This is a genomic window from Streptomyces sp. NPDC086989, assembly GCF_044745505.1.
GTDB lineage: Bacteria > Actinomycetota > Actinomycetes > Streptomycetales > Streptomycetaceae > Streptomyces.
In genome coordinates this window covers 1-50,302 of the sequence record NZ_JBIVAL010000028.1, presented here as the reverse complement: position 1 = coordinate 50,302, position 50,302 = coordinate 1, and the positions used below count along the sequence as shown (strand labels likewise).

Sequence of the window (50,302 nt, the reverse complement as noted above, 5' to 3'; positions counted from 1 at the left end):
CGACAACAACGGCAACCTCGCAAACGACTGGGTCAGCAACGGCGCCTGGCAGGGCCCCGCCGGCCTCGGTGGCACCAGCCGCTAACCACCACCCCGCCCACCTCACACCAACGGAGCGCCGGGCGGTCTGCCACCGCGTCCGTACGCGTGAGGACCAGTGACGGTGAGGGCCTTGTTCCACATTGGTGGGGCAAGGCCCTTTTCCGTTCTGCGGGGCCCGGAGCGCATGGGCTTCTGGTGGTAGTCCCGCGCGTACGCCGACGGGCGTCGCTCCACGATGGGGCTGCGCCCCACCCTGGACCGACCGCCCTGCCCCGAGTCCGGCTGGCTATCGGCCGGCCTCGGCCATGTTGCGGCCAGGCGGCCGAGGACGACCGCGTACCCGGCCCTGGAGCCGGACATGAAGGCGGCGGGGGCGGCCTTCGGGGACTACGAGGCCGTAGTCGACAGCACCCTCGTCTCGGCCCGGGGCCGGCCCGACCACCCGGCATGGACGCGGGAGTTCCTCAAGGTGCTGGCCGACAAGGCGTCGGCGGCCTGACCCGGCCGCGGCAAGGGGCATGTTGCCCTCCTGCCGCGCCCGGGGTCTGGCGTCGTCAGCTGCTCGCGGAGGTGACCTGCGGGGCGGGCTCGTGCTTGAAGTTGGCCTGACCGAAGTTCTTCTTCACGGCCGCGTCCCAGGAGCCGTCCTGGACCATCTTCTTCAGGGCGGCATTGATCTTGGCGTGCAGATCCTGGTTGCCCTTCTTGATGCCGATGCCGTAGCTCTCGCTGCTCAGGCTCAGCCCGACGAGGCGGAACTTGCCCGTGTTGCCCTTCTGGGCGGCGTAACCGGCCAGGATCGCGTTGTCCGTGGTCATGGCGTCGACCAGGCCGTCCTGGAGGGCGATCACGCACTCCGAGTAGCCGTCGAGCTCGAGCAGGCTGGCCTTCGGCGCCAGGTTCTGCTTGATGTTCTGCGCCGAGGTGGAGCCGGCGGTGGAGCAGAGCTTCTTGTTGTTGAGGTCCTCGGCCTTGGTGATCGTGGCGTCGCCGGCGCGGACGAGCAGGTCCTGGTGGGCCGTGAAGTACGGACCCGCGAAGTCGACCTTCTCCCGGCGCTTGTCGTTGATCGAGTAGGTCGCGGCGACGAACTTGACCTCGTTGTACTGGAGCAGCAGCTCGCGTTCGGCGCTGTCGACCCGCTTGAACTCGATCTGCTCCGGCTTGTAGCCGAGCTCCTTGGCGATGTACCTGGAGACGTCCACGTCGAAGCCGGAGAAGGTGCCCCCCGCCTCGCGCAGGCCGACGCCGGGCTGGTCGAAGGAGATGCCGATGGAGAGGGTTCCCTTGGGTCCTTCGTCGCCGCCGCAGCCGGTGGCGGTCAGGGCGAGGCCGATCACAGCGGCCATCGCACCAGCCTTGGGGACCTTCATGTTGCAACTCTTTCCTCGGGGGCGCGGGACGCGGAGCGGGATCGCCGGTGCGCGTGGAACCGCGGGGGTACGTAGAAGCGTCAAGACGCGTGTATGAGGAAGCTAAGAAGGCTGCCGCCGCGGTGTCACTTGATCTGGGCAAAACTTGAGGTAACGATCCGGCTCGACCGGCGTTTCCCCGCGGCAAGCGCGTACCGACGACTCCGCGCCCACAGCCGGCGCCCGTCGGGCACGTCGAGCACACACCGCACGAGGGGCGCCTCGACCCCGCGTAGCGCGCACCGGACCAGCACCTCGTGCGCCCCTCCCCGCCGAACCCACCCTTCGGGGCACCCCCGCTCGGCGTGTACGTACACCAATCCCCGTTTCACAGGGTGGTCGCATGTGAACAATGGGACCCCATAAGTGTCTGGACTCGGTCCGTGCCTGTCAGGGGGCGCGGACGACCGCTCCTGAGACGAACCACTGCACGAGGGCCACAGCCAGATGTACGCCGGCCCGGGCCGTTTCCAGGGTTTCGGGCACGGTGGCGCTCTGGGCACCGTGCCGCTAGTGCTGTGACCGCGAGGAGCTGTCCGGGGACCAGTCCGGGTCGGAGTTGAAGTATCCGTCGTCGGTGATCCGGGTGGGGGCCTGACCGATCTGCATCACCCACAGGGCGTTGAGGGCGCGGAACGCGACCTGCCGGCGGGCGGGTGGCCCGTCGTCGGCCGGGCGCTCACCGCCGTCTTGCTGTCTTCCATGGTCAGCGGGTCTCGTCGGACGCGGCGACGGCCTCGCCGTCGGAGAGCAGTCGGCCGACCCAGGTGAAGAACGCGTCGGCGAGCTGCTACCGGGCGGGCTCGGGCAAGCTGGAGAACTCGGCCATGGCCGTCCCCATTCCCCGAGGACCGGGCCGTCATAGGTGAGCAGCCAGTCCACGCAGAGGTAGTCGGCCTGAAGGCTCGCGACGATCCGCTCGACGTCGTGCATGACCGCCGCCACGTCCGGGTTGGCGCTGGCGCTGCCGCCCTGGGAGATGTTGGAGAGGTACGAACCCTCGGCCGGGCTGCGCAGCATGCTCGCGACGACCTTGCCCTCCACCATCGCGACGCGCAGGTCGCCGCGGTTGGGCAGGTACTCCTGCACGATGTAGTTCTGGCCGGTCTGCGACACGAAGCGGAAGGAGAAGCCGTGCTTCGCGCACGGCTTCGCCCAGCGCTCCTCCATCTGCGCAGAGATCTTGTCCACGTACTCCGGGAGGAAGTCGTCCGGATGGCAGATCCAGGTCACCACGTGTTCAGTCGCCGCGATCCCCTTGCCCTACGAAAAACCTTTGGTCAGCCCGGTCATCGACATGGCGCCCGGTACGGGCGCGGCCTGGAACACCGCAACTCTTGAAGGGGACCGACCGGTTCCGCTCGCTCCGGCAGGCTCGGGTTCCTGCCTGGCGCCGATACGACAGGGGTCCCTCGGGCGGCCGAACGCCCGCGGCCCCGGATCGGGGGCCGATTCGGGGCCGCGGGGATGACTCGGCGGGAGGCGGAGGGGGCGGGGGCCGACGGGTGAGGCTCTAGGGTCTGTTCAACAGGGTTTCGGGCTTGCGCTTTCCGTTACGGCAACTTCTACGGTCGTGTGTGTGGCCGGAGAGACCGGCCCGGCGAGGGAGGCACCGGCATGGCCTGGTCGATCGCGGAGGTGGCGCGGATGTCCAAGGTGACATCGCGGACGCTGCGGCACTACGACGAGATCGGCCTGCTGCCGCCCGCATGGATCGGAAGCAACGGGCACCGCTACTACGAAGAGGCCGATCTGCTGCGGTTGCAGCAGATCCTGCTGATGCGGGAGCTGGACCTGGGGCTGCGCGAGATCCAGGCGGTCCTGGACAGCCAGCTCGACCAGGTGGCCGTGCTCCGTGAGCACCACCAACGGCTGCTCGCGGAACGGGACCGGCTGGAGACGTTGGCCCGTACGGTCGGGCGCACCATCGCCGAACTGGAGGAAGGTAGGGACAACGGGAAGATGACCAAGATCAACAAGCCGGAGAACCTGTTCGAGGGGTTCCAGGCCCCCTCAGAGGCCGAGGCCGAGGTACGGGAGCGATGGCCGCAGGCATGGGAGCAGTCCCGGCAGGCAGTCGAGGCGATGACCCCCGAGGACACGGAGCGCTGGCAGCGTGAGGTGACGGCGCAAATGATCCGTATGGCGGAGTTCATGGTGGCCGGCACGCCGGTCTCCGATCCCGTGGTACAGGCCGAAGTAGACGCCAACTACCAGCAAATCTGCCGGTTCTGGACCCCCAACGCGGCCGCGTACAAGGGAGTGGGCCAGACCTACGTCGACGACCCGCAGATGCGGGCGAACTTCGACAAGATCGCCGAAGGTCTCGCCGACTACCAGCGCGATGCGATGACCGTGTACGCCGATGCCCGGCTGAGCTGACCGCACGCGCCTAAGGCCGCGCGGCGGGTCATGAGCGCAGCCGGGGGCGAACGGCTGCGACGGTCACGGTGCCGTGGAAGACGTGTGCCCTCTTAGCCGGACTCCGCCACGGCGAGCGGGGGTCCGCGAACTCGGGCAGTGCTCATATGGGTTCCCCCTGGTCGGTCTGCCCGACACCGCAGGTCAGCCGGGTGGGGCTGCGGCCGGTCCGTGCGAGGCGCTCGCCCGGGGAGCGACGTCCGCGGCTTCCCGGACGGCCTGCGATGGGACGAGTTCCGCGGTCTCGGCGTCGACCATGGGGCGGGGCGCCGTCCCGGCGGGCCGGCTCGGGTCGGCCGATGCGTCGTGGTGTGCGGGGTCCGGGGAGGGGGTCGTCGGGAAGAGCCAGACGGGGCGCCACCGGTCCGCGATGTCCACGGCGAGCAGGACGGGTGTACCGAGGCTCCGTCCGGGGTCGGCTTCCGCGGCGACGGCCCGGGCCCGTTCGGCGTCCACCCGTACCGGCGGCAGCGCGGGATCCGGCTCGTCGAGTGCGACGAACGAGGCGACGGCTCCGCTGCCGTCGACGACGACGTCGAGCCGCATCGGCATGAGCACGCCCCGGTCCGTGCGCCTCCAGGAGACGAGGCGGCGGCCGGTGTCCCCGAGCGGGGACGAGGTCACGGTGGCGCCGTCCGCCCATGCGAAGTGCGCCTTGGCGTACGTCTGTGCGCTGTGGACCTGGGCGTCGGCGGGCAGTTCGGCGGCGCCGGCGGTGCGGTGCGTCTCCAGGCTCCGGCTGCCGCGTACCGGTTCGAGTGACGGCCAGGCCACCTCGGTGAATCCTTCGTCCGATGTCACCACCAGGATGCGTTCCGCTTTCGGGTCCGGGTCGGTGGCCGCCTGTACGCCTGCGATGTGGACGTCCGGCCCCCACAGCGCGCGTGCGACGCGCACGGCTCCGGCCCGCTGTTCCTCGGGGACTTCGGGTACCGGGGGCGTGGTCGTGGTGGTGTGGACCGTCGTGGTGAACACCAGGAGGACCGCACCGGTCAGCGCCGCCATGGTCAGCGCGGTGATCCGGGCTCTCTCCGGGGTGCGGGGGTCCGGGCTTGCGGTGCGGCGGCGCCCCCGGCCCCCATGGCCGCCGTGGCCGCCGTGGCCGCCACGGCGCAGCCAAAGCGTGCCGAGGAGGACGCCGGCGAGCGAGCCGGCCGCGTTGGCCGCGAAGTCGGCGGAGTCGCAGCTCCTCCCGATCCCCCCGGCCAGTGCCTGCACCAGCTCGATGGTGAGGCCGAGCAGGAGAACGCCCGCCAGCACCAGCCTCTTCGACCGGAAGAGGATGACGGCGAGGAACGACACCGGGGCCGTCATACAGGCGTTCAGGACCCATTGGGGTTCGAATGCCCGGGCGAACACGTCGGGGTCGACGGCGCAGCCGGCGGCGCCGCTCGCCCGGCCGACGGGTGCGAGCGTCGCTGCGAGTTGCAGCGAGAGGGCGCAGCCGAGCAGTGCCGACGTGGGTTTCGGCGTCCCCGTACGGTGTGCCGCCAGCAGTGCGGCCGTGACGAGGACGGCGCACGTGGCTCCGAAGGTCCACCAGACGGCGGGGGCGCCGATGACGAAGAGTTGGTCCATGCCAGTCCTTTTGCCGGCTCTTTCGGGCGGGGTGTGCGGACGGCGCGGGGCGGACCGGCGGAACTGCCCGGTCCGCCCCGCCCCGCGCCGGGTCAGCAGACCGTGACCGGGGGCACTTCGTAGTGCTTGCCGCCGGAGTCCATGAAGCCGACCACCGACGAGCAGTCCCCGTAGTCGGATCCGGGCCAGGTGAAGTAGCGCGTGGTGCCGGCGGACTGGGTGAAGGTCCCCTGGTCCCACCATGTGCCGCCCCGGTTGTAGTGGCCGAAGCGGGCGGTGATGGTGCTGCCGCCGGTCTTCTCGTACGAGTTCTGGACCTGGGCCCAGTCGTAGTTGCGGTTGGCCAGAACGGTGCACAGGATCCCGTTGGACAGGTAGGTGCACGCCGCGGTGCGGGCCTGAGCGGGCGCGGTGAGCGCCAGCGAGATTCCTGTCAGGGCCATGACAATACCGGCGCGGACGACTCGGGCGCTGCGCGCGGTTCGATTGCCTCGGGTGCCTCGGGTTCCTGCGGTGCTTCGGGTGCTTCGGGTGCTTCGGAACACGGTTCTCCTTCCAGCGGGAACGGAACGAACGGGTGACGGGCGCCGGGGCGCGCCGACCGAGCGACGGTCAGCCGTGCCACTTGGTGAGCCCGGAGTCGCCCCAGTCCTCCCAGGGGCGTTTGAAACCGGCCCTGACCTTGGCGTTGTCCGGCCAATAGACCATGTCCCCGTAGTTGGAGCCGTCGGTCTCGAAGAAGCCCCACAGCTGCCAGTTCTTGCCGTCGTCGAACGAGCGGTCTATCCAGCCCTGGTAGTAGCCGCAGCCGGCGGCGACCGACAGACGGGGCCACGCGTACCAGGCGCCGTCCTTCCGGCCGGAGCGGATCTCCAGGGTCGCGCAGCCCGGGTCGCTCACCCGGTCGTCCGTGTCCTTGACGTCCCAGGAGTAGTTCCCCGGATCGGTGTTGTTGCACGAGTCGCCCCGGCCGCAGGGCAGGCCGGCCACCAGGGTGGGGCCGACGGCCCCGTCCGGGCGTGGCGTGGCGAAGGCCGGGCCTTCCGGCCGCGCGGGGCTGGCCGTCGCGGTTCCGGCCAACGACACCAGGAGCATCCCCAGGGAAATCCCGGCCAATGCCGACTTCCTGATCATCCGTCCGTCCCTTCGGTTCGGGTGCCGGTCCCGCCCGCCCCCGTGACGGGCGGAAACCGTTGCCCCGACAGTGCCAGGCCGCGCCATGGATCCGCCCCGGATCCGCAATGGCCTGAACATGCCTGCACCACCTGCTGTGCGACGCGGCCTCTGGCACCGTGTGGCGGTGGAGTTAAAGGTGCTCGGGCCGATCGAGGCAACGGAGCGGGGCGAGACGGTGCCCCTGCCCGGCGGCAGGGCACGTACCGTGCTCGCCACCCTCGCCCTGCACCACGGGAACGCCGTGTCCGTGGAGCGGCTGGTGGCCGCGGCCTGGGGGGACGATGCACCGGCGACGGCCCGGGCCCAGATCCAGGCCATGGTCTCGGCGCTGCGCCGGGCCCTCGACGACACGCTGCGGCCGCAGGCGATACGGACCCGGCAGCCCGGCTACGTACTGTCCGCCGACGCCGTGCACACCGATCTGGACACCTTCGTACGGTGCGTCGCCGAGGGTCGCCGCGAGGCCGCCGAAGGAGACCCGGCCGAAGCGGCGCGCCTGCTGCGGACCGCGCTGGGCCAGTGGCGGGGACCCGCGTTCGAGGGAATGCCGTCCGAGTACCTGGAGGCCGAGGCCGCACGCCTGGAGGAGACCAGGCTGGGGGTGGTCGAGGAGTGCCTGGGCCTCGAACTGTCCTTGGAGGCGCGCCCGGACCTCGTCGCGGAGATCCGGGCCCTCGCCGCCTCCCATCCCCTGCGGGAGACCGTGCACCGGCTGCACATGACCGCGTTGCGCCGTGCGGGCCGTCACGCCGAGGCACTGACCGCGTACCAGGACGCCCGCCGCGCCCTGGCGGACGAGCTCGGGGTGGAACCGGGCCCCGCCCTGCGGGCGCTGTACCAGGAGATCCTCGCCGACGGGTCCACCGCTCCCCTGCCGGAGCCGTCCGCGCCCCGGCCCGGACCGTCCGCACCCGGTGTACGACCGGGCCCGTCCGGCCGGGACCAGGCGGCGCGGGCACCGCTGTTCGGCCGGGACCGGGACGTGGAGGAGCTCGCGGCCCTCGTCACCGCCCGGCGGCTGGTGACACTGGTCGGTCCGCCCGGCATCGGCAAGACGAGCCTCTCGCTGGTGGTCGCGCAGCGTGCGGGTGCCGACATGCCGGACGGCATGTGGGTCGTCGAACTGGACGGTGTGAGCAGGCCCGATCTCGTCCCGGCGGCGGTGGCGGCCGCGCTCGGCGTGCCCGCAGGGCCGGGAAAGGCCCTCACCGAGGCGCTGACCGCCGGCCTGGGCCAGCGGACCGCCCTGCTCGTCCTGGACAACTGCGAGCACGTCCTCGACGCGTGCGCCGACCTGGCCGACACCCTGCTGGCCCGGTGCGGCGGCCTGCATCTGCTGGCCACCAGCCGGGAGCCGCTGGCCGTGACCGGGGAGACCGTCCGCACCGTGGGGCCGCTGGACGTGCCGTCGGGGGACTCCGCGGAGGCGTTGCTCGGGTCGGCGGCGGGCCGCATGCTGATGGACCGGGCCGCGGCCCGGCTGCCCGCCTTCACCGTGACCGACGAGACGGCGCCGCCGGCGGCCTCGGTGTGCCGGGCCACCGAGGGGGTGCCGCTCGCCCTGGAACTGGTTGCCGCGCAACTGCGCGCGCTGCCGCTCGCCGAGGTCGCGAACCGGATCGACCGGCAGCTGGAGGTACTGGCGCGCCGACGCGCCCGGCCCGCGCGCCACAGCTCGCTGAGAGCGGCGATCGGCTGGAGCCACCAGCTGCTGACCGGCCGCGAACAACGGGTCCTCGCCGAGCTGTCCGTGTTCGCCGGGGGATTCACCCTGCATGCGGCGGAGGCGGTCGTGGGCGGTGGGGGTGGGCCCGCAGGCCGCGGCCCGGGCGGGTCGGCCGGCGGGGTGCGGGAGACCGTACGCGACCTCGTCGACCGCTCCCTGATCGTGGCCGACCCCGACGCCCGGCCCGCCCGGTACCGGCTCCTGGGCGCGGTACGGGAGTTCGCTGCAGAGCAGATGGCGCTCACGGGCGGCGCCGAAGCCGCACGGCATCGGCACGCCGCGTACTACCGGTCGCTCACCGGGCGAACGGGGACGGGCACTCCCCCGGGCGACACCGTCTCCATGAGGCGGGAGGTGCGCCAGGAGATGGCCAACATCCGGGCCGCCCTCGACTGGTCGCTCGGTTCCGGCGACCCCGGCCCGGGAGTCGACCTGGTCGGCACCCTGTCGTGGCTCTGGGCCGGCCTGCCCCGCGAGGGACTCGACTGGGCGCGCCGGGCCCTCGCCCGGCTGGAGCCGGAGGAGCCTGCCGCGCGCCGCCGTGTGCTGTACGCCATGGGGCTGATCTCCTTCAGCCTCGATCTCGGCGACGCGGCCGGCAACTTCCAGGAGGCCGCCCGTCTCGCAGGGCTGTGCGGAGACGTCGTACTGCAGCTGGAGGCGCTCGCCCAGCTGTCGGTCGTCCGGTGCCTCCAGGGCCGCGCGGCCGAGGCCGCGGGGATCGCCGAAGCCGTACTGGTCCCCGTACTCGCCCACGGAAGCGACGTGGCCGTGGGCCAGGCCCGGGTGGCCCTGGCTATCGCCCGGTGCGGGCTCGGCGAGCTGGACGAGGCGGCGGAGCAACTGGCACGGGCCGAGGAGGTCTTCGTACGCAGCGGCCTGCGCGAGGAACTGGCCACCACGCGCTGGGCGCAGGCCGAGGTCGCGTACTACGCGGGGGACCCGGGACGCGCCGCCGCACTGTCGACCGCCGCGCTCGGCGACACGGCCCTCGGCGACGACCTGTTCGCAACGGTCTGCCGACGGGCGCAGCACGCCCGCAACCTGCACGCGGCCGGCGAGCGGCGGTCCACCGCCGAGGGGCTGGCCGCCGTTCTGCGCGACTGCGCCGACGAGGGCCTCTGGATGCCGGCCGTGGACGCCCTCGCGACCGCCGCGCGCCGGGAGGCCGATGCAGGGCGCCCGCAGCGGGCGGCGACCCTGCTGGCCGCCGTGGAACCCCTGCGGGCCTCGACGGGCCGCAGACCCGCCGCGGTGGAACAGCCGCTGCTGGACGCCTTCGAACGGCGCGTCCATGCCGAACTGGACGAGGCCGTTCTCGCCGAGGCGCAGAAGCGGGGTGCTGCCATGACCACGGAACAGGCCCTCCGCTACGCGATCGGGGCCGGGGTCGATCCGGATACGGCCGCCTGATCCGCGGCCCCGCCGACCGGGCTGTCCGGGGGGCGGGCCGGGCCGTGGAGTTCCGGACGGGCGGGGCCGTAGCGCAGAGGTCGACGCGCGCGGTCTCCGAAATCGCGAGGACGCCGGTTCAACGCATCGACGCGGGCAAGAAGATCGCAGGACGCAAGCGCCACATCGGCGTCGACACCCTCGGACTCCTCCTCGCCGTCTGGGTCACCGCGGCTAGCGTCTCCGACAACGCCGGCGGCATCCACGTGCTCTCGCACATTGCCAAAGCCCACCCCCGAATCATCAAGGCCTGGGCCGACACCGGCTACCGGACCAAGGCTATCGACCATGGCGCCACCCTCGGTATCGACGTCGAGGTCACCCGCCGCGACCCGGGCCAGAAGGGCTTCAAGGTCATCCCGCGGCGCTGGGTCGTCGAGCGGACGTTCGGCTGGTTGATGAACCACCGCCGCCTCGCCCGCGACTACGCAACCCACCCGCACCGCTCCGAAGCGATGATCCGCCTCGCGATGATCGACCTGATGAGCCGCAGGCTCACCCGAGAGTCGACTCCGAACTGGAAGGACTCATAGCCGCCGGGCCACACTGACCCGCGCGTCCTCGCCCTTCATAGCCTGCGGCCAGCGGTCATCAATGACACCCGCCGCCTCCCGGCAAGCACCACAGGCATTCCCTCGCTGCGGCAGCCACCCGTACTCGGATGGCGACATGCCGACTTGCTGGATTCCGCACAGCGTCCTGTCAAAAATTCCGAAGGCGTGGGAGACGTCGAGGGGAAGGCCGTCCGCGACGGCCGTCTCCCAGCGCATCTCCACGGGCAAGTACGGCGGCCGCGCGACCTCGAACCAATCGCCACCCACATGGGTGGAGGCGTGGCACCAGGAACAGGACCAGATCTCCTCGTCCCGCTCAGTCGGCAGCGTCGGCCACCGCCACATCGCCCGTCCGCACACATCACACTCCACACGCGGATCCTCACACGCCTCCGGGCACGACCCCAATCCGCCGACATTGGGCGACTTACCAAACACCCCGGACGGGATAGAACGCTCTTTCAGGCCGTTTCGTACTCGCCCTGGAGCCGCATGTGCGCGCCGGCCGCCCGGGGGTAGGGGATCCGGCCCGGCGGCACCCAGCCACCGTCCCTCGGGCAGCATGCGAAGACCGTGCGACACTGCCGCCGTGTGCGATGACGGGGTGAGGCCCTTCCACGTGCCGCGGGTGCCGTCGCGGTAGCGACCGGTGCCCTGCCAGCCCCACTCGGTGCTGCCCACTCCCGCGGCCGCGAGGGGCAAGGATGCCTTGACCTCACCGGAACCGAGCTTGCTCCCGAGGTGCCCGGGAGAACGGGTGCTCCGCAAGCCGGTTTACGAACAGCGAGGCGCACAGTTCGACGACTCCGTCGTAGGCCGCTCTGGTCTCGTTCTGTTGATCCACCGCTGGTCTGATAGTCCGTCCCCCACGGTCAGAGGTGCGTTCCTGTGCATCGCGCAGCGGAACCAGGCGCCGAGGCGCGTCGTGCCCGTCCCGTCTGACGATGGCCTCCGCGACCTCTTGGATGGCGCCGCGGAGGAGGTGTCCCCGTAGGGATTTGATGGAAGGCAGGGAGCGTGCGATTCGGCCGCGTGGATGTGCTCGGTGGCAGCCCCCTCCCTGTACCTCAACCTTGCCGACGACTACCGGCGGTCAACGACCACGCCCGCATTCTGGGCGACGAGCATCCGCATACGCTGGCCAGCCGGGACAGCCTCGGTCTCGCCCTGGACGGGATGGGCGAGCACGCACAAGCAGTGCGCCTGCACCGGCAGACCCTGGAGGACCGCACCCGCATCCTGGGCCCCGAGCACCCGGACACCCTTGCCAGTCGCCACAACCTCGCTCTCGCTTTGACCAGCGCAGGTGAGCAGGCCGAGGCGATACAGCTGCTGCGCCGAACCCTCGATGACCGCGTCCGCATCCTGGGCGACGAGCACACGCATACCTTGAGCACCCGCAACGCGCTGGAGACAGCGTTAGCCATGTCCACCCCAAGGCCACAGAACCGGTGGTGGCACTGGCTGCGACGCAGGAACGCCGCAGCCAGCGGCGGTTGAGGAGGCCCTGTATCCCCAAGCCGCCGCCAAGCGCCAAGTAGCACTCTGTAATTACTGTTCTTCCATCATGTGAGCGTAGCGGTGGTTGGGTCGCCGGCCGCGAGTTTCGGCAAACGACCATCTCTCTCCCCCGACACTCGCACCGTTGGTCACGGACGCCCTGCTGCGGGCCGGCGTCGACCGCGGACCACATCCACGTCGACACCGCGAGCGGCGCGAAGGCGTCCCACCCAAGACCCGACATCGTCATGCAGCTGCTGCGTTGGGGGCGACAGGCGGAAGGTGACCCGGCTCGACCGGCTCTCCCGCTCCGTGCTGCGTCTGGTGACCCTCGGCGCGGACCTGCGCGAGCGTGGGATCGGACTGCACGTCACCGAACAGGGGATCGACACGTCCACGGTGGAGGGCCGCGCGATGTTCGGGATGCCGCTGTGCTCGCCGAGCTCCAGCGCGAACTGCTCGTGGCGACGCACCCGGGGCGGCGGGCGCCGGCCCAGGCTGCCCGAGGACCTGGCCGCGCGCCCAACGGCTCTAACAAGACCAAGACGGTCCCCCGCCAGCCGAAGAGGACCGCCGCGGCACAGTCGTGAAAGCTACCGGTGGGATGCCGAAGGCGACAGAACGGCCGAAAAAGCAGCCACCCTGTGCGAGGAGTTCGGCGGCCCGGGGAGGGGGCTCTACCGCGCGCGTCAGGGGCCTGGGCCTGCACGGCGGCGGCTCAGGCCCCTGACATGGAGGCGGGCTGGGCGGCGGTCAGCCGGCTTCGAGGGTGGGGGTGGTGGTCTGGGTGTACGGCGCGGTGGCCAGGCAGCCCTTCGCCGTGAGCACAGGCCCAGCTTGGCGGCGGCCCGGCGGATGCGCTGCCCGTCCGCGAGCCGCGCGATCTTGCCGAAGCCGATGTTCTCGGCGGCCGGCATCTCGTACTGCATGAGGTCCTGCCCAAGGACTGGACTCAAGATGAGCCCTCTGGGTCTCAAACGTGACGGCATGCGTGTGTCATTTCATGTTGGCGGGGCCCCGGGCCTTTGGAAGCTGGACTCCGGACCAGGCATCGACTTCGCACTGTCCATCGGCATTGTTCCCTGCGCTCACGACTGTGCCGTCGCCGCGCAGACCGAGGGTGTGCGTGGAACCGGCCGCCACGGCGACGATGTCGCGCCAACCGCCGACTTCGCACTGTCCGTAGCTGTTGTCTCCCACCGCGAGGACCCGGCCGGACGCAGTGACCCCGACGGTGTGGCAGCTGCCCGCGCCGAGCGCCACCACGTCTTCCCACCCATCGACCTCGCACGCCCCGGTTGCCCGGTCTCCGGTCGCTACGACCCGCCCGTCGGCTCTGAGGCCGACGGTATGGAGATACCCGGCCGAAACGGCGGCCAGGCCACGCCACCCTTCCACGGCACACTGCCCTCGTCGGCTGTTCCCCGTGGCCAGTGCGCAACCGTCCGACCGGACGCCGACCGAGTGCCAGTCACCACACGCGAGGACGACCATCTCGCGCCAGGACTGCACGTCGCACTGTCCTTCTGAACTCCGGCCGACTGCCAGCACACGGCCGTTCGCGAGGAGCCCGAGCGTGCGGCGCCAGCCTGCGGCCACCGACGTGACGCCTCGCCACCCGGCGACATCACATTGCCCATCGCCGTTCCACCCCGTTGCCAGCACCGTGCCGTCCGACCGGAGGCCCACCGTATGGGACCTGCCCGTGTTCGTCGCGGTATGGACATTGCCGGCTGCCACCGCGACGACCTCCTCCCATCGCTCGACACGACATTCACCGGCTGCGGTATCGCCAACGGCGAGAACGGTTCCATCCCAGCGCCGTCCGACCGAATGGCGCCTGCCGGCCGCCAATGTCGACGAGTTGGCGAGCATTCCGCCTCCTTGTGCTCGGCCGCGAGTGCGCGACATGCAATTCCACCCTACGTCGGCCCGGAATCGAGCGGGGTTCTCAGTCGTCGCCGGCAGATGCGGCACAATCACCGGGGCGCAGCGCAGGCGGCTCACCGACCTCGGGGTGAGTACGCCCGGATCGGCCGCGCCGGCTGACGGAGGCCGGGCCGCGGTGTGGGAGCCCGGCATCATGGCGGTCCGCGGGTGCCGCGCCCGGGAGGCGTTGACCGCGGTCCCCCGGGGCCACGTCGAAACCATCGAGCACGACGGCCAAGAGCACGCCGTCAAACTCGGTGTCTGGCCACCCATCGCTGTCCCGCCGCGCGAAACTCCGCGGCGCGGCGAGCGCCTGGGTCGTGTCCTTCACTGGAGGCCTTCTACACCGGCCCGGTCTGGCGGGAGCACCGCGAGGCGGCCAACGCCACCATGACCGACAGCGACGACGTCCTGCTGCTGCGCGGACCCGGCTTCGCGCCCGCGCCCGGCGCCCGCGAGGTGCTCGCGACCATCTGTCATCCGGCCGCCGCGACCGCCTTCGACGGATACGCCGCCCGGCACCTGAACCCGGGCCACGCACTGCACCACACCGAGCACGCCGAGAGTGACTACCCGCGCCTGCCGGTCCGCACCGGGGAGGGCGTCAGGGTCTGGTTCGGCCCGGCGCAACCACCGCCCTGGCCGAGCCGCAGGCTTCGGCTCGAACCGGTGACGACCTGAGTCCTGTCCGGCGGATCCGGTCTGGCCCCTACCGCGCCCCGGCGCAGCCGTCACACCCCGAAGTGGAAGCATCCAGATCGCGCAGCGGGACCAGTCCAGCTCTCCGCGGGCGCCGAGTTCGTCGAGGACCAGGCGGTGGAGCGTGGCTCACGCCCTGGCCCTCGACCACTCGGAGAACCGCCGGTGGGCGGTCGCGCCGGAGGGTCCGAACGCGCCGCCGGCAGCTGCTGCTGCCAGGTTTTCTACTTTCGCGATCGTGTGCCCAAATTTCTCGCCCCGATGATGTGGCTGGAGACGCGGGTCAGCCTTGGCTCTTGATCTCGCCCAGCGTCTGTTCGACCGGACCCGCCAAAATGTCGAACAGGCCGTAGCGGTTCCGCATTTCACGGATCGCGGGTTCGGAGAATGCGCGACCCTCCTCACCCACCGGCGCGATGACCATCACCACGTCTGCACCGTGTGGACCAAAGCGCCAATAGGTGGTGACGCGGCGCCGTGCTCTCGTATAATGATCGATCGCATTATTTTCTTGCATCGGAGCCGTTTGGACGATGACGTCATTCTTTTCACGTCCCGCCTTCACCCAACGGGGCAGGTCAACGCCCTTCCACGAGTAGCCGGGCTTTCCGAAACTTCCCATAACGAGCTTGTCTTTACGCGCCAGACTCACGGTTGCATAGAAGGTCAGCTTTTCGAAATTCGTGTCGATGGGAAGTTGAACAATGGTTCGCGTGAGCGACTCGCCTTTCGCCTCGACCCAGTTTCCGGCGGGAATCCATGGCTGGGCCGCTACCAGCTGGCCGGGCTGGTAGACCTCTCTGCGGGTGAGCGGGTGCTTCTCCCGGTACATGGCCCATTGCTCGGCCCCCTGGCGCCATTTCGAGGCGGTCACGTCCGTCCGAGTCACCGTCACGTCCTCTCCCATGGCATGGAACTCGGTACCCAGCACATAGAAACTCACATCGCTGTGGTTCACGAGCTTGATGTCGACCGGCACGGAGAACGCCTTGCGGTCCACGCTGAGAACCGCCTTGCCCACGTCCAGCTGCACAAGAGGGGCGACATCTCGCCGGTTCGGCTGAAAGAGGTACTGATAGCTGAAATTGGCGACCGCCACAATCGTGGAGACGATGAGTGCCGCAGCCACCCGCTTCGGAGTGGGGATCTCACCCAGTCTCCGCCACACCAGGATGACAGCCAATAGGGAACCCACGCTGAGCGCAATGGACAGGGCCATGTAGCTGACCTTCTCGCCGTCGTTCCATGTCCGAAACGCGAGCAAGACGTTCGTCAACAACGCCACGCCGGTACTTCCCAGCGCGACCACTCCGAAGTTGGATACCGGTCCTCGGACCCAACAGTCCACGACCGCAGCAACACCCACGACCATGATGAGGGCCGCCAGCATGAGGGCCACTCCGGTGACGTAACCCGGGAAAGTCAGACTGTCCCTGAAGTCCTTGAAGCCGCACCAACCCACCGGTAGCGCCGTCAGGAGCAGGACCAGTACAACCCAGGCCATTTCCGCCCGTGAGTATGTGGATTTCGTAAGGCCACGTCGTACCATCACGTGCGCGCCGGAGTGGGACCCCGAGTCGGGCTCTAATGAATTCGTCACATTATCACCTCCTGGCGATGCGCCGGAATTCGATCATTATGCCCTCGGCTGATCCACCTGGCCACTATCCGCATTCCGCATGTCGGCCTAGAAATATTGAATCTTGGAGAGCAGCCGGAGTACGCCGGAATCAGGCAGTAGCGCTCGGCGAGCGCGATCTGACGGTTGGAGGCTCGTCGACTGATCACCCGGTCGGATGGTTGTTTTATTTGGTGAGGCGGCGGCAGATGAGGCAGATGAGGCAGATGAGGACGGCGGCTACGCCGACGAAGGCGAGGAAGTGTTCAGCCTTGCGTTCGTAGCGGTGGTGGAGCCGACGGCAGCCGGCGAGCCAGGACCCGGTCCTTTCGACGGCCCATCGCTCCAGCCCTGCCTGGGCTGCCGGTCGACGCTGGGCGCCGAGGAGGTGGGCCATGTGCGGGGGGTCATAGCCGGCGTCGAAGACGATCAGGATGTCCGACGTCGTGTTCGGCGTTTCCTCCTCCTGATCGCGTCCTGATCGCGCAGGAGGGGCGGCTGGCCCTTCTCCGGTGGGGGGGACGACCAGGCCGGTGCCCAGGTAGGCGCCGTCCGCGATCACCGTCGTTCCGGCCCCCTTGGCGGGCAGGTCCGACTGCCGATCCCGTCGAGGAGGCAGGCCAGGCCGAACTCGAAGGAATAGTCGAAGCCGTGGTCCTCGGCCTCGACGACCCGGCGGGCGAACTGCGGGTAGGCGCCGCTCTCGACGATCCGGTGGATGTACGGGCTGACGCTGTCGCGCCACTGCTCCTCGGTCATGCCGGTGCGGCGCTGTGCCTCCTGCTCGGCGAGTTCGCGGGAGACGACGCCGATGACGTAGTCGAAGACCAGCGAGACGACGTCGGAGGCCAGGGTGATGTCCTCGGTCACCGCGCCGGCCGCGGCGAGCGCGTGGTCCATCTGCCGCAGCGAGTTGGGCCCGAGGGCGGGGCGGGTTGCCAGCACGCCGCCCAGCCACGGGTGGCGCAGCAGTGCGGCTCGCTGCCCACGCGCGACGTCGGCCAGGTCGGTGCGCCAGTTCCCGGTGAGCGGTTTCGGTGCCGCCACTGCCCGCGCGGTGTCGATCATGAGCTCCAGGAGCTCGTCGCGACCGGCCACGTACCGGTAGAGCGAGGTGGTGCCCGACCGGAGGTCGCCGGCGACGCGGCGCATGGAGAGCGCGTCCAGTCCTTCGGCGTCGGCGATGCCGATCGACACCTCCACGATTCGCTCGATGCTCAGCACCTGCCGCTTGGGGGCGTGCCGTTCCTTGCTCCAGACCAGCGCGGGAGCTGACTTCTCTTCGGCCATGGCGCTCATCATACTCATTGTGGGTACAGTGTTCCCACATAAGGGAACAGCGTTCCCGTCAAGAGGGGGGAAGTCATGTCAGAGACCGAGGTTTTGATCGTCGGCGGCGGTACCGTCGGCCTGAGCGCGGCGGTGTTCCTGGCCCACCACGGGGTCCGGGTGCACCTGGTGGAGCGGGGAGCCGGTCCTCAGATCCACCCCCGGGCCACCGGCGTGGGCATGCGGACGGTGGAGCTGCTGCGTGAGGTCGGCCTGGACCGCGCGGTGAACGAGGCCGCCGTCGACATGGCCGCGAGCAGTCTGGGCAAGATCAGCGCAGAAACGCTGGCGGCCGCCGCGCTGCCCGCTCGTCCCGTCCAGCCCGCCGGCGTCGGCCCGGCCGAGCAGCCGCTCTACACGCCCGCCGCGCTGCGTGGCACGTGCCCGCAGAACCGCCTGGACGCGGTCCTGCTGCCGGCGGCCCGCCAACGCGGCGCGCGGGTGGAGTACGGGGTCGAACTGCGCTCCTTCGACCAGGACGCCCAGGGGCTCACCGCCCACCTGGGCGACGGCCGGACGATCCGCGCCCGCTACCTCGTGGCCGCCGACGGCGTCCACAGCCAGGTGCGCTCGGCGCTCGGCATCGCCACCTCGGGCCCGGGCAACCTGGGCGAGGTGATGACGAACACGCTGTTCCGCGCAGACCTGCGGGCACTGACCGGCCCGCACAGCTTCGTCGCCTGCCAGATCACCCACCCCCAGGCCCCCGGCATGCTCGTGACCATCGACGGCGCCAAGGAGTGGGTGCTGCACACCGGCCCGCACCACCGGCCGACCCCCGACTTCATCCGAACCGCCCTGGGCGCCCCGGACCTGGACGTCGAGGTCCTGAGCTCACTGCCCTGGCGGGTGCGGGCCCAGGTCGCCGACAGGTTCGCAGACGGACGGGTCTTCCTGGTCGGCGACGCCGCCCACGCCATCCCGCCGCTGGGCGCCTTCGGTATGAACACCGGCATCGCCGACGCCCACAACCTGGCCTGGAAGCTGGCCTTGGTCCTGCGCGGCGTGGCCGGCCCCGCGCTGCTCGACAGCTACGATGCCGAACGCCGCCCGGTCGCCCAACTCGCCATGGAACAGTCGGTGTTGCGGCTGGCCGATCCTCGCCTGCACTGGGACCGGGGTCCGCAAGGAGCCGAGGCCCGTGCGAAGGCGGGCGCGGTCAATGCCCCCGTCGTTCACCTCGGCTACCGCTACAACTCGGCCGCGGTCATCGAGGCGCGCCCCGAACTGCCGTCCACCGAGGACGTCGCACTCTCCCTGGACGGATCCGCCGGCTCCCGCATGCCGCACGCGTGGGTCGCCGACGGCGTCTCGACGCTCGACCTGGTCGCCTCCCGGTTCACCCTCTTCACGGCTGAGGGCAGGGCAGGCGCCGACTGGATCGCCGCCGCCGCGCCCCTGGGCCTGGCCGCCCATAGGGTTGACCTGCCGCAACTCCCGCCAGGCGGAGCGCTACTAGTCCGCCCGGACGGCTTCGTCGCCTGGCGCGCGGCGAGCGGCCAGGCACAGCAGCTCCCCGCCACGCTCGCCGCCCTCCTGAAGGTCTCCACGCCCAGCTGACCGGAATCAGGAGTTGCCGCCCGTCAGCGCGAAGGCGAGCGGGCGGCCAGCCCCGTCGCGAGCCAGGTGGATCTTGCGGTCAGCCCGTCGCGGGACCGTCCGAATGCCGAGGTTCGGAGCCCCCTTCGGGCCCCGGCCGCGTGCTGATGAGCTCGGACGAGGGTCGAGTCGACCGACACCAGCCACTCGATATCGCCTGCGGCGTGGGCTTGCGCCTACGCTGCCCGCAGCTCCGGTCGAGTGTGCCGTCAGTAACCCACCTGCGGAAACGGGCATGCAGCGTGGTCCACGACCCGTATCGGTCGGGCACGTCCCGCCAGGCGACGCCACCGGTGCGGAACTTCCGCACATCCCGACCGCCGCGGGGCCGCGCGACTCGACCTCAATGCCCTCGCTGCCCTCGCCCTCGCTGCCCGTCCCGCCGTCACCGTCGCCGTGCACGTGCGGTGCCCTTCTCGCTGGCCCCGGGGGTCACCGTAGGGCCGTGGACGCGGGGGCAGCTGGTGCGACACGGGCCGGTGATGGCCGAGAGCCGACCGGCCGGGTGAGACCCCCAAGCCCTGCGGGCGTGTACCAGCCGTCGACCACCGCTCCGGCAGGAAGATCCGGGCGATCTACCGCCCCTTCTCCCCGGCTGGAGCCCCCCTTGCTCGAACGCAAGCGGCTAAAAGCCGCTCACTGATCACGTTCATCCTGCCCGAGGCCACCCCGCCCGGAATCGTGAGCGTCGTCGGAGACTTCAATCACGGCGACGGAATACGCACCGTCAGCATCTCCCTCCCCACCAACCAGACCCACGCCTTCCGCTACCTCCCCGCCGACGACTACCGGTTCGACGACACCGACGCCGGCCACCACGACGGCACCGACAACCACCTCCACACCTGACCATCTCGACCCGGGCAGCAACAGCGGTCGGCACTGCCGTACAAACGGCGGCCAGACGACACGGCCCGCCAGACCGTGCCATGGGGCAGCCCTTGCCGTGCCCTCCGGGCCCCCAGGCATGATCGCCATGTGGAGGCGGATCGCTGATTCGCGCAGTGGCCTCCCAACGCGCTACCACCCCGGAGAGGCAATGACCGGTGAGCCGGTCAGACCTGGCCGCCCCATTGAACGGTGGCAGTACCGCGGCCGCATGCGACACGGCGCGCGACAGCCCACTCCCGACGGCCGGACGGGCAAGCGGGTGAGCGGGTGAGCGGGTGAGCGGATTCAAGAACCTCCCCCGTTTACCGGCGGGCTATGTGAGCAGGAGAGCGGTCACGACCGATCCGGTACTACACGAGGAGGTCCCCATGTCGGGCACCGAGAAGACCAAGGCCGCAACCGAGCAGGCCAAGGGCAAGACGAAGGAAGCCCTCGGGCGCATGACCGGCAACGACCGGATGACCGCCGAAGGCCACGCGGACCAGGCCAAGGGCGATGCACGCCAGGCCAAGGAGAAGACCAAGGACGCCTTCCGCCACTGAGCGCGAACGAACGTCCCTTCCACGGTTCAGCCCCCGCCCACTCCCCCGGGCCGGGGGCTGACTGGCGAGTGCAGCCCAGCGCGGTGCCGATCGTCTCCCAGGAGACCTTCGCTACCCGGGCTGTACGGACCGTGCCAAGGGCTAGCGCCGGGGTGGTGTCCTGGAGTCGGGCGACGGCGCGCGCAGTGCGGTCACCGGGCTCGTCTTGGACAGTTCGGTGATCCGGTGCTGGAGGGCGGTGAGCAACTGCTCGACGTCGCGAGGGATCAGGCCCTCGATGGTGGTGACGTGGTATTCCCAATCCACGAACCGACCGGTCCTGGCTTCGTCGCCCACAGTCGCCGTGACGTCGCCCCACACCGCCGGGTGCGTGGTGTGTCCGCGTGCCAGCCGCATCCGCACGCGCCTTTCCGCGCCATAGCGCGTTCGGAGGCCGTGCCTCACTGTCCCACCAAACGATACTCCCGCTCAAAGCCCCCACCGGAGGGCGCCTCACAGCCACCGGGCCAAACCGCGACGACCGCACCCTCATGACGACCTGTCTCATCCGCCCACATGGCCGGGCGCACACAGTCGTGGCTGCGGCGTTCGGGCCACGACGGTGTCGGAGACGGCATGGACACCGACGCTGATCTGGCAGTTGCCGACCTTGCCAAGAGTGCCCGACTACTGCCGGGCCACACCGGGTGAATCCTGCCGCCCTTGGGGAAGCCAGTGTCGTGTACCACCCACACCTGCGGAGGCACCACCCGCACGGCCCGCCATGCCAGCCGGGCCCGGACGTCCTCGACCGGCCAGGTCTAGGACGTCTTGAACTGCTGCAGCTGCTGGTGAGCGACACCGAGCCGTTCGGCATCGGCTGCATCGTCTTCCGCCAGCCCTCCAGCAGCAGTCCTCGCAGATACAAGGCGCCCTTCTCACGCTGGTCCCGCCGAACCAGCGGCGCGAACACCTCAGACGCGAACTCCTGTAACCGGCCCCGCACCCCGGCAAGCTCCCCCGCAGTCACGACCACGACGCGCAGGGCAGTGGCGAAGTACAGGACGCCTCAACCTCGGGCCGGTCAAGGGCCGGGCTCCGTGGGCCATGGCGTCAGGTCGTCAGGTCGTCAGGTCGTCAGGTCGTCAGGTCGTCAGCGTGGCTGTGGCGAGGGAACCCCGAAGGATCTGCTCGCGGGGCAGGGAAAGATCGAAAAGACGGCCCAGGATCCCCAGCAGTGTGAAGCGCATCTGCTCTTCGTCTTCATCGCCTGTGTAGCCTTCCCGGCCGGCAACCGGCAGTCCTGCCTCTGCCATGGCCGCTGTCACTTCCGCGGCCACCGTCGGGTCCCCGTCGATACCGCCATATCCCCACGACCCGTCCAGATGCAGATTGAACGAGCAGGCGAGATGCCCATCACGGAGGTACTCGAAGAACGGCGGCACCGGCTTGCCATTGTCCTCTTCGAACATCACCTGGAAGACGTGCGCGCCGCCTGCCGAGACCCGTCCCAGCTCGTTGAACTCGCCCCACCACGCGCCGTACATGACCGCAAACGACAGGCCTGCGTACTCGCCGTAGCGCAGTTGCACGTCTGAGTCGACATCGAAGAGGTCAGGGTTTCCGACCTCCTCGGCCGTGTGCCCGCCAGACGCCCGGTGGACAACGGCGGGCACCCCCCAAAAGGCCGCCGCCGCGAGCCGCTCTACCAGCTCGTCCGGGGTCAGCCCACGGGCCATCACCACGTTGTATCCCCCGAAAGGAATCCAGCGGGGCGCCGCGAGCCAGGCAATCCCGGTGTCGGGTCCGACGGGATTGATGTCCTGCGTTCGATGAGTCACCCCGACATGATCCAGGACGCCACCGACAACCCGCCACAGTCCGCTTCCCTCTGTGCCGGGCCCCGGCTGCTCCAGCCCCGAACAACGCCGCGGCAAGTCACCTTGCTGCGCAGCGGCGCACGGAGAAGCAAGGTTTTTGGCGCCCTGGCAAGGGCTTCACTCGGCGCCCGCACTGGGCTGTGGTTAGCCGTTGGTCTCAGTCGCTGCCGGGGAGGTCATCCGGCAGATCCCGCTTCACCTGGCCGGTGGCGGGGTCGAGGAGCTGGCGGTAGTGGATCCGGAAGTCGGACTTGTCCACTGCCGTGGCCAGGATGAGGTGGGGCCCGGCCGGCATCACGTCGAGGTTGGTGCGGTCCTCGGCGCGCCATTTCTCGGTGGCGGTGGCCAGGTCGTATCCAGCAGCAGCCGAGTAGTCGCTGTCGTTCTTGTCCCACTTTTCGCCTGTCACGATGCCGCCCGTGACCGACGCCGCCCGGAACAGGTCCTTGGTCCACAGCACCCGATGGCTGTCGAGATCGACGGCATACGTGGTGGCACCGGATGAAGACATCGGCCGGGTCGTGGAGAGCGTGAGGACGGCGACCTTACCGGACGCCCCGACGACCGTGGCGGTGACCGGGGACTGGCTTTCCTTCGCCCACTGCGGAAGTTCCAGTGGCAGCCGCCACAGGGCAGCGCCCTTGGCCGTGGGAATCGCCGTGAACTCCATGAAGGCACGCGGGGCCTGCGTTCCGGCACCTGGCTGGTGAACGAAGAACGTGGTGAGGACCAAAGGTGAAACAGCTTCGGTGACGAACGGAGCCGGGAGGTTGTTCTCAAGGTTCGGGGTCAGTTTGACCAGCGGCTCGGCCTCGGATCTCGCAGCGGTCGTGACCGCGCCGCTGGCCGTGTCGACCGCCAGGACACGATCGGGCAGGGCCACATACGCCGCCTCCTTGTGGAGAGCCACCGGCATTCCTCCCCCGGCCATCTCAGCCGGCCCGACCCCGCTTCCTTCGGCATCGGCACCCCCGCACCGGCATCGAAACGCCCCGCCGGATCGTGCGCGGCACGAGGGGGCTTGCCGGGTGTGCCAGTGGATGCCGGGGCAGCGCCATCCAGGCGGTCCGGCGATGGCGCCGGCGACTGAGTGCAGCCTGCGGCCGCCGTCGCCAAGACCGCGATTAACACGCAAAGCCGCTGTACAGACGTGGACTTCACCAACCGCCTCACCTTCTTCGGAGTCAAATGATCACCTAAGGGAGGGCCCGGACATCTGCGACGCAGCCGGCCCGTCGCCGCTGTCCTGCCGATTCGAGGGCATCTGATCGTGCAGGGGTCATCACCGATGTCTCGTCGGCGGTGCGGGCGGGGCTGGCCCACGCTCTCCAGGTCGACGCTGACGTCTTTCTCGACGACACGGAGACGAGCCCCGCGGCTCGTGAGTGGTTCGAGGCCTCCGATTTCTGGGATCGATCCGTGAAAGGCACATCATCGGCCTCGCCGCCCGGCGCTACGACACTGGTCTGTCACCCGAGGTGATGGCCAAGGTCAACGCCGTCGTGGCCGAGTTGAAGCGCAAGCTGCCCGAGGTGCAGGGCGAGTAGCGACACCCGGCGTCTCCCCCCGCACAACAGCGATGGGAATCCCGGGAAAGAGCTGTTTCCGCTCCTTCCCGGGATTCCCATCGCTGTGCTTCGGTGCCTGGAGCGCCGGCCACTCCCCCTGTACCCGCTCGCCTCCGGTCATGCCAAGCGGGCTACCGGGAGCCGGATTGGCGGAGTCGGTCCGGTCAGTGGGGGTCGGTCAGGGATACGCCCAGAAGGGCCTCGAGGCGGGAAATCGTCTGCTCGGGCTGCGTTGCGCGGACTCCCGCGAAACCGAGCGCCTCCGCCGCCTGAACGTACTCCTCGGTGTCATCGACGAAGACGCATTCCTCAGCGGCCAGCCCCAGGAGCTTCAGCATGGCCTCGAAGATGCCCGGTTCGGGCTTGCGCATCCCGACGAGCTCGGAGATGACTACACCGTGGTAGAGGGCGTCGAGGTCGTACCCGTCGTACAGATTCCAGGGAGCGAGGCCCACGCTGTTCGACAGGATGCCGACCTTGATGCCAGCACGCTTGGCGGCAGCGGCCGCGGCGATCAGGGCCTGCTCGGGCCGCAGGTCGGCAAATATCCGCCCCATCAGGTTGTCCGGAGAGACACCGAGCTTGGGGGCGGCGGCGGCGTTCCACTCGGCCTGAGTGATCTGGCCGCGCTCCAGTTCGTGGGTGAGCCGGACGCCATCCGCGGCCATGTACAGCGCGTTGATGCAGGCGCCCTGCGCCAGCCCTTCCCGCTGTTCGAACGCGAGCACCGCAGGCAGAAGCGGCGTGGTGAGCACCCCGCCGAAATCGAGTACGAGACCGGTGCGGTGAGACGACATACTGAAACTCCAGCAATGGTGAGGGGTTGGTATCGGCCGGGGCGCCAGCCACGCGGAGACGAGGAGCGGTTCCGTGCCGAGGCCGTGGCGTCAACTCGGTGCGGTGCATCCGTGAGCTCCACCCGAACGCTCTGTAGCGGCCGCGCCCCGTACCGTACCAGCGGGCCGCGGAACTTTGCGGCCCGGGTGCAGCGCCGTACGACACGGGGGAAGCGATTCTTTCGTCCTGCTGGGCCGTGGACCGCAGATCATGCGGCAGCGTTGGGGCGCGCGATTTCTTCAGGCGTCGGCTGCGCTTGAAGGATTGGACGACGTGGGCGCTCTTCCGCGGTACACGGTTCCGGTCGAAGAGGCCGAACGGGACACCGGATCCTTCAAGCCATTCATAGTTGTCCACACGGGTCCAGAAGTGGACGCCTGTGATATCCATTCCGCCGTCGATGGCAGTACGGACCTCTTCCAGGGCAGCGGGAAGGTAGGCGGCTCACGCCGCGCCGTCGGCACCGCCCAGCCCAATCTCGGCAACAGGGGACTTCTTCCGCCGGCCAGCAGGACGAACTCCACTTTGGCTGAACGTCCTTGACGCCCGCAATGTTGTCCGCCGCATCATCGGTCAGGGCCCGGGGGTTAGGCCACTGGGCCGCAGTGGCGCCGTAGCGGTCCTCGTTCTCGGTGTCGGTGACGATCGGGGTCGGCAGACGTGATCCGCACCGCGCGGCCCGTGCGATCTTGAGTGCCAGTGCGTCCGCCCACGTGCCGTGAGGCGCGGGGCTCTGCGGCAAGCGGGCCATACGGGTCGAGTGAGTCAGTGATGAGTAAGTAGGCTCGAATCGAATGGTGGCAGGGGCTGCCCGCCGGGATCCGCAACCAGATCGACGGATCCGTGCGGGGCTCGCTGATGGCGGCGATCCGCGTCGTCGGCGAGATCGGCTTCGTCCCCGACGACATCGGGGTCGCCACCGCTCAAGCCATCGTCAGCGACCGGTGCGCGCACTACGGCGACCGAATAGCCCGCGAACCGGAACCCCGACCACGAGTCCTTGGTCCGGCGCGCTAACCGGATCTACGGCCGCATCGTGGCGATCGAGCGGTCGGATGCGGCGACACCGTCCACGACGCCGTAGCCGAGCGCACCACATGATCAGCATCGAGCGCACCACATGCTCAGCATCAGCTCGGCTTCGGCTTCGGCTTCGGCTTCGGCATCGAACGGGGGTTTGCCCCACACTGCCAGCTCTCGCCCACGCTGCGCGCGCGGAGGGTTCGTCTGGCGCGTTCGTCTGGCGCGTCTGGCCAGGCGCTCACGGCCTTCCCTCCCTACAAAATGTGCCGGACTTCCTCGTAGACGGCAAGGCGATCCTCTCGACTGACCTCCGGCATTACGTAGTTTCGCGATCGAACTTTCTGAAGGAACTCATCGGGCAGCGAGACGTGGTAGGTGTCCACGTAGAACCAAAGGTCCCCCCGCCACATCCATTCTCCATCAGTGAGAATGTTGTCGCCACCGAGGATTCTTTCGTCAGATCCGAGCAGGTCGTTCACCGACCCCATGAAGGACAGGATTTCGTAGCCGCCGTCGAGGTATCCAATGAGGGCCGCCTCGTCATCTTCGCCAGCCTCTCGCGCGAGGTCTCGCAAATTCGTCTTCGCAGCCCCGGATTGCGCCGACCAGAGTTCTTCACACAGGCCGAGGATCTTCATATCACTTCCTACCTTTCGTCTCACTTGGCCATCAGGAGGAACGTACGCCGGTACCCTCCACCGAAAATCTCAGGTTCCTGGCCGGGTCCAGGTCCCTGCTGACACCCACCTTGTTGGTGGGCGCCTGCACCGGCACGCCGAGTTCGTTTGCCACGCTCTGCGCTCCAGCCACCTCAGACCAAGCACGGAACCGTGCTGGTCGTGGTCGACCAGCCGGCCTCGATCGGAGCCCTCCCGCTGGCGGTCGCGCGGGACATGGGCTGCCCGGTTGCCTACCTGCCCGGACTGACGATGCGGCGGATCGCCGACCTCTACCCGGGCGATGCCAAGACCGACGCGAAGGACGTGTCCATCATCGCGGACGCGGCCCGCGCGATGCCGCACACGGTGCGGGCGATCGACGGCGAAGACGAGACGATCGCTGAGCTGGAGATGATCGTCGGGTTCGATTACGACCCGGCCGGCGAGGCCACTCGGGTTGCGAACCGGCTGCACGGCCGCTGACCCAGATCCATCCGTCGCTGGAACGGGTCCTGGGGCCGCACGGTTGCATCACCCGGCCGTCCTCGCCCTGCTGGAACGGTTCGGGTCACCGTCCCAGATCCGCAAAGCCGGTCGGCGGCTGGTCACGCTGCTGCGCCGAAGGCGCCGCGGATGGCCGAGCGGCTGGTCGAGCGGCCGGTCGAGCGGCTGGTCGAGGCCATATTCGATGCTCTGGACGAGCAGCCCGTGACGGTTCCGGGGACCGAGGCGGCCGCGCTGATCGTCCCGAGCCTGGCCGCCTCGCTGGCTGATCCTTGACCAGCGCAAGCTTCTGGCCGGGCGGATCGAGGAACTCCTGGCGGCTCAACCTCATTCCAAGGTCCTGACGTCATGCCAGGAGTCGGCGTCAGGACCGGAGCCCGGATCCTGATCGAGGTCGGTGACGGCAGCACCTTTCCGACCGTTGGCCACCCCGCCGGCTACGCCGGGCCCGCCCCGGCCACCCGGTGCTCGGGCTCATTGATCCCCGGCGAACAGCCCTCCAGACGGGGAAACAAGCAGCTCAAACGGGCCTTCTTCCTCTCCGCGTTCGCCGCCCTGACCGACCCGGCCTCGCGGGCCTACTACGACAAAAAATCGCCCAGGGCAAGCACCACACCCAGGCCCTGCTCTGCCTCGCCAGACGCCGGGCCGACGTCCTCTTCGCGATGCTCCACGACGGAACCTTCTACGAACCGCAGCCGTCGGCCGCAGTCACCTGACCTGCGGGTCTGCGAGGAGAACAACTCGATCGGCCTCGACGTCGAAGCCGAGCACCGGATGGCCGGAGCCGCCTTCCGGGTCCATCAGCACCGGCTTGCCCAGCCGCCGCCCGATCTCCCGAAGGAGGCCGCAGAACATATCGAGTCGCTCCTGGCCCTGCAACTCCCGCAGGTCGACGTCAAAGTCGACTTCATCGTTGGCATGAAAACGGAAGATCGCCAACACATCGGCAGCCAGCCAGACCCGCAGGACCGGGCACTCGGCATCCGCCGGACGAGACAGCACGGCGTCTGCCCGGGGCACCGGAAGCACCGTCCCTTCCTCGGAGTACTGGGACTTCCAGCCCTTCTCCACGACCAGATCGAGGACCACCTGCCAGTCCTCCACCGAGGCATCCGGGACACGCACGTCCGGCAACGACCCCATCAAGTCCGGGTCGAAGAAGCACTTCACGTCATCCCACAGCAGATCAGCCACCCCGCCATGCTGCCCCGGCTCACCGACCCGACGCACCCGCGTTTCCCTGACAAAAGACATAGGGGCCCCCGCATCCGCGCCCTCGCGCCGCAGAACGGTCACCAGCTGGCCGAACTGGCGCGGGACCAGCCCGGCGAACGGGGCTATCCAAGACGGCTCCGACGCCGTGATCACACCAGCCACCGCTGGATCTCAGTGCAGACGTCGCTGGTGCCGACCGATCCTTTGCCTATTCGACGATTGGCTTGGTAGGTGAGAACGGAGAGCGAATGTCGACGGGGCCCGGCAGCGGTTCTTGATCGAGGCGCCCGGGAATGTCGATGAGAACTGGCAGCGCCCAGAGGGCTTGGCCCCGGGCGTGTCGGCACGGACGGACATAGTGCGACTGTGGACCTGAGACCGGAGTTGTTGCCGCCGCTCGTGAGTCGGCAGCGGCTGGACGAGCTGTGCGCCGAGGTGGAGCGTATCGCTGACCTGCTGGAAACCCGCCGGGAGGCCGCAGGTGAGGCAATCACGACCTTCAACGCGATGACCGGTCACGACTGCGGGGCCCTTGACTTCGGTGAGTACGGCGGAAACCGGAGCCTGGAGAAGTTCGCGCAGGAGGCGGCGCGGCCAGCTCGTCCCGTGGTTGCGGACATCACCCGGGACGAGCTCGTTGAGATCGTTCGCAGACTCCTGCTGGCCTATCCGGAGAGCGACCACTACGCGCGGCTCCTGGAGGCGAACGTGTCGCACCCCCGGGTGAGCGGCCTGGTCTTCCACCCCTCAAACAACCTTCGGGGCGCGTCTGCGGAGCAGATTGTCGACGAGGCTCTGAAGTACCGACCGATCGCGCTCTGAGCCCTGCGGGAAGGCTGGGCCCGGCAGCAGCAGGCCCGTTTTTTGAAGCCCGACACGATTTCTTCGCGGCACACCGCCCACCGCTGGGCCCAGCTCGTCAGCGAAAGCTGGTCCCACTATTTGGCGGCGCCGTAGAACGCTGCCGGGCTGCGGTCTGTTCACTGCTCACGTGGTACCCCTGCCCCGGCTTGATACTGCGAGCCGAGGCGGGCGAACTGAAGGCTCCTGGAGATGGTCTCGCCGTGTCACACACCGCCGCGATCGGGGAAAGAAGGAGGTACCTGTCACGACCGCCAGGTCCCCAACGAATGCGCGTGAGAGACTCGGTGGTCGGATCGTCGAGGCAGAAGGGCCGCTTGCCGTGTCGGACGCCATACCGCCGCCGGTGCATCTCGACAAGGTGGTGGACGGGCTGGCGGAAAACCCTGCACTACCGTCGGAGCTCCTCCAGCGGCTCCTCGGATACCGCAAGGGCCTTGGCAGGGTGGCCAAGCGACCAGACCTGAGCGATGACATGATCGCCGAGATCATTGCCACAGACGATCTGTGGCTCACACACTCTCTCGCCCTGAACCGCAGCCTCCCACGAGCAATCCGGATGATTCTCGCGGAGCACCCGGATCCCGCGATTCGTAAGGCTGTAGCCGTTGCTGCGGGGGGCAATGCTCCGCGAGAGCTGTTCGAGCTGCTGCTCGACGACGGCGACCCGCAGGTCCGCGAGCACTTGGCGGAGAGCGATCACGTGCCGCCAGACTTGCGTGCCCGGCTGGCGGCGGACCCGGACCCGAAGGTCCGGGCGACGCTTGCCCAATGGTGGACGACGGCCCCGGAACCGGTGCGCCGACTGCTGCTGACAGACCCCGACGACTCAGTACGAGCAGGGGCCTGCGCGACCTACTTTCGCCGGCTTCCCCACCCCGTTCCGCCAGCAGACCTTATTCCGGCCCTACTGGCCGACCCGGTCACGCGCGCCGGGGCGGTGCGCCACTGCACGCTGGACACCGCCACCGCCCGCCGACTGGCCGTTGATCGGAACGACGAGGTCCGCGAGGAGCTCGCGGAACACCCCAACCTTCCACCGGCAACCCGCGACAAGCTCGCTCACGATCCCAACCCGCGCGTCGCGCTCCGGGTGTTCGCTCGGCAGGACACCCCAGAGCCCACTCGCGCCGCGATCCATGCGCAGATCCTGTCTGACGTGCCCCCGCAGGACTGGCTCGCGAACCTCCAAGCCCTGGACGACGACGCGCTCGAACGGGAATTCATGGGCGAGATAGCCCGCGCGGAGCTCCGGGCACTGCGCCTGCCGTGGGTGACGGCCGATCCCCTCCCGTACGTGGACTCGCCGTACGTCTGTTTCCGCGCCTCGGCGGCGATGTCCGACCGCCTCCCGCCGACGCTCGTCGCCCGACTGCTCGACGACGGGGAAAGCAGCGTCCGCACCACGATGGCTCTCCACGCCCGAGACCAGATCGATCCCGACACCGCCGAGCGCATCGACCGAACCTACCGCCCGGACAAGAGGGTCCGCTGGCGTCCGGCCGACGACTTCCCTCTTCCGGCAGATGTACTGCGGCGCCTGGCCACAGACCCCGACCCCAAAATGAGGCAGCTGGCCCCGCGGGACCCCGACCTGCCCGTGGAACTCACGCGCCGGCTAGCGGCTGACCCCGACCCCATGGTGCGCCGCACCATCGCGGCCCATCCCCGCCTTCCGGCCGAGGACCTGACGCGGCTGCTGGCTGATCCGTCGGAATCCGTCGCGGCCACTGCAGCCGCAAACCCGAGCCTGCCAACCACATCGATGCACCAGCTCCTCGCCCTCGCAGGCTTGTGACGCTCGATTGTGCGCGGCCGCTACCGGACCGGGGCGCTGAAGGCCGTCGAGTGGCCGCGCGTGAACGTACCGGGGGGCCGGTCTCCCGAACCCTAGGTCCTGGCCGCGGCGACTTGACGGCGCCGTAGCCCCGCGAGGAGCACCGACGCCCTCCGCGCTCTCGCTGCAGGCAGCGCAAGCTGTGCTCGACCACAAGTAGGAGGAATTGCGCAGGTACGCAATACCGCTACTTGGGGTGCCGTTAACGAGTAGCGACCCAAGTGACATGTGAGCCGCTAGTAACTATAGGCGTGACGCGTCTTCGGTCCGGGATCACCGGTGCTCGCAAGATGTCCATCCAGCACGGTGGAGCAGGCTTGTTGCGGCCATCCGAACGTTCGGGTTCTCGTCCTGCAGAAGCTCGCGGGCTGCAGCGCCGTAGGTTGTTTCGTCGTTGCTGACCTGGAGCAGGTGCACCAGGGCTCGACGTCGAACCCAGTGGTCCGGATCCTTGAGCGCCGATGCGAGGACCGGCGCAGCCTCGCTGTCGAGCTCGGCCAGGGTCCGTGCCGCGTCCATCCTCACTCCCCGGTCGGGGTCGTCGGCCAGCGCCTGGACCAATACGTCCCGAGCGCGATCGGTGAGGGGTTGACGCCCGCCCAGCGTGTAGGTGGCGGCTCGGCGCTCTTCAAGGGAGTCCGAGGTGGCCAGGATGTCGATGAGCTCGTCGGGACTTCCGTGTCGCTGGCCGCGGAAGTCGGGGATGAGCCGGCCTCCCGGCAGTGTGTCGAGCCAGTGCTCGTACCAGGTGAGGAAGTCGGGCTGGGGATGGAAGACCGGAGGTATGGCAAGGTCTCCGAGGTTGGCATCGAGGAGTCGGCCTCTGGCGGGTCCCGAGATGACCAGCAGTGTCATCTCCAGGCAACCGCGATGGACGACGGTGTGGGTGCCGGCGTACGGGCTTTTCTGCGCGTCGCGGAGCCGGGCCCACTCGGCGGCGACGAAGTCGGTCGGCTCCAGCGCGAAGTCGTGCCCGAGTTGCTGACTGGGGTCAGGGATGTCGTGGGCGGACCAACGTGTCAGAGGGAGCAGCCCGTAGTCGGGTCCGATGCCTCCGTTGCCGATCTGGCGCAGGAACGTGCGATAGCCACGGGGAAGACGGGCGCCGTGTGCTGTCTCGTAGGCGACCACTCGTTCTTCGCCGAGGGGGGCGCCCAAGCGTTGACCACCGAGTGCCCGCACAAAAGTCTGCGGGCGAGGAACGGGCTCCGCACAGGCAGCGGCCAGTTTGGATCGGATGCGGGCGACGATGTCGTCCATGACTGCTTCTTCCAGGAGGCGGCCTCACCTCGTGGGAGGCCGCGTTGGCCGACATCCTATTCAGGGAGACTTCCCGGGCAGGATCCGACCGTCCTTCCCGACCTCCTGCCCGTGTTCGTTTGGGACCCTCCGCCGAACACTGGCGATCTTGAAGGCTGGGAAGCGGCGACCAGTGCTGACGCCGTCCGGCAGGCTACTTGTCACCTGGTTCGCCACTCGTTAACGGCACCCCTACTTCACCAGTGGCGCCGGGGCACCACCGAGGCGATCATCGGCGCTATCGCGGGAACCCTCGCGCGCCCAGGTCTGCTCATCCTCGGTCGTCACGATCACACGGGCCGCCTCCGCGCGGTCGGCCGTACGAAACCTCTGCGTCGGAGCAGTCCCGCCACATCGCCGAGGCACTGACGACCGCCGCTCCCAGGCAGCCATGGGAGGGTGTCCGCTTCGCGACTGACGACGGTGCTGCACGCGGCCGCTGGCGGGACACGCAGGCTCAGTCCGAACCCACCTGCACGACGTGCGCGAGGTCCTTGCGCCGAGACGCCTTGCCGGGCGTCCTCGCCCTGGCGGCCGCGGGCGTCGAGCGCTGTGCGGAGGTCTTGGTGCGGTTGTGCGCTCTCGAAGAGCGTGCCGCCCGCACTTCGGGGGAGAAGATAGGCGCGCCGTTCGACCTCACTGCCGACGCCTGCAAGCAGTGGGGGTCGCTTGGACCCGGTGCCAGAGAGCACGATCTCGTTGAAGGAGTGGCGGATCCTGGCAGAACGTCCGTGCGGCTCGGGCGGCGATGCGGCCGGACGAGACCTCCTCGCCCGCGCCGCAGGACGGTCTCACGGGTTCCACGAATGACCTTTTCCCGGGTCAGCCTCCAGTCGTTCCCGTCGCTGCCGCCCGGACCTGCCAGCCGACGCTAAGGCGATCGCGGACCGGCTACGGGACGTGGCCCGGGCGTTCTCCGAAGGCAGGCCGTACGGCGCAGGCTCTGCGGCACCCGCTACCTGCAGCCGAGGACCCGGTGCGGGTGCCGTGGGGGTGGACCCGGCCGCGCTCGGCCCGTCGCCCCGCGCGGATCACCGGCAGGTCTGACAGATCCTGGGCGAGGAGTTCCCCGGCTCGGGCTCCCGCACGGTGCACCGCCGCCGCCCACCGCCTGGTCCGCGGATGCCCTCGCTACCAAACCCCGGCCGGCCTGCGCCGGCTCGCCCGAGCCAGCTCGCGACCTGGCTGAAGCACCGCAAAGTCCGAGGCGCCCAGGCCATGGCCGAGGCAGTCGTCGCCGCGGCGCAGACCCAGCACACCGCCGTGTCCGGGGAGAGCACGGCCGCCGCCGTGGTGAACACCCTGGCCCGGTCCGTCCTGGCTTTGGACGAAGAGATCGCCGCAGTGGATGCAAGGATCGCGGCACGCTCTCCGAGAGCACCGGGGTGCCGAGGTGATCCTCAGCGTGCCTGGCATGGGCCCGTTGCTGGGGGCGGAGTTCATCGCCTGCACCGGCGGGGACTCCGGGCTCTGAGATGAGTACGGGGCCGACGAGGAGCTGAGTACGTGTGCCCAGGCGAACCCGTGCCGGAGCCGCTTGGCTGTACCCATGCACGAGACAACGTCCGTTCTGCCTGCCGACCGCGCCGCCGAGACCCGTGCCATCGGCATGGTGTCGATATGGGTCACGGCTGCAACAGTGGCCTTGATTCCGGTCGCCTTCCTCTTCGGGTGTCTGGCCGGGATGGCCCAGGAGGTTCACCCTCAGACCGTGGCCGTCCTCATGATCTGCTGGTTGGCGTCCTGGACGGCTACCCCTTTGCTCGTGGTGGCATCCCGGCTGCCCCTGCGACACCCCACCCTGACCAGGGCACGCCGATGGGCGGGGTGGGTCGCGCCGCTCCCGCCGACGGTCACGATCCTTTTGAGCCTTGGCCTGTAGATGACGACCCCAATGCCGGCCACGGACGCCTCACGCGCGGCTCGGGAAACGAGCGCGGACACATGGAGCCCGACCGGCGAGGCGCCAAGGCTCGGGTGACCCGGGCCCGACAGCAGTCGCGACGATTCCGACGTTGAGACCGTTCGCCGGCGGCCACCCCCTACGCTCAAGATCACGCCGTGCCGACAGGAGTGCGCGGACGAGGGCAGGTGCCCCAGGTGCTCTGCACAGCACCTGACCGCACGAGGTTCCCCCGCCAGTCCGGCAGGGGCACCTCGGCGAAACTCCATCACCAGCGTCGCTCCCCGGCCGGCGAGTGCGCATACCGCCGGTGCCACCCGGTCCTCGCCCGGCTCACCGGGCATCTCGTCGAGGGCGACCTGTGGGGTTGCCTGGGGTGCGGCAGGACGTCGGCCGTGTGCTGACGTGGTGGTTGTGGTGGGACCTGCGGTATGGGTGAGTCAGACCGTCGGCAGAGCAGCGGTGCTCAATGGCGGCTGGGACAGCGGCAGCAGGCACGGCGTACCGTTGCGGCCCGGGCCAGCGACGCCGCCGACCTCGCGAGCCGTCGGTCGGCCGGGGCTCGTACGGAGTTCGGCGAGGACGTCGGGGAAGCGGCGACTGGTGGCTCGGGCGATCGCCCGGACTCGGTGCTTGAGGTGATCACTACCAGCTTTGGTCACGGTCGTCTCCACAGCGGGGTCCACGCCTCCCGCCGGACGTCGCGTGTATGGGCGCAGCCGGACAGTGAGGTGGTACGGGGTGGTGCTGCGCGGGATCCTGGAGCGGTCCTTGTCCGGCGGTGCTGCCCTGGTGCGGCGTGGACGCGGGGCTGCGGCGGAACCGGCAGTTCGCGGCATGCCGGTTGTTCGCTGACCACCGTACCGGGCGGCACCGACACGCTGGGGCAGTCCGGACGCCCGTACCCACACGGGCGCCGTGGCGCGGCCACAGGTGGATCGCCCTGGCAGTGATCAAGGACTGATCATCGGGGCGATGCGTTCGGCGGAGGAAGGCAGAAGGTACGTCCGGCGAACAGTCCGGGCTGCGGCGGTGGATCGTACCGCCGCGCGCTGGAAACATCGACCTCGTCGCCAGCCGGGCGCAGCAGCCCGGCCGACGGGCGCACGTCAGCCCCCGCCCCCGCCCCCTTGTGGAGGTCAGCCATGCCCACGACGCCCACCCCCGCCCCCGAGCCTCTGGCTCTCGTCCGTTCTGCCGAGCCGCCGCCGGGCCGCCGCCCCTTCACCCGGGCGCAGGCCTCCGTCCTCACCTCCGTGATCACGGCCGGCACCACCCTCACCCTCGCCGAGCAGCCGATCCCGGGCGCCCTGTGGGTGCTGTTCGCGGCCGCCGCCCTGGCCGTCGTCCCGATGCCCATGGTCTGGACGCCCTGCCGCTGCGGGCGCGGGCGGTACTGACCGTGAGCCCCCGACCCAGGCCTCAGCCGCGTACGGCCCAGCAGGAACTGGACGCGCTCACCGCGTGGATGCGCGACCTCAAGGAGACCAGAGCCTCACCTTCCGCGAGATGGACGACATCTCCAAGAGCACGGGGCGCTACGCCAGCGCCCCGGCGCTGACGCGCGCGGCGCAGACCGGCGCCCTGCACGACTTCGGTGTGGTCCAGGCCTTCGTGGACGTCTGCGCCGAGGCCATGGAAGGCGCTTCTGCCACCGCTCTGCGGGAGGAGGCGCGCGCCTTGTGGGACGCGGCGAGTTCGGCGGCGGTCGCCGGAGCGGGACCGCGGCTGCTCACCCCGGGCTCGGTGCGCAATCGAGGCCAGCTGGCCGGCGCCATGCGCAGGATAGCCCTCGACGCGCGAATGTCCGTACGCGTCCTGGAGGCGGCCGGCGGCAGGGACAGCCGGGGCAGGCACCGGCTCGGGCGCAGCACGGTGTCCGCGGCCATGAAGCCGGCCGGAACCCGGCTGGCGTCGCCGGAACTGCTGCAGGCCTTCCTGACGGCGTGCGGGGTTCCGGCGGAGGAGACCGAGCGGTGGTTGGCGGCGCGCGAGCGTGTCGCCACCGGCCGGCGGATTATCGGGCCGCGTACGGCCCGGGCGTCCCGCCTGGTGGCCGTCGAATCCGGCCACCCCTGTTTCATGGTTGAGCAGTTGGCGGCTCTCACAGGGGAGGAAAATGAGGCCCGGCCCTGGGAGAGGCCGCGGCCTGACCCCGACCCCGACTACGCACGGCGGGAGCGGGAAGAGCGCCGGACGGCGAAGTCTGTCGGGTCCCGTGTATGGACCGATGCCGAGATCGCCGCGATGGAGGCGGAACAGGCCTCGAACCCGCAGGCGATCTGTGCTGCGGAGGTAGCTCACGCCGAGCTCGGGGCCATCCTCCGGCGGACCCTCCGCAAGGACATTGAGCCGGACACGGGTGGGTGAATGCTGCGCCAAGTTAAAGGGGCGGTGGCGGGCCTGACGCGGTCACCCCCGTTTGTGAGGTCGGCCGGATGCGGCAGCGGTGGTGGGGCGACCCGCTGCCGGATTCCGGCAGTACCGGACTCATCGAGGGCTGACCGAAGGGCGGGCCGTCGGCCGAGCGACGATCGCGGAGTCCCCATGGTCACACGCCATCGAGGCGGCGGAGTTGATGGGTGGCCAGGGGGAACAGGGACGACGAGAGGAGGGTCGACTGCAGCTCTCCGGTGAGGGCGGACGCGAGGAATTGCGTGCACGATACGGAGAAGTGTTCCCATCGGGGGCCCCGCGCCTCGTTCACCATGACGGCCCATTCGTCCGGCTCACGGCCCGGAAGAACGAGCCAGTACAGGACTTCCCCGTTGTCCGTGGTCGCCCAAGGGATAAGCAAGGATCCCTCGATCTCCAATTCTGTCGGCTTCTTCTCGACCGTCCACAGGTCTTCCAGGTCTTCGAACTGATACTTGGCCCAGTTGAGGAGGTCGTAGTGCTTGTTGGGGCAGTCGGGCTCCAGGACGTAGAGGTAGTCGTCCCAGCAGCTTCCTCCGTAGACGCCGATGAGCTCCTTGTAGTCGCCGGGGAGCCCGACCGCGAGGGTGCGTTCGGCCTCGCCCCAATCCTTGTGGCGAGGCTGGCTCGGCGCTGGGGAGATTTCGAGAAGACGGGTAAGGGCGCTGGTCACGGGCTGGGTCCTGTTCCTGAGGGTTGGCAAATGCGGATGACGAAGGACAGCAGGCGGGAGGGTAGTAGCGAGTCGCACCTGCTCGTCTCGTCTCGTCAGCCCCACCCTCTTCGCCTCCTGGGTCACGCCCTGCAGCCTCCGCACCACCGAGCGCTGACCGGCGGCCAGGACGGGGTGACGAGCAGGCCGGTCGGCCCGGTGTGACAAGACAGCAGCAAGGCGTTGATCTACGCAGACGACCGGAGAAACGGAAGCGGCGCGACGGTCACCTCCGGGCGCGGTCAGGTCATTCGCCGTCGCTCTGTACTGGGGCGGGCAGCCCGGCCAGGGCGGCCTCCAACTGCTCTTGTCCTACGGATCCGGAGTTGGGAAGGCCCGCGGCTCGCCAGGCTGCCGCTGCCCTGTCCTTGTCCCCGCCGAGAGCCCGAATCATCATGTCCTTCGCGTCAGCCTCCGGAACGGCCCCGTCCACGGGTCCAAGGTCGACAAGGTGCACAGCCACCCGGACCTTGTCGGGCCGTTCCTGCCCGGCCCTGACCTTTGTCGTCTCGATGTCCTTGTACACCCGCACGAAGCGTCCCACGAGGCTTTGAGCCAGGGCGTAGACCTCCTTGCCTGCGTCGTTCTCAAGCCGGTCCGTCCGGAAGCGCTCCTCCATGCGTCCCAGGGGCTTGACGTAGATCAAGCCGCGGTTGCTGACCTCTTCCATCTCCACTCGGGTCAGGATGCCGCGTACACGGTCCTTGGCTCCCTCGATGCGTGCGATGTCGGCAGCGACTTGAACTGCGTCAAGGTGGAGGTCAATGGCCAGCCTTCGGACGCGTTTGCGCCAGGCAGCTTCCAGACCGGGTGTGCAGGTGCCAGCCGCGTACGCCGCGGCGCTGATGAGCGGGTGGGGTACGGGTGCGTTCACCGCTCCATGATGACGTGCTCCGCCGACACGCCGATACCCTGCGCCCGGACCGGGAGGGCTCGGTGGCATGCTCGTTGGTCCCTGTCGCGGTGGCTGGTGCTAGAGGGCGAGGGCCCGGCACCCCCTGGCACGGGGGTCTACCAGAACTTGCAGGCATCTGGACTGAATGACCACCCATACTCCGCGGACTCCCCCCGGCGGGTCAGGCCCCCACGGAGGTTGACGTGCGGGTACACGGGTGAGCCCTGCCGGGAAGACCCGGCAGGGGCTCTAGCCGCTGGAGCCGGTCCCTTTCAGGCGGGGTCGACGTGCAGCAGCAGCAGGTCGAACTCGGGGCCGTCGGGGCTGTTGCGGTAGGGGCCTGCGTACTGGTAGCCGAGGCGGGTGTAGAGCTGCCGGCCGCGGTCATTGGTGGGCAGCGCGAGCAGGGAGGCCCAGTTCGGGGCGATGGCGGTGATGAGGGCCTGGTGCATTCGGGTGCCGATTCCCCGGGACTGCCAGGGTCGTCGGACGGCCAGCTCACACAGTCCCATCAGGCGTTCGGTGCGGGCCGGTTCGGGGACGGCTGGGAGCAGGTCGGTGCCGAACCAGTAGCTGGCAGTGCAGGGAAAGGCATATCCCATGCCGGTGGGGGTGCCTCCGGAATAGGCGATGACCAGGGTGAAGCCCTCGTGTCGGAGGTGGCCGGCGATTTGACGGCGGAGCGCGGGAACGGACAGCCCCGCGGTGGCGGCCTCGGGGTTGTTGACCAGTTCAGGGTGGGCGTCAGCCCAGATGTCGGCGGCCACGTCGAGCAGGGCGGGGGCCTGGCCCGGGCCGTAGGTGCGGATCACCGTGTCCGTACTGGTGCTGGGGGTGGTCACCTTGTCCTCCTAGCTGCTGGCCGTGGTGGTGCGGTAAGCGTCGAGCCAGTCGGCGACGGCCGGGACGGCGGTGTGCCGTTGCAGGGCGCCGGCGACGTTGTGGAGCTGGCGGAGCAGCCGGTCGGAGCGGACGTCGGGGAGGTAGCTCAGCACCCGGTGGGCTGCTTCGGCGGCTGCTTCGGGCTCGGGTCTGGTCCTGACTGCATGCTGGATCGCGACGTCGCCGAGGTAAAGGGCGCGGTTGCGGGCGAACTGGTCGCCGTGCAGGAGTACAGCTTGCTCAGCTCCGGCGGCAGCGCGCTCGTGCTGGTCGAGGTCGGCGCGAGCCAGGGCTTCGAGTCCGGCGAGCTCGGCAGGGGTGAAGAAGGTGAGCCAGTCGGGGTCGGCTTCGGCGGGGCCTTGGGCGTAGAGGTGGTGGGCGCGGACGATGGCCCGGTCGGTGGCGCTGGCGTCGCCGAGCAGTGCCCAGCCTCCGGCTTCGCGCATCGCCATGAGGGCGAGCATGCGGGCGGAACCGTAGGTGCGTGCGGCGCTCTGTGCGCCTTGGGCGGCAGCGACGGCCTCGCGGGGGCGCCCGGATGCCTTGGCGACCAGCGACAGGCACCCGAACGCGTGGCCTTCCAAGGCGCGGTCGTCGGCGATGCGAGCCGCGGCGAGGGCTTCGCCGTACGGCAGGGCGGCCGGAGTCGAAGGACAGCCATCCGGCGGCGACCGACAGGTGGCCGGTGGCGATGCGTAACTGGCAGCCGATTCGCTCGGTGTAGGTGCCGTCTTGCAACCACTGGTAGGCGGTGTGCATTGCGGTGGACGCGGATCGGCGTAGCTGCGCTGATCCGTACTCGGTGTCGTGGGTGTAGATGGCGGTGACGGTCTGCGTAATGGTGCGGACGTCGGCGGCTCCGATCCGGCCGGTCCGTTCCGGAGGCAGGGGAAGCAGAGTCAAGGCCGCGCCGGCGCCGTCGAGCAGGAAGTCGCGGCGGTCCACCGAGACCTGCGGTGGGGGGCTCGTCACCGTGGTGCCGGAGACCGGGGTGTTGGTGAAGCCCAGTTCGGACATCGTGCGGCCGCTGACCCGGGTGAGGATCCGGCGGTATACCGCCCGGGGCAAGGTCACGTCGCCGTCCTCCCAGGCTGCGACCAGCCGCGCGGTGCAGCCGACGTTTTCGCCCATGTCGGCTCCGGTGTCGACGACGAGCTTGGCGAACTCGCTTCGGGACATCTGAAGGTCCAGCTCGCGTATGGAACGCAGCGGGGTGTTGGGGGATGCCGTCTGCCGGCCATGCGCCGTCTCCCGGGACCAGGGCGGGTAGGTGCCGAGACCGTACCGGTCTCGTCCTGGGCATGCCCGCCAGTTGGGCCCATTTCACCCCGCACGGACGGCAATTGCATCGGTCTTACATCGCCGCGGCGTCGCACCCGCCGGGCGGTGACTGCTTGCGTGGGCTTAGGACCACAAACGCCAGCCTCGGGAGGCTCTAATGCCAGATACCTTCGCCGCTTTCAGCGCGCTCGTGCCGCCCGGGGTGGGGACGGCCCCGATAGGCGCAGTGGCGGTGTACGCCATCGTCCCGTCCGAGGCCGACTCCGTACGGGTGCTGGACAACCTGCGGTCCTACGCCGCCCGGCGCGGTTGGCACGTTCCGGCCGGCTGCGCGGCGACAGATGTCGGTTCGCTCGGCGCGAATCTGAGCCGGTCGGGGTGGCCGCGGGTTCGGCGCGCGGTCCAGGCACAGGCGGTCACCGGGCTCGTCGTGCCCTGCTTCGCCCACATCGGCTACCGGTGGGCGGACTGGAACCGCGAGCGGGCGTGGCTGCTGCGGAACGGCCTTTTCGTCGTGGCCACAGATCCCAGCGAACTGCCCGTCGGGGTTTCCCCGGAGGAAGTGAGGCACCCATGAGCGGCTACTACAGCGTCGTACACGATCCCGACAGACAACTCGGGCACGAGCTGCCGCTCGACCGCGAACCGCACCTGCAACTGGCCGCTTCGGTCCTGGCCTGGACTGCCCAAACGGTGCCGTCTGTAGCGGACACCGCTCTCGCCGTGCTGGAGCTGACCGGTCACGCGCGTCTGCTACGCGACGAACTGGCGGACCGGATCGACCGACTGCCGGACGACTGTGAACTGGGCCAGCTCCTTACCTACACCCTGGGTGAGGCAGAGCGTCGGCTGTCGCCCGCGGCGATGTCCCCGTGCGGTGGCCTCGCCCACGCGCGGAACCGCGCCCGCCTTGTCCAGACCCTCTACGGCGCGGTGGACCGGCTGGAGGCAGAGCACCCGCTACGCGGCTCGTGCTCTCGCCCGCGGTCCGGAGCCCGAGCCCACGACTCTCGAACCCCCGCCAAGGGCTGAACCGCACGACTCCCGCCCCGGCCAGGGAGGGGTAGGCGGGCCGCCGAGAAACCCGTGCGGTCCCCGGTGCCACCCGGTTCGGGCAGCGAGCCCCTACCGAAATCGACAAGGAACGAAGAGCCCCATGGAGAAGTCCAAGTCCGCTATCGCGGCGTCCAGCATCCCGGCGCCCGCGCAGCACGTCGAGGAGATCACCGGGCCCGTGGTGATCGTCGGCGACGTCGAGGACGAGGAGTAGGTCGTCGCCGCTCCCCGCATCCTGACCTGACGTCCCCCTTCAGCTCCGTCGGGCGGGGAGGGGCGCCCTTCTCGTTTTAGGCCGCCTCCACACCGCGTCGAGCCAGCGGGTGAGCTGGTTCAGGTGCTCGTCGGCGCCCTCGTTTCAGGGCGCGGTGCAGCTGCTCCAGGACGCACACCGCGTACGCGTCACGCTCGACCGCGCTTTGCGGCAGCCTGGCATTGGACAACACCGCGCGCTTCCATATCGCCGGCATCAGCTCGGCGTCGGCCTCCCTCCTGCCAGGTACACGCACAGGACGCCGGTCACCGGGTGGAGGCGCGGTCTCGTCCAGGTTTCCCGCGCTGTGGTACCTCGGCCTTGCCTCCGGGCTTGATTACTCCGGCGGGAACTGCCAGGTGATCCCGGACGCGTCGTCGTGCCGCCGGCACACCAGCAGGACCTGGTTGTCGCGAGTGACCACGGAGATGGCGATCCTGCGCATCTGCGCCTACCGCCCGCTCCAGAGCTCCATGACATCGATCAGCAGTAGCCGGAGGACGGACTCCGGAAGACGGACTTGAGGCCGACAGCCTGTAGCTCTCCGGGCGGCGGGCCGTCGAGACAGGCAGCGATCAGCCGACTGCCAGCTCCTGATCGCGCAGCTCCCGCGCTCCCAAGAGGGAAGCCGCGCGCCCGATCTGTGCTGGCGGGAGCAGTCCCCGGGGCTATTCCTCGGGTTCGGATTCCCGTAGGAACCAGAGGTCGAGGATGTACCGCTCGGCCGTGGAGCACTGCCTCAACGCTGCTCTGATCCGTTCCGCATCCCACTCCTCATCTACAGCACGCTGAAGGCACATGCTGTAGTACGCGGCCGTGGCTTCCCGTCCGCTCCATGCCGCGTGCCCTTCGTAGACGCCCGGCCGGGGCAGGTCCATCATGCCCGCTGGCCCGAACGTGAGCTGGTTGACGACGAGCTGCCCCGTCTCTGAATTCAGGAAGACAGGGATCGTGCCCTCAGCGTCTTCCGGGGGCTTCTGGGGGGTGCCCCAGACTCTGATGGTGACCTGTACCTCGATGTCGGGTTGGAGGCTGTGCAGGTAGAGGTGATAGCCGTTTCCGGCGACTACCTGCGTCCTTGACTGCTGCAACGCCTCGTCGTCGCCGAGGTAGGCGTCCCTGTCGTAAACCTCCACGATCCTTCGGTCCGGGCGGGCGTTGGTGCTGTACTCGGTGATGAGAGACAAAGCGGCTCCGGCACTGTCAGGGAGCGATCTTCACGTAGAACGCGGGAGACCGTCGGGCGGCATCTGCGGAGGGTGAGCCCCCGTGGTGGCAGGACCGGGTTAACGAAAAATCCTTCGACGCCCGCGCGCCTTCCCCGAGCCTCTTCCACGCCATCTTGGTGGCCCAGAACCAGGAGGTACTTCACTGCTCCGCTTCCCACGTGCTCCCGACCCCCGTCCCACATGCCATACGTGGTCCGTCTCCCGGCCTCGGGTTATCAGCACTCCGTCACGCCGCCGACCGTCTGCCTCGAATGGCTGACAAGCCTTCGCCGTGCTCAGTCCAGCGGTGGCCAGGGACCGGCGAGCAGCCGTTCAGCCTCCGTGACGATCGCTTGCTCCCGTGTTCCGCGCTGGAGCGCGTCCCATCCGTTGTACGCATCGGCCCTGTCGACAAGCGGTCGGAGAGACTTGGGCTGACCCAACGCGCCCCAGCCCTCATACGTGATCACGTCACCACCGGCCCCGGGATCCATACTCCCGTTCACGATCAGCCGGAGCCACCAGCGCACGAGCTCCCAGCGTGCCGCCTCCCAAGGGATACCGGTGTCATCGCCGGGAAGACCCTCAGGCAGACCGAGTTCGGCCCGTACCTGGTCGAAGAGCGCATCGGCGCTCTCGTGCTCGGTGCGCGGCAGGCCGGCGAGCAGCGGGAGCGACTCCGTCTCGACGCCGAGAACCAGTGCCGCAAGCCCTGCTTCGATCAGTTGGTGCGGGTGGTGCTGTCGGCCGATCAGCCGCTCCAGGGCCAGCATCCGCAGGTACTCGATCGCCTCCTGCGCGCTGACGGCATAAGGGGTGTGCGGCGTGGGAGCGGTGACGTCGATGCCGGGACCGCCATTGACAAAGTACGACCAGAAACCGACAGTCGCGCGGGCCGGGAGACTGCTCGCCTGGCCGGTGAACTCGTGCCGTACGTAGTCGGAGAGGTCGTTCCCGTAGAAGATGATGTCGGTCTGGTGGACGGACAACACGGGGTGCCCGCATTCGCCTGCCGTGCCGGGCAGGTAGCGGTGGCTGTAGATGGGGACCAACTGCGGCACGGTCGCCAACTCGGATCGTGCGACCTGCAGCGCGTCGTACGTCCCTGCAGGCCTGTGACTCCAGGCGGGGTGCCAGAACCGGTTGTGCTCGACGTCGAAGAGAACACCCTCGACAGGTTGGGAGAGCCGCCCGGCCAGGTCCTCGGGGTCGCCGTTGCGCCAGTCGGGCCAGCTTGGTGACCCGTGTGGGAGCCCGGCGGCGAGGAAGACCCTGTGGTCCGCCGAGAAGGTGAAGCCGAATCGTGCCTCAACCGCGTCGAGTTCCCGCTCACTGAGGCCCGGACCGATTTCGGCTCGAAGCATGCGCTGAAGGTCCCTGGCGGCTTCCAGGGTCAGGGGAGGGGACGACCGGATGATCACCCCGGCAGCCTAGCGACCGGTACGACCGCAGACACTCACGAGGCCGTCCGAGCCCAGATGAGACGCTGGCGTTTCAAGGGCTCGGCCTCGGCAGCTCTTCCCGGGTCCGCGTTCTCCATGCCTTGCCGGACGAGGCCTTTGATCGCGGTCCTCCCAGACCAGTCCTGGTCGGGGCAGTCCGGTAGCATCCGTGACGAATCGGCCGTCGAGATGGTGCCCAGCGCCGGACAGGCCCGGCCGGGGCGTGAGCTCCTGCCAGGCACGAGTCGTGAGGTCCGGTCACGCGGCCCTGCCCTGCGAGTCGTGCGACGCCCACGGGTTGGCTCGGTGGGGCCCTGATACCACTCCGCCCGTGGCTTGTGATCGCCGCCTATGCCCAGCTCCGGCTCGCCCGCGCGCTCCCCTTGGCTCCGGCGCCCCTGGGGGAAGCCATCCCCCGCTCACCATGCGAGCTCACCGATCCCGTGACTCCGGTACCGCAGACGGGCGGGACGCGGGATAATCAGCCCCATGGTCATGCTCTCCTCCAGCAGCGCGGCGCCCTCGGCAGCCGAGGTGCTCCACGCCCGGTACGCGAGCCGGCTGCCCGCCGCCCTGGAGGAGCTCGTAGGTCCGCGGCACGGCGTGGTCGAGCTGCCGCTGCACGTGGCCTGGTCCGGACTGCGCGCCTACGACCTGGACCGCCCACGCCTGCGCATGGGCCTGTACCGCACCGTCCTGGCCGAGGGGCAGCACGAGGACCTCGTGACCCTGCTGCACCGCGACCTCCTCCTGGAGCAGTGGCCCGTCCTGCGCACCCTGGTCAGCCGGCACATCCGGCAGGTCTGGGAGGAAGCCTTCCCCGAGCTCACCCCCACGAGGTCCGCGGCCGCGTGAAGCTGAGCGACCTGCACCGCCGACTGCTCGCCGCCGTGATCGACATCGGCGCCCCGTACCCCCTCGTCCTCACCGGCGGGTACGCCGTCCAGGCCCACGGCCTCGTCGAGCGCCTCAGCCAGGACCTCGACGTCGCCACGGAGAACCCCGCCCCCATGGCGGAGATCGTCACGAACCTCGTGCAGGGCCTGGCCGAGCGCGGCTGGCAGGTCCGGGTGATCGACGTGGACGCGCTCTCGGCCCGGCTGATGGTCATCGACCCGGACACCGGCGAGGAGTGCGAGGTCGACGTCCTCAAGGAGCACTTCTGGACGCCGCCCGCCCAGACCGAATACGGGCCGGTCCTCGCCTTCGACTCCGTCATCGGCACTAAAGTCCGCGCCCTGGCCGACCGCGGCGCCGTACGCGACCTCATCGACGTCCATGCCGCCTCCCGCCACCGCACCGCCCACGAGCTCGAACGCCTCGGCGAGCGCCACGGCCGCGACGAGTTCCGCCTCGACGACCTCCGCGACCGCCTCACCGGAGCCGAGTGGACCGACGACGCCGAGTTCGCCGCGTACGGTCTGACGGAGGCCGAGACGACGGAGCTGCGCGCGTGGGCCCTGGCCTGGGCCCGCGACCTGGACGAACGTCTGCATGCACTCCGAGGACTCGGACTGCGACGAAGACAGAGATGAAGACGACGTGACTTGAGCCTGCCCGTTCAGCTCTCAGGCTGCCCTCGGGTGGATCAGTCGGTCCAGATCAGCATCGTGTGACCGGCGGATGCGGCGCCCCCGAAAGAGCTCTGTCGGGGGAGTGAAGAGGCCGTCGGCCCACTCCAGTGAGGCGGGCAAGTCCCGGAATACGCGGCCATCCGTCGGATGGAGAGCGTCCTGGGGTGGAAGCCGAAGGTCGCCCTCACCGAGGGGGTGGCACGGTACGTCGAGTGGCTCCGGAACACGCCGGCCGCCGCCCCCAACTGGCTCGGCAAGAGCCTGCCGCTGCCTAGATCAGCGGGGGCCGGCCCAGCCTGGTCAGCCGCCAGGCGGTCCGCCAGCGCATCGGGCGCCGGGTCCCGCCGGACGTCCGAAGACCTTCGGCGAACCCTGCGAACCAGGCCTTCAGCCCCGCCACGGACCGGGCACGGGCCACAGTCAACGCCACCCACACGCCGAGGTAAACAGGCACCAGCGGTGCGGGCAGGTGCCGTCTGGCCAGCCAGACCCGGTTGCGGGCCGTCATCCGGTAGTAGACCGCATGCCGGGCCGGGGACGTCTTCGGGTGCTGAAGCACCAGTTCCGGCTCGTACAGGATGTCCCAGCCGTGGTCGATCGCCCGCCAGGCCAGGTCGGTTTCCTCATGGGTGAAGAAGAAGGCATCCGGCCAGCCTCCGGTCTCCTCCAGCATCGGCATCGACAGGGCGTGCCCGCCGCCCAGGAACGTCGTCACCAGGCCCCGCCTCATCGGGTCTTTCGCCCGCAGGCGAGGCACGTGCCGCCTCTGTGTCATCCCTGTCTCGTCCGCGATGCGGAACGAGACGATCCCCAGCCGGCTTTGCGCCGCGTACAGGTCGGCGATCCGCCGGAACACGTCCATCTCGGTCAGCAGGCCGTCGTCGTCCAGGTCCACCAGTACGTCGACGTCCCCGAAGTCCCGAAGGCGCTGCCAGGCGACGTTGCGGCCGCCGGACACCCCCAGGTTCTCCTCCAGCTCCACCACGCTCACGCCCTCGGGCATGCCCTCCAGGGCGGTCCCGTTCCCGACCACCACGACCCGGGCCGCCGGTTCGTCCTGCTTGGCCACCGAGGCCAGCAACGACAGCAGCTCAGGCATCCGGTCGCCCATCGTCAGCACGGCGACACCCACACGCGGCCGGGTCACGACCACCACCACATTTCTCCGGAGCCAGACGCACGGTGAGCGTACCCGCGCTGAACCCCGGCCCCGCACCGTACGAGAGGCACAGGCGACTGACCACTGTCTGCTCCGACACGGATGATCAGCTGGATGCGGCGGACAGCACTACATCCACCAGCCTGTCTGCCGCATCCGGCCGCCCATGCGCCCGAGCCCGCGCCGCCATCGCCGTCCGCAGGGCGGGGTCGGTCAGGAGCGGACCCACCGCGTTCTGCAGAGCCTGCCCGGTGACCTCCCCGAGCAGGGCTAGTGCCGCACCCGCCTCAGCCAGATGACGGGCATTGTGCGCCTGCTCGTTGCCGGCCGACGTGGCCAGCGGGACGAACACGGCAGCCTTGCCCAGTGCGGTCAGCTCAGCCAGAGTTCCGGCCCCGCTCCGGGACACCACGATGTCGGCCAGCGCCAGCACGTCCGGCAGCTCCGGCCCGACGAACCCGGTCAGGTGATACCGGCCGGCGAGAACCGGGTCCAGTCCGGCAGAGGCTGCCCGCAGCTCATCGATGTTCGCCGGACCACACTGGTGGATCACGTTCGCATGACTCAGCAGCCAGGGCAGCACGTCCCGGATCACCGCGTTGATCTGCTGGGCACCCTGCGCCCCACCCGTGACGTAGACCGTCGGCAGGCGCCGGTCGAACCCGTACAGGTGCAGCGCCTCGACAGCCTTGTCCGCGTGGCCGCCGAGCACTTCCGGGCGTACCGGGTTCCCGGTTACCACCGCACGCTCGCGCACGTCGGCAGGCAGCAGCGCCAGCGAGGACTCCGAGGACACCGCGATACGCGTCGCTGAACTCGCGAGCTTGCGGTTGGCCAGGCCCAGCCGCACGGTCTGCTCGTGCAGAACGAGCGGACGGCGGCACAACCGCGTGGCCAGCCCGGCCGGCACCGCGACATACCCCCCTGTCGCAAGGACAACGTCAGGCTGGAACTCGGAGACGATCGTCCGCGCCTGGGCCACACCAAGCGGCACCCGCGCCATGTCCTTGACATTCGAGGCGGACAGCATCTTCAGCGGGTTCGCCGAACGACGGATCTTCCCCGTGGCCACCGTCCTGAACGCGATCCCCTCCGCCGGAGCGACACGCGCCTCAAGACCCGCCGCGGTCCCGATCCACAAGACGTCGAGCATGCTGCCCGCGTCCGCGAGTCGGCCTTGCAAAGTCCGGATCGCGGTAAGGGCCGGGTAGGTGTGACCACCCGTCCCACCACCCGTCACCAGCAGACGGAACGAACGCGGGAGCGCAGAGAAAGTGTTCACCCCACGCACCCTACTTGCTCCCCATCTCCGCGCAGTGACTCATCCAAAGCGGTCCGGGAGGCACACCTGCAGGCCCCACGTACACACCGCTCGGCGGCACCCACGCCGCGTACGGGGCCCAGGACGACGCCCTCGCCTTGACGTCCTCGCCGTCGGTAATGTCCTGGTGAAGGGCCGCATGCAGCTGAAGCGGCAGGCTCTCCCGGCCGAACCTGGCGCAGCAGCCGAGGCGGCGTAGCCGCCATGCCGGACCCTCTCCTGCCCCCACCGCCGGCTTGGACCAGCTTCTGGTGATACGCCGCTGGTTGGAGCTCGCCCTCGCGCGCGTTGACGAGAAGATCAGCGCCGTCCGGGCGGCCGACGAAGAGAGGGGCCGCCGGAGCCTCCGCGTTGGTGGGTCGAGTACGGCATCGGTGCCACTCGAAGACCCGAGCGGGTCCACACCGGCGCCTGCCCGCTCACCAGCCGAGGCCGGGCGGCGACGCGGGAGTCGGTCCTGGGAGTCCTGCGGACCGTGCCGACGGTGATCGCGTGCCCTCTGTGCCCGCCCGACAGCGAGCTCGGGCTTCTCGACAACGGTGGCCTGGTTCCCGCAGGGGTTCCCGGGTCAGGCCAGTACGCCGTTCTCCCCAAAATCGCTGGCTGCCGCGCTCAGGAAGGCGTTGCACGCGCCGCTCGCTCGTGACTGCAGAGCATTGAGGTCAGCGCTCACGGGCGGCGTGGGCCTCCCCGGTGTACTTCTTATCGGCGTCCAGCAAGGGGTGACGGCAGCGATGGCGATGGTCCACGCAGTGTTCGGCAGGGCGGACATGGTCGCGCCCCCTGCGGGCCATATGAGGCACACCATGAGCACCGACAGCGCCACCAGCCGCCCGCTGGGCCGTGCTGGTGCGGGCGGGCGGTCAGCGTGCGGCAAGCCAGATGGCTGTCAGGGAGGCGGCAAAGCCAAGGTGGGAGACGGCAAGGAAGGCCCATTCCAGGCAGCGCATGCGCCATCGGCTACGGGCCAAGAGCCGCCACTCGTAGACCACGGCAGCGACGGCGAAGACCAATAGCGGCGCCCACAGCAGGGCCCACCAGGACCAGACGTCTGCAAGTCGGAGAACGGCGCATACCGCACCAAAGAGGAGAGCGGTCAGAGACCATCCCGGCTTCTGCTGTTCTTCAGCGGAGTGCGGTGTGGCTGAAGGTGTATTCACGTCTCATATCCTCTCGGGTTCGCGGGAGACAAGGCCCCGAAGGGGGTGGGCCGGGCCATGGCTCGGCCCACCCCGTTCACTCACAGCTCAGGACTCGTCAGTGGAAGAGCTGCCAGATGGTGAGCAGGTCACCGCCCAAGCCAGCGGCAGCCAGAGGAGCCTTCCAATACCAGGACAGACCGTCGTACCACGCCTTGAACTCGCTGTACGTCCCTGCGACGGCCTTGGCGAAGCCGGGGATCTTCCTGAACAGCTTGACGATGCCGTCGAACTTGCCGGCAGTGGAGCTCTCGCCGTTCGCGATCGCCACCAGCTCGGCACGCTCGGCCGCGCTGTACTCGATGGGGGAGTTCAGCAGGCCGTTGGCCAGCGACCGGATCGCCTGCTGCTGCTCCTGCGTGGTCGCGGTGATGGCCGGAGCGGCAGGAGCGGTGCTCGCCTCTGCTGCAGTACCGCCCAGGCCCAGGGCCAGTGCCGCGAATACTGCGACGCCACCGATGCGTATCGTGTTGCGGTTCACGTATTCTTCCCTTTGTGTGATGCACAAAGGGGTGCGGAGATCAGGTACCTGTTCGTGGAGCCGTCGGCTTGGACACTTTCGGCCCCGAACCGCGCCTGGCTCCGCCCCCCGTGCGAATTGCCTTGTCTACACGCCCAGTTGCCCGGACAGGTTCAACCGATTGCGTGCTCCATGAACGTAACGCAGTCGCCTGTTCTTGCCCAAAGACTTATCGCCATGAGGCAGATCACACGATGCATTTCGGTCATGTATCTCAATTCGGTAAGCACTTCTTCCTTCCCCTGAAGGTGGCCCTTAGACGTCGTTTCATTTGGTGAGGCGGCGGTGGCAGATGAGGGCCGCGGCTATGCCGACGAAGGCGAGGAAGTGTTCAGCCTTGCGTTCGTAT

Annotated in this window: 43 protein-coding genes and 11 pseudogenes; 22 read left to right on the top strand and 32 right to left on the bottom strand. The window is 69.4% G+C overall.

What is annotated here, in order from left to right; all coding sequences use genetic code 11:
- Positions 1–367: 367 nt before the first annotated feature.
- Positions 368–541: pseudogene (locus ACIPK4_RS37645) on the top strand (DJ-1/PfpI family protein); the annotation flags it as partial.
- Positions 542–596: 55 nt separating this feature from the next.
- On the opposite strand, the gene ACIPK4_RS37640 reads toward ACIPK4_RS37645, so the two are convergent.
- Both ACIPK4_RS37640 and ACIPK4_RS37635 read right to left on the bottom strand, forming a co-directional pair.
- Positions 597–1,415 (bottom strand): glutamate ABC transporter substrate-binding protein, encoded by an 819-nt coding sequence (locus ACIPK4_RS37640; RefSeq protein ID WP_402321805.1) that lies wholly within the window; start codon positions 1,413–1,415, stop codon positions 597–599.
- A gap of 549 nt (positions 1,416–1,964) precedes the next feature.
- Entirely contained in the window at positions 1,965–2,690 is a 726-nt protein-coding gene (locus tag ACIPK4_RS37635) for a hypothetical protein (protein ID WP_402321802.1), read from the bottom strand.
- 381 nt (positions 2,691–3,071) lie between these two features.
- On the opposite strand from ACIPK4_RS37635, the gene ACIPK4_RS37630 reads away from it, so the two are divergent.
- A complete protein-coding gene (locus ACIPK4_RS37630; protein WP_402321799.1) occupies positions 3,072–3,836 on the top strand; it encodes a MerR family transcriptional regulator in 765 nt (254 codons plus the stop codon).
- Between the two features lie 183 nt (positions 3,837–4,019).
- Here ACIPK4_RS37630 and ACIPK4_RS37625 read toward each other — a convergent pair whose 3' ends face one another.
- The 3 genes from ACIPK4_RS37625 to ACIPK4_RS37615 all read right to left on the bottom strand — a co-directional run bounded on the left by ACIPK4_RS37625 (position 4,020) and on the right by ACIPK4_RS37615 (position 6,587).
- On the bottom strand, positions 4,020–5,453 hold the full coding sequence (locus tag ACIPK4_RS37625) for a VanZ family protein (RefSeq protein WP_402321796.1): 1,434 nt from the start codon (positions 5,451–5,453) through the stop codon (positions 4,020–4,022).
- Between the two features lie 92 nt (positions 5,454–5,545).
- On the bottom strand, positions 5,546–5,896 hold the full coding sequence (locus ACIPK4_RS37620) for a hypothetical protein (RefSeq protein WP_402321794.1): 351 nt from the start codon (positions 5,894–5,896) through the stop codon (positions 5,546–5,548).
- A 169-nt stretch (positions 5,897–6,065) separates the two neighbouring features.
- The gene (locus ACIPK4_RS37615) at positions 6,066–6,587 is read right to left on the bottom strand and encodes a hypothetical protein (RefSeq protein WP_402321791.1); all 522 of its coding nucleotides are present in this window, start codon (positions 6,585–6,587) and stop codon (positions 6,066–6,068) included.
- 166 nt (positions 6,588–6,753) lie between these two features.
- On the opposite strand from ACIPK4_RS37615, the gene ACIPK4_RS37610 reads away from it, so the two are divergent.
- Together ACIPK4_RS37610 and ACIPK4_RS37605 are read left to right on the top strand one after the other, a co-directional pair.
- Positions 6,754–9,768: a BTAD domain-containing putative transcriptional regulator gene (locus ACIPK4_RS37610; protein WP_402321789.1), complete on the top strand. Its 3,015-nt coding sequence runs from the start codon at positions 6,754–6,756 to the stop codon at positions 9,766–9,768.
- 119 nt (positions 9,769–9,887) lie between these two features.
- A pseudogene (locus ACIPK4_RS37605) lies at positions 9,888–10,340 on the top strand (transposase); the annotation flags it as partial.
- Here the strand turns inward: ACIPK4_RS37605 and ACIPK4_RS37600 are convergent.
- Complete coding sequence (locus ACIPK4_RS37600; RefSeq protein ID WP_402321786.1) at positions 10,335–10,733, bottom strand: hypothetical protein; 399 nt, start codon at positions 10,731–10,733, stop codon at positions 10,335–10,337. The pseudogene ACIPK4_RS37605 and the gene ACIPK4_RS37600 overlap by 6 nt on opposite strands.
- A gap of 373 nt (positions 10,734–11,106) precedes the next feature.
- Positions 11,107–11,205: pseudogene (locus tag ACIPK4_RS37595) on the bottom strand (SAM-dependent methyltransferase); the annotation flags it as partial.
- Positions 11,206–11,378: 173 nt separating this feature from the next.
- Between ACIPK4_RS37595 and ACIPK4_RS37590 the strand changes: the two are divergent.
- Both ACIPK4_RS37590 and ACIPK4_RS37585 read left to right on the top strand, forming a co-directional pair.
- Positions 11,379–11,861: a tetratricopeptide repeat protein gene (locus ACIPK4_RS37590; protein WP_402321783.1), complete on the top strand. Its 483-nt coding sequence runs from the start codon at positions 11,379–11,381 to the stop codon at positions 11,859–11,861.
- A gap of 69 nt (positions 11,862–11,930) precedes the next feature.
- Positions 11,931–12,227: pseudogene (locus tag ACIPK4_RS37585) on the top strand (hypothetical protein); the annotation flags it as partial.
- A 630-nt stretch (positions 12,228–12,857) separates the two neighbouring features.
- Here the strand turns inward: ACIPK4_RS37585 and ACIPK4_RS37580 are convergent.
- Complete coding sequence (locus ACIPK4_RS37580) at positions 12,858–13,736, bottom strand: RCC1 domain-containing protein (protein WP_402321781.1); 879 nt, start codon at positions 13,734–13,736, stop codon at positions 12,858–12,860.
- Between the two features lie 444 nt (positions 13,737–14,180).
- On the opposite strand from ACIPK4_RS37580, the gene ACIPK4_RS37575 reads away from it, so the two are divergent.
- The gene (locus ACIPK4_RS37575; protein WP_402321810.1) at positions 14,181–14,471 is read left to right on the top strand and encodes a hypothetical protein; all 291 of its coding nucleotides are present in this window, start codon (positions 14,181–14,183) and stop codon (positions 14,469–14,471) included.
- Between the two features lie 12 nt (positions 14,472–14,483).
- On the opposite strand, the pseudogene ACIPK4_RS37570 reads toward ACIPK4_RS37575, so the two are convergent.
- From ACIPK4_RS37570 to ACIPK4_RS37555, 4 genes and pseudogenes are all read right to left on the bottom strand, one after another.
- A pseudogene (locus ACIPK4_RS37570) lies at positions 14,484–14,681 on the bottom strand (IS5/IS1182 family transposase); the annotation flags it as partial.
- A 91-nt stretch (positions 14,682–14,772) separates the two neighbouring features.
- Positions 14,773–15,993: a hypothetical protein gene (locus tag ACIPK4_RS37565; protein ID WP_402321779.1), complete on the bottom strand. Its 1,221-nt coding sequence runs from the start codon at positions 15,991–15,993 to the stop codon at positions 14,773–14,775.
- Positions 15,994–16,294: 301 nt separating this feature from the next.
- Positions 16,295–16,669 (bottom strand): hypothetical protein, encoded by a 375-nt coding sequence (locus ACIPK4_RS37560; protein WP_402321777.1) that lies wholly within the window; start codon positions 16,667–16,669, stop codon positions 16,295–16,297.
- Positions 16,666–17,397, bottom strand: a complete 732-nt coding sequence (locus tag ACIPK4_RS37555) for a TetR/AcrR family transcriptional regulator (protein WP_402321774.1) — start codon at positions 17,395–17,397, stop codon at positions 16,666–16,668. The genes ACIPK4_RS37560 and ACIPK4_RS37555 overlap by 4 nt, the downstream gene beginning before the upstream one ends.
- A 75-nt stretch (positions 17,398–17,472) precedes the next feature.
- Here ACIPK4_RS37555 and ACIPK4_RS37550 point away from each other — a divergent pair, with 75 nt between their 5' ends.
- Positions 17,473–18,996, top strand: a complete 1,524-nt coding sequence (locus tag ACIPK4_RS37550; protein WP_402321772.1) for an FAD-dependent monooxygenase — start codon at positions 17,473–17,475, stop codon at positions 18,994–18,996.
- Positions 18,997–19,011: 15 nt separating this feature from the next.
- Here ACIPK4_RS37550 and ACIPK4_RS37545 read toward each other — a convergent pair.
- A pseudogene (locus ACIPK4_RS37545) lies at positions 19,012–19,324 on the bottom strand (transposase); the annotation flags it as partial.
- 392 nt (positions 19,325–19,716) lie between these two features.
- Here ACIPK4_RS37545 and ACIPK4_RS37540 point away from each other — a divergent pair.
- Positions 19,717–19,884 carry a hypothetical protein gene (locus tag ACIPK4_RS37540; RefSeq protein ID WP_402321769.1) on the top strand — a complete coding sequence of 56 codons (168 nt, stop codon included), beginning with the start codon at positions 19,717–19,719 and terminating at the stop codon, positions 19,882–19,884.
- Between the two features lie 410 nt (positions 19,885–20,294).
- Positions 20,295–20,468 carry a CsbD family protein gene (locus tag ACIPK4_RS37535; RefSeq protein ID WP_402321767.1) on the top strand — a complete coding sequence of 58 codons (174 nt, stop codon included), beginning with the start codon at positions 20,295–20,297 and terminating at the stop codon, positions 20,466–20,468.
- 141 nt (positions 20,469–20,609) lie between these two features.
- Here the strand turns inward: ACIPK4_RS37535 and ACIPK4_RS37530 are convergent, their stop codons facing one another.
- The 3 genes from ACIPK4_RS37530 to ACIPK4_RS37520 all read right to left on the bottom strand — a co-directional run bounded on the left by ACIPK4_RS37530 (position 20,610) and on the right by ACIPK4_RS37520 (position 23,237).
- Entirely contained in the window at positions 20,610–20,864 is a 255-nt protein-coding gene (locus ACIPK4_RS37530; RefSeq protein WP_402321764.1) for a hypothetical protein, read from the bottom strand.
- A gap of 728 nt (positions 20,865–21,592) precedes the next feature.
- Positions 21,593–22,288 carry a hypothetical protein gene (locus tag ACIPK4_RS37525; protein WP_402321762.1) on the bottom strand — a complete coding sequence of 232 codons (696 nt, stop codon included), beginning with the start codon at positions 22,286–22,288 and terminating at the stop codon, positions 21,593–21,595.
- Positions 22,289–22,484: 196 nt separating this feature from the next.
- Complete coding sequence (locus ACIPK4_RS37520) at positions 22,485–23,237, bottom strand: hypothetical protein (protein ID WP_402321759.1); 753 nt, start codon at positions 23,235–23,237, stop codon at positions 22,485–22,487.
- A 475-nt stretch (positions 23,238–23,712) separates the two neighbouring features.
- On the opposite strand from ACIPK4_RS37520, the gene ACIPK4_RS37515 reads away from it, so the two are divergent.
- On the top strand, positions 23,713–23,874 hold the full coding sequence (locus tag ACIPK4_RS37515; RefSeq protein ID WP_402321757.1) for a hypothetical protein: 162 nt from the start codon (positions 23,713–23,715) through the stop codon (positions 23,872–23,874).
- A gap of 185 nt (positions 23,875–24,059) precedes the next feature.
- On the opposite strand, the gene ACIPK4_RS37510 is transcribed toward ACIPK4_RS37515, so the two are convergent.
- Together ACIPK4_RS37510 and ACIPK4_RS37505 are read right to left on the bottom strand one after the other, a co-directional pair.
- Positions 24,060–24,692, bottom strand: coding sequence for an HAD-IA family hydrolase (locus ACIPK4_RS37510; protein WP_402321754.1), 633 nt, complete (start codon positions 24,690–24,692; stop codon positions 24,060–24,062).
- Positions 24,693–25,002: 310 nt separating this feature from the next.
- Positions 25,003–25,158 (bottom strand): annotated as a pseudogene (locus ACIPK4_RS37505) (family 1 glycosylhydrolase); the annotation flags it as partial.
- Positions 25,159–25,575: 417 nt separating this feature from the next.
- Between ACIPK4_RS37505 and ACIPK4_RS37500 the strand changes: the two are divergent.
- Positions 25,576–25,749 carry a hypothetical protein gene (locus ACIPK4_RS37500; RefSeq protein WP_402321752.1) on the top strand — a complete coding sequence of 58 codons (174 nt, stop codon included), beginning with the start codon at positions 25,576–25,578 and terminating at the stop codon, positions 25,747–25,749.
- A gap of 260 nt (positions 25,750–26,009) precedes the next feature.
- Here the strand turns inward: ACIPK4_RS37500 and ACIPK4_RS37495 are convergent, their stop codons facing one another.
- On the bottom strand, positions 26,010–26,393 hold the full coding sequence (locus ACIPK4_RS37495) for a hypothetical protein (RefSeq protein ID WP_402321749.1): 384 nt from the start codon (positions 26,391–26,393) through the stop codon (positions 26,010–26,012).
- A gap of 180 nt (positions 26,394–26,573) precedes the next feature.
- On the opposite strand from ACIPK4_RS37495, the pseudogene ACIPK4_RS37490 reads away from it, so the two are divergent.
- Positions 26,574–27,637, top strand: a pseudogene (locus tag ACIPK4_RS37490) (IS110 family transposase); the annotation flags it as partial.
- On the opposite strand, the gene ACIPK4_RS37485 reads toward ACIPK4_RS37490, so the two are convergent.
- Together ACIPK4_RS37485 and ACIPK4_RS37480 are read right to left on the bottom strand one after the other, a co-directional pair.
- The gene (locus ACIPK4_RS37485; protein ID WP_402321808.1) at positions 27,630–28,115 is read right to left on the bottom strand and encodes a hypothetical protein; all 486 of its coding nucleotides are present in this window, start codon (positions 28,113–28,115) and stop codon (positions 27,630–27,632) included. The pseudogene ACIPK4_RS37490 and the gene ACIPK4_RS37485 overlap by 8 nt on opposite strands.
- 36 nt (positions 28,116–28,151) lie before the next feature.
- Positions 28,152–28,298, bottom strand: a pseudogene (locus ACIPK4_RS37480) (IS5/IS1182 family transposase); the annotation flags it as partial.
- A 204-nt stretch (positions 28,299–28,502) separates the two neighbouring features.
- Between ACIPK4_RS37480 and ACIPK4_RS37475 the strand changes: the two are divergent.
- Complete coding sequence (locus ACIPK4_RS37475; protein ID WP_402321747.1) at positions 28,503–28,958, top strand: hypothetical protein; 456 nt, start codon at positions 28,503–28,505, stop codon at positions 28,956–28,958.
- Between the two features lie 385 nt (positions 28,959–29,343).
- Positions 29,344–30,795, top strand: a complete 1,452-nt coding sequence (locus tag ACIPK4_RS37470; protein ID WP_402321744.1) for a hypothetical protein — start codon at positions 29,344–29,346, stop codon at positions 30,793–30,795.
- Positions 30,796–31,107: 312 nt separating this feature from the next.
- On the opposite strand, the gene ACIPK4_RS37465 is transcribed toward ACIPK4_RS37470, so the two are convergent.
- Positions 31,108–32,094: a HEAT repeat domain-containing protein gene (locus tag ACIPK4_RS37465; RefSeq protein ID WP_402321741.1), complete on the bottom strand. Its 987-nt coding sequence runs from the start codon at positions 32,092–32,094 to the stop codon at positions 31,108–31,110.
- Between the two features lie 3,087 nt (positions 32,095–35,181).
- Between ACIPK4_RS37465 and ACIPK4_RS37460 the strand changes: the two genes are divergently transcribed.
- On the top strand, positions 35,182–35,436 hold the full coding sequence (locus ACIPK4_RS37460; protein WP_402321739.1) for a hypothetical protein: 255 nt from the start codon (positions 35,182–35,184) through the stop codon (positions 35,434–35,436).
- Positions 35,437–35,545: 109 nt separating this feature from the next.
- A complete protein-coding gene (locus ACIPK4_RS37455) occupies positions 35,546–36,406 on the top strand; it encodes a hypothetical protein (protein WP_402321737.1) in 861 nt (286 codons plus the stop codon).
- Between the two features lie 181 nt (positions 36,407–36,587).
- On the opposite strand, the gene ACIPK4_RS37450 is transcribed toward ACIPK4_RS37455, so the two are convergent.
- The 4 genes from ACIPK4_RS37450 to ACIPK4_RS37435 all read right to left on the bottom strand — a co-directional run bounded on the left by ACIPK4_RS37450 (position 36,588) and on the right by ACIPK4_RS37435 (position 39,524).
- Positions 36,588–37,124 carry an SMI1/KNR4 family protein gene (locus ACIPK4_RS37450; RefSeq protein ID WP_402321735.1) on the bottom strand — a complete coding sequence of 179 codons (537 nt, stop codon included), beginning with the start codon at positions 37,122–37,124 and terminating at the stop codon, positions 36,588–36,590.
- A 286-nt stretch (positions 37,125–37,410) separates the two neighbouring features.
- Positions 37,411–38,037, bottom strand: coding sequence for a hypothetical protein (locus tag ACIPK4_RS37445; RefSeq protein ID WP_402321732.1), 627 nt, complete (start codon positions 38,035–38,037; stop codon positions 37,411–37,413).
- Positions 38,038–38,330: 293 nt separating this feature from the next.
- A complete protein-coding gene (locus ACIPK4_RS37440) occupies positions 38,331–38,900 on the bottom strand; it encodes a GNAT family N-acetyltransferase (protein WP_402321730.1) in 570 nt (189 codons plus the stop codon).
- Positions 38,901–38,909: 9 nt separating this feature from the next.
- Positions 38,910–39,524, bottom strand: a complete 615-nt coding sequence (locus tag ACIPK4_RS37435; protein WP_402321727.1) for a hypothetical protein — start codon at positions 39,522–39,524, stop codon at positions 38,910–38,912.
- A gap of 854 nt (positions 39,525–40,378) precedes the next feature.
- On the opposite strand from ACIPK4_RS37435, the gene ACIPK4_RS37430 reads away from it, so the two are divergent.
- Entirely contained in the window at positions 40,379–40,798 is a 420-nt protein-coding gene (locus ACIPK4_RS37430; RefSeq protein WP_402321724.1) for a hypothetical protein, read from the top strand.
- Positions 40,795–41,253, top strand: coding sequence for a DUF6415 family natural product biosynthesis protein (locus ACIPK4_RS37425; RefSeq protein ID WP_402321721.1), 459 nt, complete (start codon positions 40,795–40,797; stop codon positions 41,251–41,253). The genes ACIPK4_RS37430 and ACIPK4_RS37425 overlap by 4 nt, the downstream gene beginning before the upstream one ends.
- A gap of 523 nt (positions 41,254–41,776) precedes the next feature.
- Here ACIPK4_RS37425 and ACIPK4_RS37420 read toward each other — a convergent pair.
- The 3 genes and pseudogenes from ACIPK4_RS37420 to ACIPK4_RS37410 all read right to left on the bottom strand — a co-directional run.
- Positions 41,777–41,981 (bottom strand): annotated as a pseudogene (locus ACIPK4_RS37420) (NUDIX domain-containing protein); the annotation flags it as partial.
- A gap of 217 nt (positions 41,982–42,198) precedes the next feature.
- A complete protein-coding gene (locus ACIPK4_RS37415; RefSeq protein ID WP_402321719.1) occupies positions 42,199–42,717 on the bottom strand; it encodes a hypothetical protein in 519 nt (172 codons plus the stop codon).
- Positions 42,718–43,034: 317 nt separating this feature from the next.
- Positions 43,035–44,102, bottom strand: a complete 1,068-nt coding sequence (locus ACIPK4_RS37410) for a hypothetical protein (RefSeq protein ID WP_402321717.1) — start codon at positions 44,100–44,102, stop codon at positions 43,035–43,037.
- A 567-nt stretch (positions 44,103–44,669) separates the two neighbouring features.
- Between ACIPK4_RS37410 and ACIPK4_RS37405 the strand changes: the two genes are divergently transcribed.
- Positions 44,670–45,035 (top strand): hypothetical protein, encoded by a 366-nt coding sequence (locus ACIPK4_RS37405; protein WP_402321714.1) that lies wholly within the window; start codon positions 44,670–44,672, stop codon positions 45,033–45,035.
- Complete coding sequence (locus tag ACIPK4_RS37400; protein WP_402321712.1) at positions 45,032–45,715, top strand: nucleotidyl transferase AbiEii/AbiGii toxin family protein; 684 nt, start codon at positions 45,032–45,034, stop codon at positions 45,713–45,715. Before ACIPK4_RS37405 ends, ACIPK4_RS37400 begins: the two co-directional genes overlap by 4 nt.
- Positions 45,716–46,025: 310 nt before the next feature.
- Here the strand turns inward: ACIPK4_RS37400 and ACIPK4_RS37395 are convergent, their stop codons facing one another.
- Positions 46,026–46,901 carry a glycosyltransferase family 2 protein gene (locus ACIPK4_RS37395; protein ID WP_402321710.1) on the bottom strand — a complete coding sequence of 292 codons (876 nt, stop codon included), beginning with the start codon at positions 46,899–46,901 and terminating at the stop codon, positions 46,026–46,028.
- A gap of 118 nt (positions 46,902–47,019) precedes the next feature.
- On the bottom strand, positions 47,020–48,195 hold the full coding sequence (locus ACIPK4_RS37390) for a UDP-N-acetylglucosamine--N-acetylmuramyl-(pentapeptide) pyrophosphoryl-undecaprenol N-acetylglucosamine transferase (RefSeq protein ID WP_402321707.1): 1,176 nt from the start codon (positions 48,193–48,195) through the stop codon (positions 47,020–47,022).
- Between the two features lie 403 nt (positions 48,196–48,598).
- Here ACIPK4_RS37390 and ACIPK4_RS37385 point away from each other — a divergent pair.
- Positions 48,599–48,880 (top strand): annotated as a pseudogene (locus ACIPK4_RS37385) (DUF6233 domain-containing protein); the annotation flags it as partial.
- 611 nt (positions 48,881–49,491) lie between these two features.
- Here the strand turns inward: ACIPK4_RS37385 and ACIPK4_RS37380 are convergent.
- Positions 49,492–49,914 (bottom strand): hypothetical protein, encoded by a 423-nt coding sequence (locus ACIPK4_RS37380; RefSeq protein WP_402321704.1) that lies wholly within the window; start codon positions 49,912–49,914, stop codon positions 49,492–49,494.
- Between the last annotated feature and the right edge of the window lie 388 nt (positions 49,915–50,302).

Coding starts and splice junctions, on each gene's coding strand:
- ACIPK4_RS37425 (WP_402321721.1), top strand. CDS start 40,795: ATGAGCGGCTACTACAGCGTCGTACACGATCCCGACAGACAACTCGGG.
- ACIPK4_RS37550 (WP_402321772.1), top strand. CDS start 17,473: ATGTCAGAGACCGAGGTTTTGATCGTCGGCGGCGGTACCGTCGGCCTG.
- ACIPK4_RS37410 (WP_402321717.1), bottom strand. CDS start 44,102: ATGCTTCGAGCCGAAATCGGTCCGGGCCTCAGTGAGCGGGAACTCGAC.
- ACIPK4_RS37510 (WP_402321754.1), bottom strand. CDS start 24,692: ATGTCGTCTCACCGCACCGGTCTCGTACTCGATTTCGGCGGGGTGCTC.
- ACIPK4_RS37580 (WP_402321781.1), bottom strand. CDS start 13,736: ATGCTCGCCAACTCGTCGACATTGGCGGCCGGCAGGCGCCATTCGGTC.
- ACIPK4_RS37535 (WP_402321767.1), top strand. CDS start 20,295: ATGTCGGGCACCGAGAAGACCAAGGCCGCAACCGAGCAGGCCAAGGGC.
- ACIPK4_RS37530 (WP_402321764.1), bottom strand. CDS start 20,864: ATGCGGCTGGCACGCGGACACACCACGCACCCGGCGGTGTGGGGCGAC.
- ACIPK4_RS37615 (WP_402321791.1), bottom strand. CDS start 6,587: ATGATCAGGAAGTCGGCATTGGCCGGGATTTCCCTGGGGATGCTCCTG.
- ACIPK4_RS37465 (WP_402321741.1), bottom strand. CDS start 32,094: ATGGACGACATCGTCGCCCGCATCCGATCCAAACTGGCCGCTGCCTGT.
- ACIPK4_RS37455 (WP_402321737.1), top strand. CDS start 35,546: ATGGACGACATCTCCAAGAGCACGGGGCGCTACGCCAGCGCCCCGGCG.
- ACIPK4_RS37460 (WP_402321739.1), top strand. CDS start 35,182: ATGCCCACGACGCCCACCCCCGCCCCCGAGCCTCTGGCTCTCGTCCGT.
- ACIPK4_RS37640 (WP_402321805.1), bottom strand. CDS start 1,415: ATGAAGGTCCCCAAGGCTGGTGCGATGGCCGCTGTGATCGGCCTCGCC.
- ACIPK4_RS37555 (WP_402321774.1), bottom strand. CDS start 17,397: ATGGCCGAAGAGAAGTCAGCTCCCGCGCTGGTCTGGAGCAAGGAACGG.
- ACIPK4_RS37405 (WP_402321714.1), top strand. CDS start 44,670: ATGGTCATGCTCTCCTCCAGCAGCGCGGCGCCCTCGGCAGCCGAGGTG.
- ACIPK4_RS37430 (WP_402321724.1), top strand. CDS start 40,379: ATGCCAGATACCTTCGCCGCTTTCAGCGCGCTCGTGCCGCCCGGGGTG.
- ACIPK4_RS37630 (WP_402321799.1), top strand. CDS start 3,072: ATGGCCTGGTCGATCGCGGAGGTGGCGCGGATGTCCAAGGTGACATCG.
- ACIPK4_RS37495 (WP_402321749.1), bottom strand. CDS start 26,393: ATGAAGATCCTCGGCCTGTGTGAAGAACTCTGGTCGGCGCAATCCGGG.
- ACIPK4_RS37565 (WP_402321779.1), bottom strand. CDS start 15,993: ATGGCCTGGGTTGTACTGGTCCTGCTCCTGACGGCGCTACCGGTGGGT.
- ACIPK4_RS37625 (WP_402321796.1), bottom strand. CDS start 5,453: ATGGACCAACTCTTCGTCATCGGCGCCCCCGCCGTCTGGTGGACCTTC.
- ACIPK4_RS37575 (WP_402321810.1), top strand. CDS start 14,181: ATGACCGACAGCGACGACGTCCTGCTGCTGCGCGGACCCGGCTTCGCG.
- ACIPK4_RS37620 (WP_402321794.1), bottom strand. CDS start 5,896: ATGGCCCTGACAGGAATCTCGCTGGCGCTCACCGCGCCCGCTCAGGCC.